Raw genomic sequence first — 43,136 nt, 5'->3', positions numbered from 1 at the left:
GTGCCGGCGTTCGTGCCGTTGTCGCGCTACCCCGAGTTGCGGCGAGACTTGGCGCTGATTGTGCCTCGCGATGTCGCCGCTCAGGCCGTGCTGGACTGTGCCCAGGCGGCTGCCGGCGAGATCTTAATCGACTTGAAGCTCTTTGATATTTATCAAGGTAAAGGTGTTGATCCAGAAAGGAAAAGCTTAGGGCTAGGCTTGACGTATCGGCATTCATCGCGCACTCTTAATGAGGAAGAAGTTACCCTGTCCGTCGGCGCAGTTGTACAGTCGCTGCAGCAGCGTTTTGGCGCCAGTTTAAGGAACTGAATGTGATGACGTCCCTCACCAAGGCTGAAATGGCCGAGCGCCTGTATGAGGAGCTGGGCCTTAACAAGCGTGAGGCGAAAGAGCTGGTCGAGTTGTTTTTTGAGCAGATTCGCCATTGTTTGGAGAATAATGAACAGGTGAAAATCTCGGGGTTCGGTAATTTTGATCTCCGTGATAAAAGCCAGCGCCCCGGGAGAAACCCGAAAACTGGTGAAGAAATTCCGATTTCGGCGCGCCGTGTAGTGACCTTTAGGCCGGGGCAAAAATTGAAATCCAGGGTAGAGGACTATGCTGGAACCAAGTCATAACGACGAATTACCGCCGATACCGGGCAAGCGTTATTTCACCATTGGTGAGGTAAGCGAGCTGTGTTGTGTGAAGCCCCATGTGTTGCGGTATTGGGAGCAGGAATTCCCGCAGTTGGCGCCGGTTAAGCGTCGCGGCAATCGGCGTTATTACCAGCACCAAGATGTGCTGATGATTCGTCAAATACGCAGCTTGTTATATGAGCAGGGCTACACTATCGGTGGTGCGCGGCAGCGCATGTCTGGGGATGAGGCAAAGGATGACTCGTCGCATTCCAGGCAGCTTATCCGACAGATGCTCGGTGAACTGGAAGAATTGTTAAAAGTTCTAAAAAGATAGTTCACAGTGTCATTTAGTTGGGGTATGATTCTGCCCCTCATTTCGGGGCGTAGCGCAGTCTGGTAGCGCACCACACTGGGGGTGTGGGGGTCGCAGGTTCGAATCCTGCCGTTCCGACCATATATGAAAAGGGCCGCCATCGTGCGGCCCTTTTTTATTGTTAGATTCTTTTCAAATTTCAATGCCGGTGGAAATTACCATAAGTGCTATCCGGCGTTGGACTCGGTTGTTTTCTTGTTCTTCAGCTTACTGATTACCCTACAAAAGCAGTGCGTTAGCAAGGCTGTGTGGTGGGGCTTTGTGCCGCTAGGTTAACTAGGTTAGGGGCGAGAGCTTTTGTGATGTGAGTCACTATAATCAATACGTATAAACGCGTATCATCGCGCTATAGAAGAAATCAGGCTGGACGCAGATCTGGCTGTTAGAACAACAAAATGTCTGGAGGACAAACTGTGAAATACCATTCAATGAAGAAACTTTCGCTGGCGACAGCCATCGCCGCTGCGTCATCACTTTCTGCTGCGGGCCCGTTGGCGCCAGTGATCGAGCCATTGGCCGATGGCCTGGCGGGTACTCCACTTGTAGAGTTGGTTGGTCCTCTGGGTGAGCTGGATTCTCAGCTGGGTGCCCTGGAAGGTGGTGACAACCCGCTGGAGGCGATTGTCGCTGAGCTTCAGGCCGGCCTGGAAGCGGGTGCTGAGGGTGAAAACCCCCTGCAGCCCCTGTTGGATCAATTGCAGGGCGGTGGCTCCGATGGTGAAAATCCGCTGCAGCCTCTGCTGGATCAGCTGCAGGGCGGTGGTGGCGAGGGTGAAAACCCACTGGCACCTTATGCTCTGCAGTTAACTAAAACTGTTGATGATTTGGCAAATGATCTGGCCGGCGAAGACGGTACCGTTGATGCGGTGACCGACGTGGTAGATGCCCTGGCCACTGATCCCGAGTCAGCCCAAGCTAGCGCTGAGGCGGTTCCTGTCACTCTGGAGACCGCATTTGCTCACTTACAGGAAAATCTGATGGGCTTTGCTCCCGAGGGCGATTCTGAGGGTGGTGATAACCCGTTGGCGGAGCTGGCTGCCGAGCTTCAGGCCGGTGTAGAAGGTGAGGGTGGTTCATCGGAAGGTGAAAATCCGCTGGAAGCCGCGGTCGCTGAACTGCAGGCTGGTTTAGAAGGTGAGGGTGGCTCGTCGGATGGTGAAAATCCGCTGGAAGCCGTTGTCGCTGAGCTTCAGGCTGGCCTAGAGGCAGAAAGCGGTAGCGAAGGTGGCAATGACGGTGAAAATCCATTGCAGCCGGTGCTGGATGTGTTGCCGATGCCGGCACCTTCTGAAGGCGGTGATAGCGACTCGGAGCCCAGCGCGCTGCCTTTGTCGTTCGCATTTTCGTTTGAGTCTGCAGCCTTCTCTACATCGTTCAGCTTTGACGGTCAGGAGCCTGATTTTGCCCTTCCTACGCCCTAATATGCGTAGAGAAAATTAGTAAGTGTTGAGAAAAAGCCGGTTTCTTGAAGGAGCCGGCTTTTTTTGCTTTTCAGTTAGGGTACGCTGTATCAGAATGAACGCTATTATTAAGATAAGGCGTTTTTATAACCAGGCAGGCATCGGCATTTGAATTATCGGTTTGCTATACAAACATTGCTGTTCAGCGTATTGGTGTTGCCCTTTGCGACACAGGCACAGCTAATTTCGGTCGACGTACTGGGTGTCGGTGTGGATGTCACTGTCCCGGGTGCGGGCGGTGGTGACGATGATATTTCTGCTTTATCACTAGATGTGCTGAGTGAAGATGCCTTGCTAGGTGCCGGTTTGGCGGGGCAGGATATCTTGTTGCTGGGCGCCCCCAGCGAGCCCCTGGATGGATTGGGCGCCGGTGGTGATGCATTGGCCCCCCTGCTGGATAATCTGGGGGGCGATAGTTCTGTGATAGAGTTTTTACAGGACACGGCCGGTGGTAACGATGTGGTGCCCGAGGTGCTTACCATTGAGTTGCCGGAAGATGACCCTGATCAGGCGGAGGTCGATGCGCAAGGCGAGCGTATCGATAGTGACCGCCCAAAAAAGTTCTTAGGGCGGTCAGCTGCTGCGGCGCAGTGTCGCGACGCTGATCGCGATAGTGTCTGCGACGAAGTTGATCGCTGTCCTAACTCCCCGGCAGGGGCGATCGTACTGCCTTCGGGTTGCCATTTAGATAAAGCGAAGCCATTGGAGTTGCGGGGTGTTAGTTTTGCGACTGATACGGCGCTGCTCAATGCGTCGTCGGCGGCCGTATTGCGCCAAGCTTCACGTATCCTCAAATCACAGCCCCATCTTCATGTGAATGTGGAAGTCGCCGGTCACACGGATGATCGGGGTAGCGATGATTACAATATGCGCCTGGCGATGGCCAGGGCATTGGCGGTCATCAATTTTCTGGTGGCGGAAGGTGTTGAGGCGACTAGGTTGCATGCAGTGGGTTATGGCGAGCATCAGCCCAAGGTCGATATTCGGGGGTTGAACACTGCTGAACTGACTGCGGCGCGGGCGGAGAATCGCCGCGTTGAGCTACGTGTCATCGATGGCGTGGATAACAATTAGGTACCTTAGCGGTTAAGGACATAAAGCATGGCAATTGATTTACCCCCAGTTATTCCGCCCCAGGCATCGACGGCAGAGCGCATAGAGCAGCACAGTGCCAGCCTTTCGCAGTCGAGTTACGAGGCGGTTGTGGCTGGCTACACACTGCGTATTACCGGCAATCGCTATCTGAGTGTTGAACAGCTGGACAGCTTGATGTCGGCTGCCTCAACACCTGCACAGGCCATTAATGCGGTCAATCAGGCCTACTACCAGCAAGGGCATTTGTTGACGACGGTTTATTTTGCCCAGCGCGGCAACACGATCTATGGCCATGTGGTGAACGGTAGTCTGGCCGATATCAAGGCGCCAGCTAAGATCCGCAGCTATTTTTCCGGCTTGATTGGTGACGATGATTTGCTGCGCAGAGAGTTTGATGCCAAGCGGGTGTTGGCTAATCTCCAAAGTGACCGCTCGGGGGTAGATTACAGTGTAAGCTATCAGGTGGGGGCGGATCCCAGTGCTTATACGATGGTTTTTACTGAGCGGCCGAAAATCGATCATGATGCCACCAAGTTAAGTGTGGCGGCGAATAATTACGGTAACCGTTTTCTTGGGCGTTATTTTGGTGCGCTGGCGGCTACCCACGATTTCAGTAGTGGCGTGCAGTTGCAGTTGCTGTATGACCGTGCGCTAACCGAGCTCGGTGAAGTAAATGGCGGTGATTACTACGACGGTTATACGCTGCGCGTCAATTATCCTACGCCACTAGGTTTGTATGGCCTAGAAGCGCGCTATATCGACTATGCGCGCTATGCCGATGCCTCGGTCACCAGCACTAGCGACCCCGCGTTCAGCGGTGGCAGCTGTGATATCGCACTGCTCTGCGCCTTGTTGGGAGACTCCGGTGGTGATTTGAGCGTCGGCGGCGGTGAAACGCTTACCTCGACGGAGCGGGTATATCTGCAGTCGGAGACGCTGTCGTTGGCGTTGACCGGTGAGCAGGTGTTAATGAGTGACAGTTTCTACCGCTTGACGCTGACTGAGCGTCTTGAATATATCGACTCCACGATTGATGTACGGGGGGCGGGAAATTTACTTGATGAGCCCCAAGCCAATGTGGAAGTGGGGCTGAAGTTTAACCGTTTAATGCACTTGGCCGGGCTGCCGAGCAAGCTGACCGCCCAGGCTTTTGTCGATGTTGGCGTGAAGCCAGATAGCGGCACTTTTGCTACGGACGATAGGGATGGTGTGGTTTTTATCGGTCGCCGAACCAGTGAATTTGTGGTTTTTAAACCCAGGTTTTCACTGCAGTCGGCAGTGGTGGACTGGGCTCATCTCACCGTGAGTGCGAGCGGTCAGTATTCAGACGGCAGTCAGCTGCCGCTTCAGCAACAGTATTACCTCGGCGGGAATAATGGCTTGTCGGCCTATTTGCCAGGGGTATTGGTGGGGGATTCGGGGCATTACGCGAAGGTAAAATTTGAAGGTAGCGGCTTACCCTTGTTCGGCTTAGAAGTTAAGCCCTCCCTATTTATTGAGCAGGGCTGGCTGTGGTACGAAGATGCTCGCGGTGACGCCGGCGACACGCGCAGCATTAGCGATGCGGGGGTAGCGCTTAAAGTGAGCTATAAGGAAAGTTTGAGTAGCGAGCTGGTGGTGGCGCGTCCGCTGTCTGATAACAATATCGACAAGCGGTTATTGAAGGCTGCGGAAGTCGACTTTTTTTGGCGTTTAAAGCTGAGTTTTTAGCTGTGGAAAGCTCAGTTGGATGCAGCTGCCGCCCTGTGGTCGCCGCTTAAATAATAGCGTGATGTTGCAGCTGTCGGCGATGTCGCGAACAATCGCCAGGCCTAGTCCTTGGCCCTGGGCGTATTGATCGCCGCGTCGCCCGCGATCCATCAGTACCTCCAACTCATTGGGGTCAAGCCCCCGGCCGTCATCTTCAATGCTGATGACGAGTCCATGGGAGGTGCGGTGACCGTGAATGACAACCGATTGCTGGCAAGCCTTGCAGGCGTTGTCCAGCAGATTGCCGAACAGTTCCAGCAGGTCTTGCTCATCTATCGCCACCGCAGCATCATCGTTGAGCGCTATCTCAAAGTTTATGGTGCGCCCGTGGTGGACTTTGAGTAGGGTGTTTTTCAGACTGTTGAGCAGGGGTTTTAAGGGGGTTTTACGCCGTAGCTGTTGGCTGCCACTACTCACCGCGCGGCGCAGTTGATACTTGATGATGTTGTCCATGCGCTGAATATGTTCGCTGCGTTGGGATTCGTCCAGTCGCTCATTTTTTAGTACTGCTAAAGGCGTTTTTAGACTGTGGGCCAAATCACCCAAGGTATTGCGGTAGCGCTCGCGCTGGCGGCGCTCCTTCTGGATTAGTTGGTTAAGGTTGCCGGTAATGGCTTCGAGTTCAATTGGGTAGTCGTCACTGAGTTGGTCGCTGTCGCCGGTTTCCAGCCGGTGTAAGTCTTTGGCTAGTTTGCGCAAGGGTTTGAGCCCCCAGTACTGAATAATGGCCACCAGTAATACCGATAGTAAGGCGACCAGTCCCAGCCAGGTGGCGAGTTGCCGGCGGAATTGCGCCTGTTCGTTCAGCAGGCTGCGCGTTTCTGAATAGATCGAAAATACCAGCGGGATGTCGCGGCCGCTGTCGGTTTCCCATACCGCTTGATATCGATAAAACAGGAAGGGCTGACCGTCAATTTCGGCACTGCCTAGTTGTTCCTGGCCAGAGTCGGTGGTGTTGGCGCCTGTAGGAAGTTGTAGCGTGTCTGCGCTTAGAGACTGCCAGAGTAGGGTGCCATCGCGGCCGCGAATGTCGGCATACAAGCCGGAGCGGAATTGCCAAAAGCGCGGCTCTTTGAGTCGATCATCGGTGCTGAGGCCTTCATTCTCATCCCATTCGACGGCACCGAGCAGTGAAAAAAACTGTGCTTTGAGGCGGTTTTCTTCCGCTTTGATCAGGCTGCTGTGATAGGCGCTGTCTATCGCCACGGCGGTAAGCCCCAGCAACAGCGGCATGCATAGGATCATCGCCAGCAGTAGCCGGCGGCTGATCGACGGCCGGCGTGAGGCCATGTTCAGCGCTCGGCCTCACTCAGCTCAAAGCGATAGCCGCGACCACGCAGTGTACTGATGGGGCGTAAATCGCCCTGGGGATCAATTTTCTTGCGCAGTCTTGCAATAAACACTTCGATAACGTTGCTGTCGCGGTCAAAGTCCTGGTCGTAGAGGTGTTCGGTCAACTCACTTTTTGACACCACCTGGCCACTGCGCATGGCGAGATATTCCAGGGCATTGTATTCGAAGGTCGTGAGGTTGAGGCTGCGCTCGCCGACGCTTGCGGATTTGGCGGCGGTGTCGATACTCAGCGTGCCGAAGTTGAGTAATGGGCTGGCAAAGCCGGCCGAACGGCGGATCAGCGCGTTGGCGCGCGCTAATACCTCCTCTATTTGAAAGGGCTTGGCCACGTAATCGTCGGCACCGCATTCAAGCCCTTTGACCTTGTCTTGCCAGCTGTCACGGGCAGTCAGAATCAGCACCGGAAGTTTAATGCCTTCTTCGCGCCAGCGGCTGACCAGGCTGATGCCGTCTAGCTTGGGGAGGCCGATGTCGACTACCGCCAAGTCGTAGGGATATTCGCGGCCCAGGAATAGGGCTTCCTCGCCATCGCCGCAGCGGTCACAGGCAAAGCCGGCTTCGCTGAAATTCTCGGCGAGCTGGGCCTGCAGTAGCGCTTCATCTTCCACTATTAATACACGCATGGTGGGCCTTACTTATTGTGGGTCAGTTATTGTCAATGATGACGTTTTTGATTTTGCCGTTCTTTTGCAGAATGCGCACCCGGTAAGCGCTGCCGTGGGAGGAAGGGATTTTTTTTGCGCCAACAGCGCGGCCGCCGTAACGGCGTTCGGCAATGGCAATTGCCTCGCGCGCGCTAAGCCTTTGTTGCACGCCGAGATGCTGTTGCGGAGCGTCGATACGAGGCCGTTGGCCTAGGCCTCTGTTTACGCCGGAATCGAGCAGCGAGCCGGCGTAGATGTGGCCGCTGAGCAGGCTGCCGGCCAGGAGGAGAGCGAGGCGTGTTTGGCGTTGACGACGTTTCATAGAGTCACTAATTGGTAGTTCGGGCCACTTGTTGTGCCATGGCTGTAAAAGCATAGGTTAACGCAGTCTGGCGGCCTATTTCAGCTTCTTTAGCACACGGGGATCAAATGTACGCTTGCAGTTTAGAAGGCATAGGCTTAACTTGCGCTGAACCTCTGAGTCGATAATAGCTGAATAATAAGGAGAAAATGGTGAAGCTCTACACCTTTGATGTTGCCCCCAATCCGCGTCGCGTTGGCCTGATGCTGAAGTACAAAGGACTTAACCTGGATACGGAGCAGGTCGATCTGATGAAGGGGGAGCAACTTCGTCCGGCGTTTAGTCAGATTAATCCACAGTGTACGGTACCGGCGTTGCAGCTCGATAGTGGCGAGGTACTGTGCGACGTTATCGCGATCAATCTTTATTTGGACAGCCTGTATCCCGAGAAGACCGTGTTTGGCAATAGCGCTTTAGAACGGGCGAAAATTGTTGCCTGGTGTCAGCGGCTATATGTCGATGGCTTGGCGGCGGTTGCTGAAGTGCTGCGCAATGGCAGTGAAGCCTTTAAGGGCCGAGCATTGCCGGGGCCACTTGCTTTGCCACAGATTCCCGAGCTAGTTGAGCGGGGGAATCTGCGTATCACTGCGTTTTACGAGGCCATGGACGGGGCATTGAAAGGGCGTGATTTTCTGGTCGGCGATGCGCTCAGTCAGGCCGATATAGACCTCTATGTGGTACTGGGCTTTTGCAACTGGGTGAAGCGCGATATCCCGGAATCCTGCAGTACGCTGCGCCATTGGTTTGACGGTATGAAGCAGCGTTTTGCAGAGTAGCCTACAGATTTAGAAACACCTTCACGCGGCTGTTGAATTTCGGCCTGTGGTCACAGTAGTGGCTGTGCACATGGCGCCGGTAGTGGAGATCGGCTTGGCCGTAGTGACGCCGACTGTGATAGCTGCGGTGCTCGCGTCTGGCGTCCCTGTAACCCTGGTGATAGCCGCGCCAATAGGCGCGTTCGCGCTGCTGATGGCGGTACTCATACGCGGGGTAGTCGCCGTGGGCAGCGTGATGTCGCGGGTGGCGGTGATCTGCCATAGCAGTGCTGCTGAGGGCTAGTAGCAGACCGCCTAGTAGCCACTGTCTTGTGTTCATAGCGCCTCCTTGGTTTGGCTTTAGGCAGTGTGGCTTTTAGCATTACACAGCCAAGGTGAATAGAAGCTGAATTCACCGCTACTCGGCCGAACGAGGGATGTTGTTAAGCAGTGCGGCGGTCCCACAATACCTCTTTGATAACATTTTCGGGGCAGGCCTTCGTGATAAAAAAGACCGTTTTTTGCTTGTGGGCACTGCTGGTGATGGCGCCGCTAGAGGTTTATGCCGATGCCGGCAGGGCGCGATGTCAAAACTGGCAGGCAGAGCGTCAGCTATTGTTCGGCGACCTGCATGTCCACACCAAGTATTCCTTGGATGCCAGTACTCAGGGTACGCGCACATCCCCGGCTGATGCCTACCGCTTTGCGAGGGGCGGGAGTTTGCCGGTACAGCCGTGGTTGCCCAGTGGTGAAGCACTTCGTCATTTGAAGCTGGAGAGGCCGCTGGATTTTGCTGCGGTGACCGATCATGCCGAGCTGCTTGGCGAGCGCGAGATTTGTCTTGATGCTGAACAGCAGGGCTATAGTAGTTGGCAGTGTCGCTTGTATCGGGAGTGGCCTAGGGCGGCATTTTTTCTGTTCAATACTCAGGCGGCGCGGGCCAAGCGTTTGGGTTTTTGCGGCGATGATGGCGAGTATTGCCGACAGCAAGGGAGCGCCGCCTGGCAGGATATCCGCCGCGCGGCGGAGAGCGCCTATGATCGCAGCGAGGATTGCCGCTTTACATCCTTTGTCGCCTACGAGTGGACGGGGGCTGCGCAGAACTTGGCGAATTTACATCGCAACATTATTTTCCGCAACGAGCATGTTCCGTCCCTGCCGTTGAGTTTTATCGACGCTCCCAGCGCAGCGCAGCTTTGGGATGGCCTCGATCAACGCTGTGGGCCGGCGAGTTCGCTGAAAGACTGTGAGGTGCTGGTAATCCCCCACAATAGCAATCTCAGTGATGGCTATATGTTCGCGCTCAACGATGACGGCACGGCGCTCAGCCGGCGTCGGGAGGCTCAGCGTGCGCGCTTAGAGCGGGTGGTAGAGATTATGCAGCACAAGGGCAGTTCCGAATGCTTCTACGACCCGCTGCAAACCGAGGATGAGTTGTGTGGTTTTGAGCAGCTGCCCTACGGGAGCTTTAGGAGCAAGTTTCTCGGCAAAGTATCACCAATGTTGAGCGAGCCGCCCGGTGAGCGCTCGGGCTTTTTGCGCGAAGTTTTGCGTGATGGCATGGCCTATGCGCAGCGCGATGAGGAGGGGCGAAACCCACTGGCAGTAGGCTTTATAGGCAGTAGTGACACACATATTTCGGCGGCCGGTGCAGTCAGCGAATCGCAGTTTCTCGGTCATGGCGGCGCCGGTGTGCCCGCCGGCGACAGCATGCCCTCAGGGCTGCCCGATGATCTGGAGTTTAACCCCGGCGGATTGGCGGCGGTATGGGCTGAGGAAAACAGCCGCGATGCGATTTTTGATGCGCTGCAGCGCCGCGAGGTCTACGCCACCAGCGGCCCGCGGATCGGGATGAGGCTGTTTGCGGCAGCGGACTTGCCCGAAGACATGTGCGAGCGCAGTGACTTTAGCGCGATAGGTTATCGTTCGGGCGTGCCGATGGGGGGCGAACTGGTGGTGGAACAGGGCGTTGCGCCGGTGTTTGCGGTGATGGCGGCGATGGACGTCGGCAGTGACCGTCAGGCCGGTTTACCACTGCAAAAGTTGCAAATCATCAAGGGCAGTGTTGGTGCTGATGGCCAGCGTTCTGAGCGGGTGTTTGATATAGCCCATTCGGGGAAGCAGGCCTCAGTGGATTTGGCGAGTTGCCAGACGCGGGGGGCGGGCGCGGCGCAGCTCTGCGCGGTGTGGCGCGACCCGGATTTTGACCCCGATGGGCGCCATTACTACTATGCGAGGGCCGTGGAAAATCCACGCTGTCGATGGAGTCAGCAGGTGTGCGTGGCGGCGTCGGTGGATTGCAGCAAGCCCGATGCCGTGGCACCGGAATATCAGGCCTGTTGCCGCGCGGATCATCGCCGGCAGATTCGCGAGCGGGCCTGGAGTTCGCCTGTCTGGGTTCAGGCGGCGGGCGCCTAGGGGGCGCTGCAGCATCTGCCTATTCCCCAGGGCGCCCTGCGCGGCGCAGCCTTGCTGTGCCGGCGACGGCAAGGCCGGGAGTCACCAGTGGTGCCGCTTGGCAGCGAGGTGACTACTGCGCAGGGGGCTTCGGTGGTGCGGGGTAGCGGGCCATTTTGATAAGTGGGTGAAAGGCCAACTGAATGCCCTCGTCGATGCGGCTGCTATTGCTGAGAATTTTATTGCGGCGCACAAAGCCTTTTTGGCTTTTACGGCTATCAACGGCATGGAGGGTATCCAGGCCGCCGCGGCTGGAGAATAACGGCTGGCCTTCGACGCTGTATAACGTCACCACCAAACTGGCGCCCTTGATAATTTGCGTCCAGTTAAAATCCATTGGCACGCTGGCGGTGGCGCCCTGGGTAGCCGGCTCGCGGGTCACACCGTACCAGCGCGCGTAGTGCTTCATGCCCGCGCTGTGTTGCACGTCGTGTGCAATCAGGTCGGTAAACAGCACGGCGTCGATATCTTTATGGGCTTGCAGACTTTGAAAGGTGCTCGCCATTACCTTTTGCCAGCCCAGTTGATCCACTTTGCCCGTGGTGGGATCGTAGAACTCACCGAAGTTCAGCAGGGCTTGTTGCCAGGCGTTATTAAACAGGTGTTGGGGAGCAATTTCGTAGTTATTGCTGCGCAGGTAGTCGCCGACCATGCCGTCGATTTTCGTTACGCTGTCCCGTAAGATGGAAAGCGTCGGCTCGCCGGTAACGTTTACGCTGGCGATGATGACCTTTTTTACGGGCTTGTTGGTCAGAGTTTCCTCTGCAATAAAATAGTCGAATACCGTTGGGTTGTAAGTGACTGAGCTGCAGGCGGTTAACACCAGTGCCAGCACGCTAATAACTAGAAACGAAGTTCTCACGACAGTACCTATTTATGTGAATGCGCAGGCATTCTAACAACCGGATCAAAGCATGAGAAGCGAACTTAAAAGTGCGGCGGCAACCTTGTACAGCGAATCTCGGGGAGAGGGCAGTGCCGTAGTACTGCTGCACGGCCTGTTTGGTTCAGCGAGCAATTTGTTGACCTTGTCGCGCAGCTTAGAAAGTCATTATCGAGTGATTCGCATGGATCTTCGCAATCACGGTAAGTCGCCGCATCGCGATTATATGGATATACCGACGATGGCGCTGGACGTCGCCCGCACCCTGGATACTTTGGGTATTGAGCGGGCAGCCCTGTTGGGGCACTCGCTCGGTGGCAAAGTGGCCATGCAGTTGGCGGCGACACAGCCCGAGAGAGTCAGTCGTCTGGTGGTGGCCGACATTGCACCGGTAAGCTACGGGCGCGGGCACGATGCGATTATCGAGGGCTTGCTGGAGCTGGATTTGCGCTCCTTGCGCAATCGGGAGCAGGCCGATGCGCTGCTGCAAAAGGCGGCGCCAGAACTGCCGGTCAGGCAATTCCTGCTGAAGAACTTAGTGCGTGAGGGAGACGGCTGGGCGTGGCGGATGAATTTGCCCGTGATTGCGGATTGTTACGACTTATTGCGCGATGCGCCGGCGCAATCACCGTACCGGGGGCCGACACTGTTTATTCGCGGTGAATTATCTCGCTATATTGTCGATGACAACCGAGTGGGGATTATGCGCCAGTTCCCCGATAGCCGCCTTGAAACGATCGCCGGGGCGGGGCATTGGCTACATGCGGAGAGGCCTCGTGAATTCAATGCCTTGGTCGGTGATTTTTTGGCAGAGGGCTGAGTGTGATAGATGCGATTACCGCCGGCCTGTATGCCGAGCAGCCGACTGACACCTTGTACCACTACACCTCCTTGGCTGGCGTGCTTGGCATTATTGGCAGTGGGGTCATGTGGGCCAGTGATATTCGCTACATGAACGATTCGGCAGAGCTGCGTCACACTGCTGATTTGGTCAAGCGCGAGGTGGAGTTGCGCATTGCTCAGGGACACGACGAACCGGGCTTGCTCAATGCCTTTATCGACTGGGTGCAGCACCGTATCACCAATGGCCATATCCTGTTCGGGGCCTCATTTCGCTCCAACGGTAATCTGCTTAGTCAGTGGCGAGGCTATAGTTCGGTGGGTAAGGGTGCCAGTCTTGGCTTTAATGCGCGCTATATCCGGCAGCGAGCGGTTGAACAAGATTTCAAGCTGGGGCGTTGTGTCTACGAGCGCCGCGAGCAGCAGCGGTTGATCAGTCAAATCGTCGACGCGGTTGAGCTGTTAGTGGTGAGCGAAGAGGGCGCTGAGCCGGGTAGTTTCCTGCCACTGTTTGCCCACTTGGAAACCGACTTGCTGCGCATTGCAGCAATTCTTAAACACCCGTCTTTTGAAGAAGAACAGGAGTGGCGCCTGGTGTCGCCGGTGATTTCGAACTACCGTGAGGCCAGCGTATATTTCCGCGAGGGGCGCAGCATGCTGGTGCCCTATATGAAATTTTCGCTCAGTGCCGAAGGCGGTATTGCCTTGGACCACGCCTTTTTGGGGCCGACCCCTAATATCAGCTTGTCGATGAACTCGCTGGAGATGTGTTTGATGAAACAGGGAATACGGCCGCGACGGGGTATCGACTACTGTCAGATACCCTATCGCCAGCGCTGATATTACTGTCCCGCTAGAATAAAGTCGGCGCAGCGTTCACCGATCAATACCGCTGTGGCATTGGTGTTGCCGGAAATGATAGTCGGCATGACCGATGCATCGGCAACGCGCAGGCCGTCGATGCCGTGCACTTTCAGATACTGGTCGACTACCGCCATTTCATCGCTGCCCATTTTGCAGGTGCCCACCGGATGATAAACCGACTCGCCCGTGTTGCGGACAAACTCGAGGATTTCCTCGTCGCTCTGCACATCGCTGCCCGGCACTAGCTCTTCTCGCCGCCAGGGGGCGAATACCGGTGCTTCAAATATTTCGCGGGTCTTGCGAACCGCGGCAATGATTTTTTGGCGGTCTTCTTCTTCGGCTAAATAGTTGTGGATGAACGCCGGGGCTTCTTTGGGGTCGGTGCTGCGTATATGCACCCAGCCGCGGCTCTTGGGGCGCAGGTAACAGACGGTGGCTGTGGTGCCGGGCACGGTTAGCATGCGGCCCTTTTCGTCTTGATCGCCGGCTGCGGGGGTGAAGTGAATTTGAGCGTCGGGTCGCTCTACTTGCTCTGAGGTGCGGAAAAACACGCCAACCTGGGAGGCGGGGTGAGCGAGCATCCCGCGGCCCTTAAACCAGAATTTCATCAGGTTGCTGAGCATGGGCAGCGGGCGGGACTCTTCGTAGAACGTGCGCAGTCCTTCAAAGGAGCGCTGGGTGTTCACGGTGAGGTGGTCTTGCATGTTTTCGCCGACACCGGGCAGGTTTTGCACGGACTTTATGCCTTTTTGGCGGAGCATGTCGGCATTGCCTATGCCGCTGAGTTCAAGTAGCTGGGGCGAATTCATCGTACCGCCGCAGAGAATGATCTCGCCGCGGCAGCGCGCAGTGATTTCCTGGCCTTTTTTAACGTAGCGCAGGCCCGTACTGCGGCGCCCTTCGAAGATAATCTGGCTGGCCAAGGCATTGGTTTCGATGGTGAGGTTGGCGCGCTTGGCGGCATTGCGCAGGTAGGTGCGAGCGGTACTTTGCCGGCGGCCGCGACGGATGTTGACCTGGTAGAAACCGGCGCCTTCTTGCTGTTCGCCATTGAAGTCGGGGTTGTAGGGAATGCCGGCTTCTTGTGCGGCCTTTACATAGAGCTCGGCCATTTCATAGTGGTCTTTTACATCGTCGACAAACAATTGTCCGTCGCGGCCATGGTAGTCGTCGCTACCTTCTCCGACATAGGCTTCGTTGCGCTTGAAAATCGGCAACAGCTTGTCGTAGCTCCATTCGCTGTTGCCCAGCTCAGCCCAGTGGTCGTAGTCCTCTTTTTGGCCGCGGATATAGACCATGCCATTGATTGAACTGCAGCCACCCAAGATTTTGCCGCGCGGCTGATCAATGCGACGACCATTCATGTGCGGCTCGGGATCACTACTGTAGCACCAGCTGAACTTGGGATTTTTCATCGTAAAGGCAAAGCCCAGTGGCATATGAATAACCGGGCTGCTGTCTTTGCCGCCGGCCTCCAGCAGCAGAACGTTGCGTTGGCCGTCTTCGCTGAGGCGATTTGCCAGTGCGCAACCGGCAGAGCCGGCGCCAACAATGATGTAGTCGTAAAGCTTGGTCACGGTGAAATTGCCTCGCATTATTGTTGTGTCGACGTCCGGCATTAGCCGTGTGACGCGGTTAGGGAGTTGCCTATCGTAGTGCCTATTGTTGTCGGCGTTAAGTTATAATTATGTAACCTTCCGCCAGGCAAGTCTATCCTCGGCCTGGGCGGCGCTATCTCGCCAGCCAAAGCGCTCTATGAGGGCGGCATAGTGGCCGTCTACGGGGCAGTGGACGTAGCATTCGCGGTCGTCTAGAGGGTGGCGGAAATGCAATGCGAGGGCGTGCAGTAGCAGCCGTGGGCAGCCCAGCTGCTGGGCGAAATAGCGATTGTGGCGGCCGCGCCCGTGCTTGGCATCACCAATAATCGGGTGGGCGATATGCTTCATGTGGCGACGAATTTGGTGGGTGCGACCGCTTTGCGGCTCGGCGAGCACAAGGGAATAGCGGGAAGTGGGAAAGCCTTCGATTTCTACATTTAGCTGGTGCTGGGCCAGGCTTTGGTAGTGGGTTAGCGCCGGTTTTGCCTCGCCAAACTCGGGGCGGCCGGCATAGGGGTCGGGGTCGGCGCGCAGCGGGTGATCGATAGAACCCCGAGCGGGACTGTAACCTCGCACCACCGCTAGGTAGGCCTTGCGTACGCGGTGGTTGGCAAATTGCTGACTGAGGATGTCGGCGGCATTGGCATTGAGGGCAAACACCATCAAACCCGAGGTGGGCTTATCTAGGCGGTGTACCGGGTAGATCCGCTGTCCCAGCTGATTGCGTAACAGTTGCAGGGCGAAGCGGGTTTCACGGCGGTCGATTGGGCTGCGGTGCACCAGCAAGCCGCTGGGTTTGTTGACCACAACCAGGTGCTCGTCGCGGTAGAGCAGTGGCAATGTCTCTGTCGAGGAGGCGCGGGTTGCGGTGTTTTCGCGGTGGTTTGATGAAGAGTTTGTCATATTGGCGCAGTTTTCTTGTCGGTTTAGGCGTTGCGGGTTAGATTCCCCGCAATGTGGGCCGTGAACGGGCCCCGTTTATTACGTGGAGATCACAGTGGCGGAAAAATTTACTTGTCAGCCCGTTGATATGACTTTTTTCGAATCGGCCCCGTTTAGTTATGTCGCGGAGCAGCGCTTTGCGGTAAGCGCCAGCGAGGTATTTGCTTCCTTTGAAAACGCTGACGATTGGCCGCGCTGGGCGCCGCCAATTCAACGCGTGGAGTGGACGTCGCCGCAGCCCTTTGGTATCGGTACCACCCGTACGGTGCATATGCTGGGAGGCCTAACCGGTTTTGAAGAGTTTATCGCCTGGGAGCAGGGGAGGGAAATGGCTTTCTGTTTCACCCATGCCAGCCGAGATAATATTCAGTCGTTTGCCGAGCGCTATGAGGTCGACGAACTTGGGCCCAATAGCTGCCGGGTACGCTGGACCATGGCGATGAAGCCCAAGGGCTTCAGCAAGTATTTTTTGCCGGTGTTTAGTCCGGTGATGCAGTTGGGCGTGACGATGATGCTGAAGAATTTAAAGCGCTTGCTGGAGAAACGCGCCGCCTGAACAGGCGACGCGCTGTCGATCAGTTGTTGGCGAGTTGCTCGGCGTTTGCAATTTCGCTATTTAACTTGTTGATAATAGTGTCTATATCGCTTTTGGAGAGTTTGCCCTGTTTCAGGTAGCTGATTTCTCCTTTGGCATTAAGCAGGATCACTGCGACCCCCTTCGATTTTAAGTTCCACGCCGCCAAGCCGCGTCCGGCATCATCGGCAACCAGTACCGCTTCCGGGTGGGCGCGTTTGTTTTTGGTTAACTCACTGGCCACCATGCCAGAGGTTCCCCAAAGTGCATCGTCTAGGTTGACGACCGAGATAGATTGAAAGACCCCAGGGGCATAGCCAGCGGATTCCAGACGTGTGCGCAGCGGTGCGATGGTGGCGTCAGAGGACATGCGTGCCGCCATATGGAAAATCAGCGCCGGGCTGCCGCTGCGAATGGTGGCGCTAGACCAAGGGGTATAGCTCACTTTGTCGCCAGTGAGGACCAGCTCGCCACGGCTGGGGATGTTGAGAGCCGGCAGGCTGCCGCCGACTTCCAGCGCAGCACTGAGCCCACTGCTACACAGCAGAGCGAATGCCATAAATAGTTTCCACGAACGCAGCATGAATAAATCCTTATTAGTAGTTAGTTGGGCAAGCGGCGGCAGAATAGCACAGGCTTTAGTCGCTAATAATGACGCTTAGTTCACATTATGCCAACGCTATCTTAACAGCGCCTGAACTCAAACTAAGACCAGCTATTCACCGAAAAGTGTCGCGATCAAGCGGCGCGGGCCACCGTGATTGCGGTGCTCACCAAGATAAATGCCCTGCCACGTGCCCAGGGCGATCTGTCCCCGGGTGATCGGCAGGCTCAGGCTACTGCCCAGCATGCTGCACTTGATGTGCGCCGGCAGGTCGTCGTCGCCCTCGTCCCGGTGGCGGTAGAGGGCGTCGCCGTCGGGGACTATGCGGTTGAACAGGTTTTCAAAGTCCTCGCGCACCGTGGGGTCGGCGTTTTCGTTCAAGCTGAGAGAGGCTGAGGTGTGCTGGATAAACAGCTGTATGATGCCGGTGGACAGCTCGGCTATTTCCGGGAGCTGCTTAACGACTTCGCTAGTGATCAAGTGGAAGCCACGCGGCCTGGCGCGCAGCTGTAAGGATTTTTGTATCCACATATTGCTTGGCTCCTGTTGCTGCCTGCCAGCTGGCAGTTTTGGGCTAGGGCAGTGCCCCGCCGCAGTACTTGCAAAAACTGGCATCGCGCTCGTGACCGCGTTCACGGCAGCTAGGGCACTGTTTGCGGCTGGCCTGCCGCTGGTTCTCCTGCATTAACTCAGCACTTAGTATCCCGGTGGGAATGGCGATGATGGCATAGCTGGTAATCATGGCTAGGGCTGCGATTGAGCGTCCAAAAGGAGATTGCGGCACGATGTCGCCGTAGCCGACGGTCGTGACGGTGACGATGGCCCAGTAGATACTTTGCGGCAGGCTGGTGAAGCCACGCTGTGGCCCCTCAATGAGGTACATTAACGAGCCGAAGACGATGACCAGGGTGACGACGGTGATAAAAAATACAGTGATCTTGTGACGTGCAGACCTGATCGAGCGCAGCAGGATATTGGCTTCGGACATGTATTTGAATAATTTGAATACGCGAAAAATACGCAAAACGCGGAAGATGCGGATAACGAGTAAGTGCTGAGCACCGGGAACAATCAGTGCCAGGTAGGTCGGTAGGGTGGCGAGCAGATCGATAATGCCGTAGAAACTGGTGATATAACGGCGGCGATCTTCCGAGCAGTAGATTCGCGCCAGGTACTCGATGCTAAACATCACCGTAAAAGCCAGTTCGGCGGCGTAGAAGATATCGCCATAGGCGGCGTGCAGCGGTTCTACCGAATCGAGAAACAGCGCAATGACGCTGCTGATAATGATAATGATCAGTGCGATGTCGAAGTTTCGGCCGGGCCCAGGCTCGGTGCCAAAAATAATTTCGCGCAGGCTGAGTTTAAAGTTGTTCAGGCTCATACCGCGGCCTCTTCTCGCAGTACGGTCGTTATCTTTTGGCAGAGTGTGGCCAGCTGTTGGTCGTTAATGACATACGGAGGCATGGTGTAGACCAGTTTGCCAAATGGCCTGATCCAGATGCCGTGGTCGACGAAGCGCGGCTGAATACTGGCCATATTTACCGCTGTTTTCATTTCGATAACGCCAATGCCGCCCAAGCAGCGAACGTCGGCGACGCTAGCTAATTCCCTGGCAGGAGCTAGGCCGCGCTCGAGCCCGTTTTGCAGGCGGGCGATGTTGGCCTGCCAGTCCTGTGAAAGTAGCAGGTCGATGCTGGCGTTGGCGATGGCGCAGGCCAGCGGGTTGCCCATAAATGTTGGGCCGTGCATAAATACACCGGCTTCGCCTTCACAGATGCCGCGGGCGATGTCCTCGCTGCACAGCGTCGCTGCCAGGCTCAGGTAGCCGCCAGTGAGGGCCTTGCCTAGGCACATAATGTCGGGGCTGATGCCGGCGTGGTCGCAGGCAAACAATTTTCCGGTGCGGCCGAAACCCGTGGCAATCTCGTCGTGAATCAATAGCACATTGTGCTGGTCGCAAAGGGCGCGCAACTTGCGCAGGTAGTCGGCGGAGTACATCCGCATGCCGCCGGCGCCCTGGACAATGGGCTCGACGATAACCGCGGCGACTTCGTGGCTGTGCTTGGCCAGCAGTGTGGTCATTGAGGCCATATCGGCGTCGCTCGCGGCGTGGCCAAATTCGGTTTGCGGCGGCTCGGCAAACAGTTGTTGAGTCAAGACTTCGCCGAACAGGTGATGCATGCCATTGACCGGATCACAGACCGCCATGGTGGCAAAGGTGTCGCCATGGTAGCCGTTGCGCAGGGCAATAAGTCGACTTTTCTTTGCCTGGCCCTTGGCAATCCAATATTGCAGAGCCATTTTAATGGCCACTTCTACGGCCACTGAGCCCGAGTCCGAGAGAAACACTCGGGTCAGCGGCTCGGGCGTGATATCCACCAGCCGCTTGCCAAGGGTTGCCGCTGGGGCGTGGCTTAGGCCGCCAAACATCACATGAGACATATCGTCGAGTTGGGCCTTGGCGGCGGCATTGAGGGCGGGGTGGTTGTAGCCATGAATAGCTGACCACCAGGAAGACATGCCATCGAGCAATTCGCGGCCATCGGCTAATTTCAACAAGGCGCCATGAGCCGATTGCACGGGAAACATCGTGGGGGCTTCCAGGGCCGAGGCATAGGGGTGCCAGATGTGTTGGCGGTCCCACTGTAACCAGGTGTTGGTGTCGATATTGCGGTAGTCGGTCATGGCGCTCTCCACTGCTGGCCGGCTATTCTAGAAGTTGATGGCGGCTTTTGCACCTGCTGTGCCGGTGGCCAATACGGCTGCCCCGGCGATTTATTACACGAGGGTTGAACTATGACAGATTATCGCAGGGAAAAAGACAGTATGGGCGAGGTCAGGGTGCCGGTGGCGGCTAAGTATGGTGCACAGACCCAGCGCGCGATCAATAATTTTGCGATCAGCTCACTGACCTTGCCCGATAGCTTTATCGATGCTGTATTGCATATCAAGCGCGCAGCCGCGCAGGTAAATGCCCAAATTGGTGTACTTGATGGCCCTCGTTGTACCGCGATTGTGAGTGCTGTCGATCGTTTGCTCAGCGGTGAGCACCGCGATCAATTTCCGGTGGATGTGTTTCAAACGGGGTCGGGCACCAGCACGAACATGAATGTCAATGAGGTGGTGGCGTGCTTGGCCGCCGAGGATTCGGCATTGGCGATCAGCGCCAATGATCATGTCAATATGAGTCAGAGCAGCAACGATGTGATTCCCTCGGCGATTCATCTCAGCGCTGCATTGCAGATACGCAATAATCTTTTGCCGGCATTGCTAGAGTTGCAGGAGTGTATCGACCAGCGTGCTGACTCACTCAGAGGGGTGATTAAGACCGGTCGCACGCATTTGATGGACGCCATGCCGATAAGTGTCGCTCAGGAACTGTCCGCCTGGTCTTGTCAGGTGGCCAAGAGTCGCGAACGCCTGGAGTTTTCACTGAGTCAGTTATGCCAACTCAGCCTGGGGGGAACGGCGGTAGGCACGGGCATCAATGCGCCCCAGGGGTTTGCCGCAGCGTGTTGTCAGGCGCTCAGTGACAATGTCGGTTTGCCGCTGCAGGTCAATCGAAATTTCTTTGAAGGTTTGGCCTGCCAAGATACGGCGGTTGCGGCGTCGGGGCAATTGCGCGGCCTGGCAGTGGCGTTAATCAAGGTCAGCAATGATCTGCGGTGGATGAACAGTGGGCCGCTGTCAGGGCTGGGCGAGATTCAACTTAAAGCCCTGCAGCCCGGTAGCAGTATTATGCCGGGCAAGGTGAATCCGGTGATTCCTGAGGCAGTGGCGATGGCCTGTGCTCAAGTGATGGGCAACGATAGCTGCGTTGCGCTGGCCGGCCAGTCGGGTAATTTCCAGTTGAATGTCATGTTGCCGGTGATTGCCTACAATCTGCTGCAGAGTATTGAGTTGATGAGCCATGCCAGCGAGGCGCTGGGTAAGCAGTGTATCGCTGATTTTGTTTGCGAAGAGGCGAATATGCAGCGGGCGCTGTCTAAAAATCCGATACTGGTGACGGCGCTCAATCCGATCATTGGCTATGCGAGGGCGGCAGAAATCGCCAAGCGTGCCTATGCCGAGGGGCGAGATATCATTGAGGTTGCCGAGGAGATGACCGACTTAAGTCGCGATCAGTTGCGCGACGTGCTCGACCCCGCGGTTCTCACCAAAGGCGGGCTGCCCTCGGGGGAGACCGATTAGTGGGGCGCTTGTAACAGCGGGGTCAAGGTGTTGCTGACTGCACGCGCTAACTGCGGTTGAGCCTGGGCGTTTGGATGAATACCATCGGCTTGCATTAAGCTGGGGTTTCCCGCAACGCCGTCGAGAAAAAAAGGCAGCAGTGTGACGCCGTGTTCCTCTGCCAGCTCGCGGTAGAGAGCGGCGAAGCCTTCGCTATAGCGCCGCCCGTAATTGGGGGGAATGCGCATACCCAGTAGCAAGATATCGGCGCCGCTGTTGCCGCTAAGGGTGATCAATTGTTTCAGGTTGTTGCGTATGCTAGCGAGTGGGTAGCCACGCAGCCCGTCGTTGCCGCCCAGTTCTATGATGACGATTTTAGGTGAGGTCTGTGCAAGCAGTACGGGAAGTCGCTGCAGACCACCGGCAGTGGTTTCGCCGCTGATGCTGGCGTTGATTAAGCGATAGCGTTCACCCAGTTCATTGCTCAGCTGGGTTGCCCAGCCCCTGTCGGGATCAATGCCGTAGCCAGCGCTCAGGCTGTCACCGAGCAGTAAAATGTTTTGGCTGCGCGCATCGCCATAGGTCGATACACTCGCCACAGACAAAATGCCTGACAACAGTAGGCCAAGTATAGGAAAGCGCATGATACGAGTGGAAAAACTTGTCAAAACAGTGCCCAGCGGTGATGGTCAGCTCAACATACTGAAAGGGATTGACCTGGAAATCAATACATCGCAGAGCGCGGCAATTGTCGGGCCTTCGGGCTCGGGCAAGTCGACCTTGTTGGGTTTGTTGGCAGGGCTGGATACGCCGACGAGTGGCGATGTGTTTCTCGATGGCCAGTCACTGGCGGCGATGACAGAGGATCAGCGGGCCGCCCTGCGGGCGCGCTCGGTAGGCTTTGTGTTTCAGTCATTTCAGTTATTGCCGTCGCTTACCGCCTTGGAAAACGTCATGTTGCCGCTTGAGCTGGCGGGTCGCCGCTCGCCGCGACAGCGCGCTCAGCAACTTCTAAAAGACTTAGAGTTGGACCATCGTCAGCACCACTATCCGCGGTTATTGTCCGGAGGTGAGCAGCAGCGGGTGGCGATAGCGCGCGCGTTTGCCAGTGAGCCGGCAATTTTATTTGCCGATGAGCCCACCGGAAATCTCGATGTCAACACGGGGGCCCATATCAGCGATCTGCTGTTTCGCTTAAACCGCGAGCAGGGCACGACGCTGGTGCTGGTGACCCACGAACAGGCTCTGGCTGATCACTGCGAGCGGGCGTTTGAAATGCGCGATGGCGAGTTGTGTGAGCTGGCGGTGGCCCGCTGATGTTGGTGATTCGACAGTGGCTCAGGGCTTGGCGTGGTGGTGAATTGGGCTTGTTGTGTATTGCCCTGAGTTTAGCGATCGCCAGTGTCAGCGGTATCGCCGGTTTTTCCGAGCGCTTGCAGGGCGCGATGGCGGCGCAGAGCCAGCACTTTTTAGCGGCGGAGCGGGTGTTGGCCAGCGCCCGGCCGGTCGCTGGTGAGTGGTTACAGCGAGCGGACAAGCTCGGCCTTCAGCGCGGGGAGGTTGCCGCATTTCGCAGTATGGTATTTGCCGGCGACAATATGCTGTTGGTATCGATACGGGCGGTGTCGTCGAGCTACCCCCTACTGGGACAGCTGCAATTCGCCGAGCGCGTTTTTGGTGAGAGCGCTGTGGCGAGCCAGGGGCCCTCGCGCGGCAGCATATGGTTGGATTCGCGCGCCTTTGCACTGCTGGGGATTCAGCTTGGCGACACGGTGACCTTGGGCGAGGCCTCCTTTGTGGTCAGTCGGGTACTGGTCAACGAACCCGACCGCGGCAGCGCTTTAAATATCTATGGCCCTCGCGCGCTGATGCATCGCGATGATTTGGCGGCCACTGAGGTGGTTCAGCCGGGCAGCGTGGTCGACTACCGCTATTTATTCAATGGTGACGATGCCCAGCTTGACGTGTTTCAGCGTTGGCTGGAAGCGCGTTTGCTGCCCGGCCAGAAATGGCTGTCGGTCGAGGATAGCCAGCCGGCGCTGGCGAAGGCTTTGCAGCGGGCAGAACAGTATCTGTTGTTGGCCGCCAGTCTCGCGGTGGCCCTGGCTGGCGCTGCCATCGCGCTGGCGGCGCAGCGTTACGGTCAGCGTAACGTCGACAATGTAGCGCTGATGAAAACCCTGGGGGCCAGTCGCCGCTATGTGTTGACGTATTACATGCAGCAGTTGTTTTTAGTGCTGGTGTTTGCGGCCGTGTTGGGCGGCGGCTGCGGTTACGTGGTCCAGCAGTTGCTCTTGGGTAGCGTGGCGCAATTGATTGCTGTGGATCTGCCGTCGGCGAGTTGGCGGCCACTGGCTGTCGCCCTGGCGAGTGCCAGTGTGTGCTTGATCAGTTTTGCCATGCCGCCGATCGTGCGCTTGAGCCGAGTGTCGCCGCTGCACGTGCTGCGGCGACAGCAGGGTTTGAATGGTGGGCTGGTGACTGCGGCCGCGTCGGGATTGTGTGGTGTCGCATTACTGATGCTGTGGTATAGCGGTGACCTTAAGCTAACGGCCGCACTGGCGGCGGGATTTGTGGTGCTGCTCGCCGGCACCGCCATGCTGGTGCTGCTGTGTCTGCGGGGCCTGCGTGCGCTGAGTGTGCGCCTGCCCGGAAGTGGTCAGCGTTTGGCGGCGTCGAGTATTTACCGGCGGCGCTATGCCAACGCTTTTCAGGCGGCCAGCATCGCTTTGGCGTTGATGGTGCTGCTGAGCTTGGTGCTGTTGCGCGAGCTGTTACTGAAGGACTGGCAACAGCAGGTTGCCGACGATACCCCCAACTATTTTCTTATAAACATCGCCGCCGCCGAGGTGCAACCACTGGCGAATTTTCTCCGCGATCGAGGCGTTGAGCACGCGGGCTTGTATCCGATGGTGAGGGGGCGGTTAACGCATATCGACGGCCGGTTATTGGCGAGTATAGAGGAACTCGATACCCGCAATAGTGGCATCGACAGGGAGGTCAATCTCAGTTGGTCGGCCGACTTGCCTGCCGACAATCGCCTGGTAGCCGGGCGCTGGTTGGCCGAGGTCGCGACGCCGGGAGAGGTTTTGGCGGTCTCGGTCGAAGAGGATTTGGCCGCGAAACTGGGGCTGGGATTGGGGGCGCACTTGCAGTTCAATATTGGCGGGCGTGGGCTGACGGCCGAGGTGAGCAGTATTCGCCAGTTGGATTGGACCAGTATGCGGCCCAATTTTTATTTCTTATTCCCCGACAATAGCTTGCGCGATTATGCCAGTAGCTACATCACCAGTTTTTACTTGGCTGACGCCGACAAGCCATTGCTGGCGGAATTGTTGTCGCGCTACCCCACGATCAGTGTAATTGAAATCGATGCGGTGCTGCGCCAGGTACAATCGGTGGTTACGCAGCTCTCCAGTGCGATTGCGGTTGTGTTGTTACTGGTACTCGCCTGCGCATTGTTGATCAGTGCGGCCAATGTTTTACTTAGCTTTGATGCGCGTCGCCAGGAAAATGCGCTGTTGCGCACGCTGGGCGCGGGCAATCGCTTTTTAATGTGGGTACTGCTGAGTGAGTTTGCGTTGCTCGGCGCCTTGGCGGGCGCGGTAGCGGCGGTCGGCGCGAATTTTGGCCTGTACTGGGTGCAGCGCTGGGTGCTGGAGTCCGCGCCGTTGATGTATTGGTCGGTGCTGCCGATCAGCGCCTTACTGGGCGCTGTTCTGCTAGTCATTTTAGCGTACTGGCACAGTCGCCGAATGCTGCGCAGCTCGGCGGTGACGCTATTGCGCGGTGATTAGCGCGACTCAGTTGCCGGTGGTGGGTAGGGGGTGGACTCGCTGGGCAGGTTGGAAATATAGCTGGGGTCGGTGCACAGGCCGGCGATCATCATACGCATGGATTTCTCGGCTTGCAGGTGCAGGTCGCGGTGGTAGCCGTAGGTATCGGCGTGGTCCAGCATCAGCGTGGTGACGCCATGCACGGCCGCCCACACGGTGTGCGCGATGGAGGCGACGTTGTCCAGTGGCCGCAGTTCGCCGTTGGCCAGGCCGCGCTCAACGCCAGCGCGGACCTTGTAAATCGCTTCGCGACCGGCGGCAAACAGCTCCGGGTATTGGTTGCGGGGCTGTAGCGCGGGCCCGAACATTAAGTGGAACAGTTCGGTGTGCTCGCGGGCGAAGGACACATAGGCCAGGCCAAAGTAAAGCAGGCTCTTGTCGGCGCGGGGCTCTTCTTCACTGGGGCGGCCGATCTCAAAAAAGCGCTTAAAACCCTCGGTCGCCAATGCTGCCAGCAAGGCATTTTTGTCGCGAAAGTGCCGATAGGGCGCGGTTTGCGATACGCCAATTTCGCGGGCCAGCGCGCGCAGGCTGAGATCCCTGACGCCGCCGTCGATTAAATGCTTTTCGGCCAAGTCCATCAGTTCCTGACGGAGGTTGCCGTGGTGGTAGCTGGAAGAGGTGTTACTGGCCATAGGGTCACTTCATTGTTGATGCTGAAACAATGTTGACAGCGAAAAGTGGCCTTGTCATCCCTATTTTGCAAGAAATGGCTGTTTTGCGTGAAAACCGCGAAAAACCCCGAAATTCACTGGTTTTTCGTGGCCGACTTCGATAATTGTGCGGCCGGTTTTGCCTGTTTTTCAGGCTTTTTTCAGCGGCTGTTAGCCGTTTGTAGGATGGTTGCCTGCGGCGGCACTTGGCATACTCGAGATAAAGTTGAGGGAAGTGAAAATGGATTTGAATGTTCGCGGTAACGTTTTTTTGTTGGCCGGCGCGAGCCGGGGTCTGGGTTATGCGATTGCCCGCCAGTTGGCCCTGGCCGGGGCGACCGTGGTGCTCGGTAGTCGCGACGGCGAGGCGGTCGCGCGCGCGGTCGCCGAGCTGTCGGCGGAAACCGCTGCGGAGGTCACCGGTGCTGCGTTGGATATGGCTGATGCCGACAGTATAAAGCGCTGGGTGGCGGTTGCTGCCGAGCGCCATGGCGCGATTCACGGGGTGTTAGTCAATGCCGGTGGACCGCCACCGGGTGGCTTTGAGCAGTTTGATGACGACGCCTGGCAAGCCGCTTTTAACCTGACGTTGATGAGTGCGGTCAGGTTGGTGCGCGAGACATTGCCACATATGCAGCGCAGCGGCGGTGGTTCGGTGTTGATGTTGACCTCGTCGTCGGTGAAAGAGCCGATTGATTTCTTACTGTTGTCAAATGTGATGCGTTCGGGGGTGAGCAGCTTAGCCAAGAGTCTCAGCCGGTCGTTGGCGCCGCAGCATATCCGCGTCAACAATTTGATTCCGGGCTTGATTTACACCGACCGGATTAAGGCCTTAGACAGCAACCAGGCGTCGCTGCGAGGAGTGTCGGTGGCCGAGCAGCGCCGCGACAACGAGGCCCAAATTCCCATGGGGCGTTACGGCGACCCCGATGAGTTTGGTCGCGCCGGTGCGTTCTTGCTGTCGGCTGCGGCCAGTTATATTACCGGGGCTTCTTTGGTTGTCGATGGCGGCACGATGAAGTCGCTATTTTAAGCGCCTAGTCGAGGCTGTCGGCCGGATCGCTGCGCAGGCCGATTTTACTGATGTGTTTGCCGTCCATTTCGGCCACGGTCCAGATCATCCCCTGCCAGCGAATATGGTCGCCCAATACGGGCTGTGACGACAAGCGGTGGGAGAAAAACTGGGCGAGGCTTAAGTCGGCTTTGTCATCGCGGATATTAAGGTTGTAGAGCAGGGCGATGTCGCCAAGCCGCGCGTCGGCCTGAAGAATAAAGTCGCCAAAAAAACGCATATCCAGGCCCTGCTTGGGCGGCTCGCTGAACAATTTACCCAGTGCCGGTAAGTCGGTGTCGCGGCCGATGACACAGAGGATGTCGCCGCTGTGCAACTCGCTGCTGCCGCTAGGGTGGAGCAGTTGGCGGTTGCGGAACAGGGCGGCAATACGGGTGTTCTCTGGCATATGTAACTGGCGCAGTGGCCGGCCGATGTACCATTTGTCTGCGGTCAGGGTGTAGATAAATAACTCCCACTGGCTGGCCAGGTGGACTTCTAGACCGACGCGGGATACCGGAGCGGGCACCGCCGGTACAATAACATCGGCGCGTTGCGCCGCCCAGCCCAGGCTGCTGCCTTGTACAAGCAGTGACACCAATACGATAAAAAAGGCGACATTAAAGTACAGTTGAGCACCTTCTATACCCGCCATCATCGGGAAGATGGCGAGGATAATCGGCACGGCGCCGCGCAAGCCGACCCAGGCGATAAAGGCGCGCTCGCGCAGGGCAAAGCTGCGAAAGGGCAGCAGGCTGGCAAACACCGCCAGGGGCCGGGCGACCAGAATCATCCACAGCGCTAATAGCAGCGCCGGCAGGGCGACGCCGAGCAATTCGCTGGGGGTGATCAACAGCCCCAGCACGAGGAACATGGCGATCTGACTAAGCCAGGCCAGGCCGTCAAACATATGTAAAATACCGTGGCGGTTGCGCACGGGTCGGTTGCCCAGTACCAGGCCGCAGAGATAGATAGCCAAGATGCCGCTGCCGCCGGCGGCGGTTGTGAGGGCATAGATCACCAAACCGCCGCTGACGGCGAGCAGGGGGTAAAGGCCGCTGGCTAGTGTCATGCGGTTGATCAGCCGCCACAGTAAATAGCCACCGCCTACCCCGAGAATAATGCCCATGCCGAACTGCCAGGCGAGATCCGCTGCCAGCTTCCAGCTAAGGGGAGCCGCCGTGAGTAGTAGTTCAATCAGGCTGATGGTGAGGAACATGGCCATCGGGTCATTGCTGCCCGATTCAATTTCCAGGGTGGCACCGACGCGTTCATTTAAGCCGCGGCCGCCGAGTAGGGAAAACACTGCGGCGGCGTCGGTAGAGCCGACGATGGCACCGACCAGCAGACCCTCAATCCAGCTGAGCGAGAACAGCAGTGTGGCGGCCCAGCCCGTTAGTGCGGCGGTGACCAATACGCCGCCGGTAGCAAGCGATAGCGCCGGCCACAGTGCCACACGAAAACTGGCGATGCGGGTTCGCATACCGCCGTCGAGCAAGATGATGGCCAGTGCGAGATTGCTGATTAGGTAGGCGAGTGGAAAGTTGTCGAAGTGAATGCCGCCGGGGCCCTCTTCCCCGGCTGCCATGCCGACACCGAGAAAAAGCAATAGGATGGGAATGCCGAGCCGCGAAGACACCGAACTTACCAGGATGCTGGCAGCTACTAGGCTGGCGCCGACGAGAAACAAGGTGTTGATACTGGCGGCGTCCAAAGGGCTTCCTTGGCTGGGTGATGCGGAATACGTGTATTAAATCGAGCGCTGCGGAAGCTGTCAAAGTGCGGCTTGACCGGCGGGCAAAAAAAAACCCGCCGTGGCGGGTTTTTTATCTGCTGTGGCTCAGCGTTCGAGGTACTGCAGCTTGTTGGGCTTGCCCGCCCACTCTTCGGCGTCAGCGGGGGCCTCTTTCATCTCAGTGATGTTAGGCCACACTTCTGCCAGCTCGGCGTTGAGTTCGAGGAATACCTGCTGGTCGTCGGGCAGCTCATCTTCCGAGAAAATGGCTTCTGCTGGACACTCAGGCTCACAGAGTGCGCAGTCGATGCATTCATCGGGGTGGATAACCAGGAAATTCGGGCCTTCGTAAAAACAGTCAACAGGACATACTTCCACACAGTCCGTGTGCTTACACTTAATGCAATTTTCACCTACAACGAAAGTCATTTTTGGTCAGCCCCTTTACTCTCTGACTGTGAATCGGCAAGCGCGCATTGTAACACCAGAGAAAAATATCGGTACAGCGCCAGCCTTAACAATAATTTAGGTGTGGTTTATCTGTTTTACAGATGATTGCCACCGGCGGTTATTATTTGGCCAATTCTTTCAGTGCATAGAGTTGCGCCAGTGCTTCGCGGGGACTCAGCGAGTCGGGATCGATAGATTCGAGGGCCTCTTCAAGCGCCGAGCTGTGGCCGCCTGCAAATAGATCTGCCTGGGGACCGCTGGTTTTTACCACGGGCGCGATGGATTGCTGTTCTAACTCGTTGAGTTTATTGCGGGCGGCATGGATAACCTTGTCGGGCATGCCGGCGAGTTTGGCGACCTGTAAACCGTAGCTGCGATTGGCGGGGCCTTCTTCAAGGCGGTGAAGAAATACCACGTGGTCTTTAAATTCGCGCACGCCCAGATGCACGTTCGCTGAGCAGGGATAGGTTTCCGGCAGCACGGTCAGCTCAAAATAATGGGTGGCGAACAGGGTGAACGCTTTGACTTTGTCAGCCAGTTCAATGGCGCTGGCCCAGGCCAGGGCCAGGCCGTCAAAGGTACTAGTACCACGGCCGATTTCGTCCATGAGCACCAGGCTGTTTTTGGTGGCGTTGTGCAGAATGTTGGCGGTTTCGGTCATTTCCACCATAAAGGTCGAGCGGCCGCCTGCCAGGTCGTCGGAGGAGCCTATGCGAGTGAAAATCTGGTCGACAATACTGAGTGCGGCGCGTTTGGCCGGCACATGGCTGCCGATATGTGCGAGTAGGACAATCAGCGCAGTTTGGCGCATATAAGTCGATTTACCGCCCATATTGGGGCCTGTGATAATCAATGTGCGGCGCCGGCGGTCCAGTTTTAAGTCGTTGGCGATAAAGGGCTCGTCGAGCACATTTTCCACCACCGGGTGGCGCCCCTGTTCGATGTCGATGCGGCCGTCGTCGTTGAACTGGGGCTCACAGAAATCCAGTTGTACGGCGCGCTCCGCGAGATTGCTCAACACATCCAATTCACACAGGGCGTGGGCTGACAGCTGCAGTGCACCGAGATCTTGGTTGAGTCGGTCCAGCAGTTCATCGTAAAGGGCCTTTTCTCGCGCCAGCGCGCGGCTTTTGCTGCTCAGTGCGCGGTCTTCAAATTCCTTCAGCTCGGGCGTGATAAAGCGTTCGGCATTTTTCAGGGTTTGCCGGCGAATGTATTCCACCGGTGCTTGCTCGGCCTGGCTGCGGCTGATTTCGATGTAGTAGCCGTGCACGCGGTTGTAGCCAACTTTCAGGGTGCTCAGGCCGGTTTTTTCCCGTTCGCGCTGCTCCATTGCGATCAAAAATTCGCCGGCATCACTGCTCAGGCTGCGCAGTTCATCCAGCTCTGCGTCGTATCCGGGGGCGATGACACCGCCATCGCGGACGACCATTGGCGGGTTGTCGATAATGGCACCTTGTAGCAGTTCGGCGAGGTCGGGGAAGACGCCAATGTCGCCGGCCAACTCCTTTAGGTGAGGCAGCGGAAGCTGCTGCAAAAGTTGTTGCAATACTGGCAGTACGGCCAGCGAGTGTTGCAGGCGCGAGAGGTCCCGGGGGCGGGCTGAGCGCAGCGCCACCCGGGCAAGGATGCGCTCAAGATCGCCGATGGTCTTGAGCTGCTCGCGCAGCGCCTCAAAGTGGTATTCCTGCATTAGCGCGGTAATGCTATTGCGACGGGCCTCCAGTACCTGGCGGTCGCGCAGCGGGCGATGCAACCAGCGTTTCAGCAAGCGACTGCCCATTGCGGTCTGGCAGCGATCGATCACCGATGCCAGAGTATTATCGCTGCCGCCGCTCAGATTGAGATCGAGCTCCAGGTTGCGGCGGGTGGCGGCATCCATCGCCACTGCGCGCTCGCAGGCGTCGTGTTGTAAGCGGCGGATGTGTGGCAGTTCGCAGCGCTGGGTGTCTTTGACATATTGCAGCAGGCAGCCGGCGGCAGCGATCGCCACGCCGAGTGTGTCACAGCCGAAGCCGGCCAGGTCCTGTACCGCGAAGTGGCCACAAAGCACACGGCGGGCATTGTCGCTATCAAATTCCCAGGGTGGCAGGGCGCGGCGCCCGGGCAGGTCGGGCAGCCACTGGCCGCCGAAGTCTTCGGGTAACAAGAGCTCGGCGGGGCGCAGACGCTGTAACTCGCTCAGTAGTGCGGATTCGCTGGCCAGCTCGGACACGCTAAAGCGACCGCTACTCATGTCCAATACCGCCAGGCCGAAGGTCGACTCCTGGTGACAGCAGGCGACCAGTAGGGTGTCCCGACGGTCTTCGAGCAGCGCCTCATCACTGAGTGTCCCCGGGGTGACTATTCGCGCCACTTTGCGTTCTACCGGTCCCTTACTGGTGGCCGGGTCACCGACTTGCTCGCAGATGGCCACGGAGACGCCGTGCTTGACCAGGCGGGCCAAGTAGCCCTCGGCGGCGTGGTAGGGCACGCCGCACATGGGGATGGGCTTGCCGCCGGATTTGCCGCGGGCGGTCAGCGTAATGTCGAGCAGATCGGCCGCGCGCTTGGCATCGTCAAAAAACAGCTCGTAAAAATCCCCCATGCGATAAAACAGCAGCTCCTGCGGGTGCTCTGCTTTGATCTTCAGGTATTGCTGCATCATTGGCGTGTGCTGTGCCAGGTCGATGCCTGCATTCATAGTCGTTCTCCGAAGGGGCCGAGGTGCCAGGTGCTTGTGCGTGGGGAAAATGCAGAAGTTTACGGAATGCGGCGGGAGCTGGCTAGCGTCTGCGGGATGACTTTTTTCCTCACAGGGATTGACAAGGTCTTGCTTAGTACTGATTATACATACAGTAATTAATCAGGCATCTCGCAAGTGTGGCATCGCGCTGCAGGCGACTAATTCAGGGTGAGGAACTATGGACCCCAATAAGCAGAAGGCACTGGAATCGGCGCTGGGCCAAATTGAGCGTCAGTTTGGCAAGGGCTCAATCATGAAAATGGGCGACAGCTCGCGCGAGGTTATGCCTTCGGTATCGACCGGCTCTCTGGGCTTGGATGTCGCATTGGGTATTGGCGGCTTGCCCTTTGGTCGTATTGTCGAAATTTACGGGCCGGAATCTTCGGGCAAAACCACCCTGTGTTTGCAGGTGATGGCGGAGGCGCAAAAGCTGGGCAAGACGGTGGCCATTGTCGATGCCGAGCACGCCTTGGATCCTCAGTATGCTGAAAAGCTGGGGCTGAATCTGGACGAGCTGTTGGTCTCTCAGCCAGATACGGGCGAACAGGCGCTGGAAATCACCGATATGTTGGTGCGGTCTGGGTCGGTCGATGTCATTGTCATTGACTCTGTGGCGGCGCTGGTGCCCAAGGCCGAAATTGAAGGCGATATGGGCGATTCCCATGTCGGTTTGCAGGCGCGACTGATGTCGCAGGCATTGCGCAAATTGACCGGCAGTATTAAACAGACCAATACGCTGGTGATTTTCATCAACCAGATTCGCATGAAAATCGGTGTGATGTTCGGCAACCCGGAAACGACTTCTGGGGGTAACGCCTTGAAATTTTACGCCTCTGTTCGCTTGGATATTCGCCGCACTGGTGCTGTGAAAGATGGCGACGAGGTGGTCGGTAATGAGACGCGCGTCAAGGTGGTCAAGAACAAGGTATCTCCGCCTTTCAAGCAGGCAGAGTTCCAGATTATGTATGGCCGTGGCATCTATCGCATGGGCGAGGTTATCGACCTGGGGGTGAAGTTGGGGCTGGTGGATAAATCCGGTGCCTGGTATGCCTATAAGGGCGATAAGATTGGCCAGGGCAAGGCAAATGCCGCGCGTTTTTTGGCAGATAACATGGCTATCGCCACAGAAATTGAGACGGCTATTCGCGAGCAGTTGCTGCCTAAACCTGCGGCCAAAGCGGGGGCTGAAACGCCGGAAACTGAGGCGGAGTAACTAGCAAAAAGCCAGCGAAAGCTGGCTTTTTTGTCTGGCTAATTTAGTAGTCCGGCTCTTCTGGATCTTCTTCCAGTTGCAGGCTGAAGCTACTGTCTTTTTTGCTGGGTTGCGCCTCTTGTTCTACCGCGTCAACGGGAAGGCCTCGGCGGCTATGTAATTTAATCCGCAGGCGTAAGTTGTTGGCAGAATCGGCATTTTTTATCGCATCTTCGAAGGAAATCTTGCCGTCCTCATAGAGCTTGAACAGTGCGGCATCGAAGGTCTGCATGCCGAGGTTTTCCGACTTGCTCATGATCTCTTTGATCGACTCGACTTCGCCCTTGTGTATGGCCTGTGCGACTGTCGGGGTACCCAATAGGATTTCGATCGCTGCGCAGCGCTTGCCGTCCAAGGTGGGGACTAGTCGCTGAGAAACAAAGCACTTGAGGTTTAGCGACAGGTCCAATAACAGCTGATTGCGGCGCTCTTCCGGGAAGAAATTAATGATCCGATCCAGCGCCTGGTTGGCGTTGTTGGCGTGTAAGGTGGAAATACACAGGTGGCCGGTTTCGGCAAACGCGATGGCATGCTCCATGGTCTCGCGGTCGCGAATCTCCCCGATTAAAATGACATCGGGTGCCTGGCGCAGAGTGTTTTTCAATGCCTGATGAAAGCTGCGGGTATCCACGCCAATTTCGCGTTGATTAACGATGCTGCGCTTATGCCGGTGAAGAAATTCGATGGGGTCTTCGATGGTGATGATGTGGCCGCTGCTATTGGTATTGCGGTGGTCAATGAGCGCCGCGAGGGAGGTCGATTTCCCCGAGCCGGTGGCGCCGACAAATAGCACCAAGCCGCGCTTAGTCATGATGACGTCTTTGAGTATGGGGGGCAGGCCCAGGGCATCGACGTTGGGAATATCGGTGACGATGTTACGCGCGACAATCGAAATTTCGTTGCGTTGTTTGAAGATGTTAACGCGAAACCGCCCGACTTTATCGAGGTGGTACGCGAGGTTCATCTCCAGTTCCTGGTCAAACTCCTTTTGCTGTTCCTCGTCCATAATGCTGTAGGCGATATCGCGGATATCTCCGGGACTGAAAGGCTCTTTGTCTAGCGGTTTGAGCTTGCCATGGAATTTTGCACACGGTGGCGCGCCGGTACTTAGAAACAGGTCGGAACCACCGTTTTTAGCCAGTATTGTGAGGTAATCATTAAAAGTCATTGGGCGGGAGATTCTCGCTTGCCGTTGGTGTGATGTAGCTTATCGCCGCTGGCCCGTCGGGTCGAGTGCTTGTCGACCCTTAGAGGGAAAGATCGACCTTGTCACTTTCGCAGGTCATGGTGGCGCCCAACTCCGATTGGGCTAAATTAATGCCCAAAGCTTCGAGTAAGTCATTGATGATGGCGGTGAGAATAGGCGACACCGCGCTCGATACAATACCTTCGACAGTGGTGTTTAAAGTGTCGGCAAGGGCACCGACTAAGGCCACCAGCCCGCCGAGAGGGCTGCCGCCAATGCCGTCGCCACTGGGGGCGTAAAATTCCAGGTCCAGACCGAGCAGGCCGCCTTCAACGCCGCTGACCAGGCTGCTGGTGTCGGCACTTTGGTAGGCTTCTGCACCGGGGTCAATACCAAACTCGGGCAGATAGGCCTCGGTCGGCGAGTTCAGGTAATCCAGTGTTTGCGAAGCGGCCAACAGACTGGTGTCGAGGCGCAGGCCGAGCCCGCCACCAGTAAAGGCGTCGCGCTGCGCCGATGCCGGGTCTGAATTCCAGCCGCCACCGTCCCAATATTCAGTCCAGCAAATCAACAGCAGCGTGCATTGATAGCGGATGCGCTGACTGCCCAGGTCTAGAATCGGAATGGCGGTGACCGTGGGGTCGGCATTGGCAAAGGCGTTAACTGCGGCGTCGTTAGTGTCGCTACCGAGACTGCCTGCCATGACGTCGGCCGCGGAGTTACTGGCCAGAGCGCTGAGGGCTTTGCTGCCGTCATTGTTACAGTCGTAGTCGGTAACACGGCCGTCACCGTTACCCGCATCCAGAAGGATGTCTAGACGAGGAGAGCTCAGCACTTCGATATCGAGCAGATCTTTCTCGATATCGCAGTACACCAGGCAGCTCAAACTCGTGAGCAGGTCGACGATATCCAAAGCGAGCAGACTGTTGACCGTGCCGGTAATACCGCTCAGCAGAGGGTTGGTTAACAGGCTTGTCAGGCTACTTAGCGTGGCCCCGACGATGGGAAGGTCAAGCGACACGAAGGTGCGCAGCTGCGAGGAGCGGACAAATATGGCGTCGCTGCTGTAGGGCGCGGAGCTGGCAAGCTCGGGATTGCCGGTGGCCAAGATCTTGGGAGGATCGAGTACTTGAATTTTGATGGTTGCATCCGTCAAGCCCAGCGCGCTGACGGCGATATCGGCGCTAACCGCGGATTTGTAATTGGCCAGCTGAACGCCCCCTTGGACTAACTGTAGCGCTTGCAGACCGACATTTAGCGCGGATGTGGGGGCATCGGCCTGAACCTCAATTAATTCGCCGAGCTGTAAGGTCGGCGTGCCAATCGGAATGGCAAGCGCTAAATCGCGCAGCGCAGAGACCGTTAGGGCATTGCCATCGGCTTCCAGCACGGTCGCGGCAACGTCAAAGAGATCGGTCACACTGACATCTGTCGTGAGCACCGTGTCGTAGTCACCTGCTTGGACGCCGAGCTCTACCGCCAAGGCATCCAGATAGCTCAACAGATTGATGTCGGTGTTGAGCAAGCCGTCCCACTGGGCGACGCCAAGGCTGACCGAGCCGCCCAGCAAGCCGCCGATTACGGTGTTTAAAAGTGTCGATCTACTGCTGTCGATACTCAGTAGATTGCTGCGTAGGTGGAGGGAGGCAATGGGTTGGCAAGCCTGTGCGGTGCCGCTGGCCCGCAATTGTAATTGCTTGTTACTGTTGGGCGTTAACTGTGCGAACAGTGAAGAGTTGATGGTGCGGCTCAGTGTTACGCGCACGGCACTGCCGCTACTGTCGACACTGAATTGTTTTACGGTGCCGCCGTTGCCGTTGTCGACCGATTGAATTTTCCCCAGTTCGACAATGATATTTTCGCCGTCGCCTTGGAAGTTATTTCGCGTGGACGATAGCGCATCTGTGGCGGCTGACAGGCGCCCTGCGTCGTTGAGTGATTGATCTCGGCAGTAGACCAGTGCGGTTTCTAGTGCAGCCAAGTCGGCCTGCTTTTGCAGGGTGCGTTTTTCAAGAAAGAGTCGCCCGGTATCGACCGTAAGAGCCAAAAACATCACCATGGCAGTCATGGTCACTGCCGCCATGACGGCGATGACGCCAGACTGTGATCTTGCCGATGCTTTTGGCTGACGGATAGAAGAGTCGGGCATAGTGACTACTCAGTAGTGAAAGAGTCTTCGATGAAAGATTTGGGTATCGGTTGTGAGAAGCTGTCCAGATAGCGTTTGTAGCTGGCGGACCGAGCTTTGCCATTTAATGTTTGCGACTCCAGTGATGCGCTTTCACCTGCGCGCTGGGCGGCCAGTGCCTTGGCTGCCGCACTGTCTCGGCTGATATTGTATTCGTTGTCGGCGGCAAGGGTTGCACCACTGAACAACAGCGCTGCGGTAAGTAGTGACGTTCTCTTGGTCATGGTATGCGTTCCTATTGGCTGATATCTCGCTGAGCGACAGCGGGCTTGGCGAAGTGACTGGCTTTATTGACTAGTTCACGAAACTGGTTGTCGTCGATATTATTGTTCTTGGCTAGGCGCATGGCCGTGCGACTGTCACCATCAAGAATCAGGCTGATCACCATGTTGCGCAGTGCCACTGGGTGGCCTTGATGGAGTTGCATGGCGGTCATGAATTCGCGCTGGGCAGCTTTAAAATCGCCCATGGCGAGTAGAATAAATCCATAGTCATTGCGGATGTCGGCGTTGGTGGGAGCCAGCTGCCTGGCTTTCAACATATGTTGGTGGGCGATGGCAAGGTCGCCGCGGGTCGCTAATATTTTTGCCATGCCGGCGTGGCCGGCGGCGGTCATGCAGCTTAGGCTGAGGTCGCGGTAGTTGTTGTAGGCTTCGTTGAGCAGGCCCGTTTTACGCTGGGCTTCGGCACGTAGCCAGAGCGCGCGAGGGCTGCCGCTGCTGTCGTTTTCCAGGTGGGCCAGCGCCGAGTAGTAGTTGGCTTCGTCGATGAGTTGGCTGACGAGGTCCAGCTTGACGGTCTCAGTTTGATTGAGTGTTCGATTGCAGTTGCCGGCAACGGTATCGCCCTTGTTTTGTATATTGGCGCAGCCGGTCAGCAAGACAAGCGCCAGGGTTGCTAGCCAGTGCGTTGCGCGGTGCGCGGTGTAGTGAGGCATGGTGTTGTGCTCCGCTTAGCCGTTGAGGGTGTTGAGACTTTGGACCATCGAAAACAACCCTGGCGCGGCGACAAACAACAGCAGGGCAGGGAATAGAAATATCATCATTACTAGGGACATTTTTCCCGAAAGTTTGTTGACCTGTTCCTGCAGTCCCAGTCGGCGGCGAGTTTGTAGTAGCTTGTAGAGTTCATCCAGTGACTTGTCGATACTGCCGCCGGTGACAGACTGTTGGCGAATAACAATCAGATACTCTTTGAAGCCTTCGGCGCTACAGCTATTGATGAGTTCATATAAGGCCTCTTCCTGGCTTTGGCCGGACTCGATCTTGTTGGCAGCTAGCGATAATTCTTTGGAACAAGTGGGGGATAACTCCGCCAATTGTTCACAGATAATACCCAGGGATTTTGGCAGTGACAGGCCTACTCGCCAGAGCATGCGAGTAGTCTGGATCAACATCATTGACTCTTTTTCCAACGCTGCCTGGCGTTCCTCAGCGTTATTTTTGAGCAATTTATAGGCTAGAAACACACTGACGACGAAGGTCACTAGGGTGGCGCCCAGGATTTGGCTGATCGGCAAGCCGCGTATGGCGGCATAGGCGCCGGCGGTAAGGCCAGTGGCGATACAAAACGTCAGGCTGATGCTCAGCGTGCGCAATTGCTCTTGCGTGGTAAATAAGCCCGCGCGGCGCAGGAGCTGCGAAAGGGAGGCGATGTGGGTGTTTTCCTCGCGCAGCATGCGCCAAGTGTCGTGGCGACCAAACTCCAGTTTGCCACTGTTCTTGTCGGGCTCGCTGCCGCCACTGACATGGGCTGTGGCCAGTAATAAAACCGGAGCCGTGCAGAGAATCAGCGCGCCAAAAATGAAGAAATAATGCTGTGTTTCCATGCTAAGTTTCCTAGGACTCTATCGAGTTAACCATGCGCCAGAGTACGAACACCCCCACTATTTCCAACACGACTGCAGCGATCAATAGGGACTTACCACTGGCCTGACTCCACATGTTGAGCATGATGCCGGGGTTCATGGTGAACATGTACGCGGCAATCCCTGGCGGCAGTACGGCCAGCACCATGGCGGTGAAACGGGTTTCACCGGTCATCGCGCTGAGCTCGCGTTTACCGGCTTCTTCTAGCCGTAAAATTCCAACGATGTCATCGAGAATCGAGCGGATACTGCCGCCGTATTGTTCGTTGATGCGGATGGCGGTGGCCAGCACATTGAATTCGTGGAGACGGGTAACGCTGGCCTCTTTTTCAAAGGCCTGGTGAAGTTCATAGCCCATGTATACGCGACGCACGACGCGGCGCATCACGGTTCCCAGGGGGCGCTCAAGGGTCTCTACCGAATCGGCAAAGGCGTTTTCCACAGAGACACCGGCCGACAGGCGGCGAGTCACTTGGTTGATAAAAGAGGGCAGCTGTTCAAGCATCTTTGCCCGGCGTTTGGCGCCGATGACCTTGACGGCCACTAACACGAATGCAAAGCCTCCCGAGATGCTGAGCAGCGCGACAGCGGGGCTTAATAGCAGCGGACTCAGTAGGCACAGCGTGGCCAAGCTGGCGGCGACGGTGTAGATCGCTGGCGCGGGCAGCTCAACGCCGTTATTCGCGAGGTAGTCAGTAACAAACGTCGGTACGGAGCCGCTTCTTTCAGTGGCCCCAATGTCTATATTGCTGGGTTTTTCTACATTGACCAGTAGCATCAATACAAAGGCCAGGCCAACCATCAGTACCACTAACGCAATCCAGAACATCGCTTATACTCCTGAGGCCTTGTTGCTATACAGCGGTACCTTGCTGTCGGCGGGGCAGCGGCACAATTCGTTGTCTGTCAGGCTAAACACCTCCTGCAAACACAGGCCGTCGCGCAACGCTTCTACAGTGCAAATCTGCATGACGCAGCGGCGCCCATCACTTTGCCGACCAATGTGGATAATGAGGTCGAGAGCGCTGCCAATCATTTTTAAAATCAGTTCACTGGAGCCCTTAAAGCCCGACATCCCGACCATCATTTCCAAACGGGTGATGGCATCGGCAGCCGAGTTAGAGTGGACTGTACTCATTGAGCCGCTGTGTCCGGTGTTCATGGCTTGCAGCATATCCACCACCTCGGCCCCGCGGCTTTCGCCGACGATGATGCGGTCAGGGCGCATACGCAGGGCGTTTTTCACCAGTTCACCCGAGCTGATTTCGCCCACACCTTCGTTATTGGCCGGGCGGGTTTCCAGGCGCACCACGTGGCTGTTGCGCAGCTGCAGTTCGGCAGCGTCTTCTATGGTGACAATACGCTCGGTGGGCGGGATATATTGACTCAAAATGTTCAGCAGCGTGGTTTTCCCTGAGCCGGTGGCGCCGCTGATTAAAATATTGCGGCGCTGGCCCACTGCGTCAGTGAGATAGCTGAGCGCCTCGTCGGTGATGGAGCCGGCGGCTAGTAGTTCTTCGGCGGTGAGCGGGTCCTTGCGAAATTTCCTGATGGACAGGCAGGGGCCGTCGAGCGCTAGCGGTGGCACGATGGCGTTGATGCGACTGCCGTCGGCCAGTCGGCCGTCAACAATTGGGCTGGACTCGTCTATGCGTCGCCCCAAGGGGGAGATCATTCGGCGAATGACCCGCAGAACATGGCGATCGTCCAGGAAACGCATCGATGACTGTTCCAGGACACCGCGGCGCTCGACAAAAATGCGGCGTGGGCCATTGATAAGAATGTCATTGATGTCGGGGTCTTCGAGCAGTACTTGCAGTGGACCAAAGCCAACGATTTCGTTGAGCAATTCTTTTTCTAGGTTGTCGAATTTGTCGCGGCCAATGTTGACCTCATAAATGCGGCAGTACTGGCGGATGTAGGTGCCAATGGCTTCCTCAAGCTTCTTTGAGTCATCGTCGTAGATGATGTTGTCATCTTCAATTCGGTCTATGACAAAGCGGTGTAGTGCCGCCTTGAGATTTTCATATTCATCATGGTGTTCGCCAGGGCTGTCAGGTGTTCGGCGGTCGATAAGTCTCATCTATGCTCTCCTGTACTTAGTTGGCGAAGCCGACGTCAGGTTTTGAAGACTTGCGAGAGGTTCGCCTGGCGGCCTTGTCGATGTCGCGGAATAGCATATCGGTTAGAGAAGGCGTGTAGTGACTGTACGTCTCGCCGGGTAACTCGGGTAGCTCGGCATCTCTCGCGATAGGTTTAACCAAGTGAGGTGTGACGATCATCAGCAGCTCTTTGTCGTCTTGCGAGAAGCGAGTTGAGCGAAACAGTGCACCGAGAACGGGGATGTCGCCCAGTCCAGGTACCCGGTCTGCGTTGGTAAATGTGTTGCGGCTGACTAGGCCGCTGATGATAAAGCTTTCACCGGGCGCCAATTGAATCGAGGTATCGGTGCGTCGAACCCGCAGTGAGGGTACCGATACGCCGGCGGCTTGCACGCCGCTGCCAAAATCGAGGTCGCTAACCTCCGGGGCGACTTTGAGCATGATGCTATTTTCGCTCAGCACCGTGGGGGTCAGGTGTAGCCGAACCCCGAATTCTTTGTACTCGATCTGCACTTGGCCGTCGCGGTTAGACACCGGGTAAGGGAATTCTCCGCCGGCCAGAAAGGTTGCGGTCTGGCCCGATAAACTGACCAGGGAGGGCTGGGCCAGAGTGTAGGCATAACCGTTGCGCGCCAGGGCATTGAGGGCCGCGCGGAAGCCATTTTTGGCGTGGCCGACCAGTATCGACGAGGCATCTCCGCCCGCAGGGGTTAGGCCGAGCAGGGCGCCCAGTGGGCCGCTGCCATCGAGCAGCGGCAGCAGTCCACTAGAGCCGCTAGCCGCCGAGGTGTCACTGCCAAGGTAGGACAGAGCGGTGCCAATTTGCTTTAGTTGTGAACGGCTAAACTCTACGATGCGGATATCGGTTTGCACCTGTATGGCACCGCGCTGGCTGGTGTTGTCCAGGACATTTGGGCCGCTGACGGCGAGCAACTGCTGGTGCTGTTCCAGCGATTGGGTTTCGCCCTCCAGGCTGACAAAGGGGCCGTGGTTGTCTACTGCGACCCCCCCGCGGCTGTTGGCGGGTAGTGTTGGAATCACCTCGATGCGAAACTCAGTGGGCTCTTTGCCGCCTTGCCACAACAATAAACTGGTTGCTCCCAGTTGTTTGGCAGTCAGCAGGAACTCTCTTGAGTTCAGCACTTTTAATGAGGCGACCTCCGGGCGGCCAATTGCGCTGCGTTTCACGCTGTACTTGGTGGTCAGCATTTGCTGTTCACCCATTTCCAGTCGCAGGGTTTTGTATGGTTCCGCTTGAATGCCCGCTGTTAGAGTGAGCAGCAATGCAAGCAAAATTCCCTGTTTCATAATGGATACTCCGTATCGGTGGGCGGTTGGTCGCTGCATTAGTTGCGTACCCGGATGGTCTCAACTTTGTCGCCGCTATACATATAGATCGATTTGGGTGGCGGTGCGGGCTTAAAGCCGGTGACTTCCCGCATCACCGTGGCCTTGTCTTCGCCTAATTCAGCTTCGGTGTCATCGCTTTGCTGTAGGGCGAGCTGATCGGCTTCACCCAGGGCGACCAGCCGCAGTGAACCGCTGCTTTCGGCGAGGATTAGCCGGTTGACATCTGCCAGTGCCACCTCAAGCACGGCGGAGCGGCTGCGCTTGCCGTTGTCCTTATCCTTGGTCGCTGTCTTGCTGCTGCTGGTGGTCTGGGGTGTTGTTTGCCCTTCGACTTCGTCGCCGAAGGCGATCAGGCGGATGTCGCGCAGCACCCTGCGAGCCAGACTGCGGTTGTTGGTTTCTTTACTGGCACGGCTGTTAAAGATGACATCCACATAGTCACCGGGTTTGAGGAAGCCACCGGTGCCAATGACTTCGTCGACTTTGACGGCGACAGCGCGATAACCGGGTTGGATTTGTGCGGCCAGCGTACTGTTGTCCTCGAAGTCGCTACTGCGAACGATGGCGCCCTTGGGGATGGCTTGTTTACTGCGTTTGTCTAGTAGTGATTGGACGGTTGCGTAACTGCCCTCAACGGTGATCGCGTAGGGAACCTGCATCAAGGCGTCCTCGCTGAGGGGCTCGCCTTTGGCGATGTCACGGGTGGTGATAACCAGTTTTTGTGCGTAGGTGTATGAGTCAGCTTGGGAGGCGGCGGTTTGGCGCTGTTGATCGCGAAGGGCGTCTTGTTGACTGATGCGGTAGCCGATAATTCCCATAATGACGGCGCTGACGATGAGTAGTGCAGCGATAATTTTCAGAGTCCTTGCTTGCATGGATTCGTCCCTTAATGCACGGGTAAACAATGGTTTAAGTCTTCCTTGACGCGGCCTAGTGGGCTCACTTCCTGTTGCCCTGATCCTAGATCGTGTGACGTAATGGCGATATCGTGGCTGCTACGTATAGGTATATGGTCGTTCTGTATGGTGTGTCGTTACATACGCAGACTGGCATTGCCGACCAGTTGGGCGGGTAGTTTTGGGACTTGCCCAACCAAGGGCAGGGTCAGTCCGCCGAGGACTGGCGGAACACTGAGGCGAACCGTGCACAGCATATTGGCATCGCAGCTAAAAAAATCGTCACCGGCAATGGAGTCGTTGACGATGCTGGTCGATAGCCAACTTAGTGAATCGCGCACTTGCTGGGCGACAATGGGCTCGAGCTCTTCGGCGGTACAGATCGCGGCCGCACAGTCTGTCCCGAGGGCTGCGCGCAGTGCGTCCTCGCCGGCATAGGTTAAGCTTTGCAAAATCAGAAAGGCCATGCCGTAACTGACGATGGCATAGATGATGGCAAA

Annotated in this window: 41 protein-coding genes, 1 tRNA gene and 1 pseudogene (1 of these 43 cut by a window edge); 17 read left to right on the top strand and 26 right to left on the bottom strand. The window is 56.8% G+C overall.

Annotation, left to right across the window (positions count from 1 at the left end):
- The 7 genes and pseudogenes from ABYM29_RS00500 to ABYM29_RS00470 all read left to right on the top strand — a co-directional run.
- Positions 1–309 (top strand): annotated as a pseudogene (locus ABYM29_RS00500) (phenylalanine--tRNA ligase subunit beta); the annotation flags it as partial.
- A 5-nt stretch (positions 310–314) separates the two neighbouring features.
- Positions 315–617: an integration host factor subunit alpha gene (gene ihfA, locus ABYM29_RS00495; RefSeq protein ID WP_022960519.1), complete on the top strand. Its 303-nt coding sequence runs from the start codon at positions 315–317 to the stop codon at positions 615–617.
- The gene (locus tag ABYM29_RS00490) at positions 598–954 is read left to right on the top strand and encodes a MerR family transcriptional regulator (RefSeq protein WP_372860749.1); all 357 of its coding nucleotides are present in this window, start codon (positions 598–600) and stop codon (positions 952–954) included. The genes ihfA and ABYM29_RS00490 overlap by 20 nt, the downstream gene beginning before the upstream one ends.
- A gap of 43 nt (positions 955–997) precedes the next feature.
- A tRNA-Pro gene (locus tag ABYM29_RS00485) sits at positions 998–1,074 on the top strand.
- A 332-nt stretch (positions 1,075–1,406) separates the two neighbouring features.
- Complete coding sequence (locus ABYM29_RS00480; RefSeq protein WP_372860748.1) at positions 1,407–2,414, top strand: hypothetical protein; 1,008 nt, start codon at positions 1,407–1,409, stop codon at positions 2,412–2,414.
- Positions 2,415–2,561: 147 nt separating this feature from the next.
- Positions 2,562–3,527, top strand: a complete 966-nt coding sequence (locus ABYM29_RS00475) for an OmpA family protein (protein ID WP_372860746.1) — start codon at positions 2,562–2,564, stop codon at positions 3,525–3,527.
- Between the two features lie 27 nt (positions 3,528–3,554).
- On the top strand, positions 3,555–5,258 hold the full coding sequence (locus ABYM29_RS00470; protein ID WP_372860744.1) for a hypothetical protein: 1,704 nt from the start codon (positions 3,555–3,557) through the stop codon (positions 5,256–5,258).
- On the opposite strand, the gene ABYM29_RS00465 is transcribed toward ABYM29_RS00470, so the two are convergent.
- From ABYM29_RS00465 to ABYM29_RS00455, 3 genes are read right to left on the bottom strand one after another with little or no spacing between them, the layout of a single operon-like run.
- Positions 5,241–6,587 (bottom strand): ATP-binding protein, encoded by a 1,347-nt coding sequence (locus ABYM29_RS00465; RefSeq protein ID WP_372860741.1) that lies wholly within the window; start codon positions 6,585–6,587, stop codon positions 5,241–5,243. The two genes, ABYM29_RS00470 and ABYM29_RS00465, sit on opposite strands and share 18 nt — an antisense overlap.
- 2 nt (positions 6,588–6,589) lie before the next feature.
- Entirely contained in the window at positions 6,590–7,273 is a 684-nt protein-coding gene (locus ABYM29_RS00460) for a response regulator (protein ID WP_372860739.1), read from the bottom strand.
- A 22-nt stretch (positions 7,274–7,295) separates the two neighbouring features.
- The gene (locus tag ABYM29_RS00455; RefSeq protein WP_372860736.1) at positions 7,296–7,616 is read right to left on the bottom strand and encodes a PepSY domain-containing protein; all 321 of its coding nucleotides are present in this window, start codon (positions 7,614–7,616) and stop codon (positions 7,296–7,298) included.
- A 188-nt stretch (positions 7,617–7,804) separates the two neighbouring features.
- Between ABYM29_RS00455 and ABYM29_RS00450 the strand changes: the two genes are divergently transcribed.
- A complete protein-coding gene (locus ABYM29_RS00450) occupies positions 7,805–8,431 on the top strand; it encodes a glutathione S-transferase family protein (protein WP_372860734.1) in 627 nt (208 codons plus the stop codon).
- 1 nt (position 8,432) lies between these two features.
- On the opposite strand, the gene ABYM29_RS00445 is transcribed toward ABYM29_RS00450, so the two are convergent.
- Positions 8,433–8,750: a hypothetical protein gene (locus ABYM29_RS00445; RefSeq protein WP_372860732.1), complete on the bottom strand. Its 318-nt coding sequence runs from the start codon at positions 8,748–8,750 to the stop codon at positions 8,433–8,435.
- Between the two features lie 161 nt (positions 8,751–8,911).
- Here ABYM29_RS00445 and ABYM29_RS00440 point away from each other — a divergent pair, with 161 nt between their 5' ends.
- Positions 8,912–10,828, top strand: a complete 1,917-nt coding sequence (locus tag ABYM29_RS00440) for a DUF3604 domain-containing protein (RefSeq protein WP_372860729.1) — start codon at positions 8,912–8,914, stop codon at positions 10,826–10,828.
- A gap of 112 nt (positions 10,829–10,940) precedes the next feature.
- On the opposite strand, the gene ABYM29_RS00435 is transcribed toward ABYM29_RS00440, so the two are convergent.
- On the bottom strand, positions 10,941–11,729 hold the full coding sequence (locus ABYM29_RS00435) for a hypothetical protein (RefSeq protein ID WP_372860727.1): 789 nt from the start codon (positions 11,727–11,729) through the stop codon (positions 10,941–10,943).
- A 52-nt stretch (positions 11,730–11,781) separates the two neighbouring features.
- Between ABYM29_RS00435 and ABYM29_RS00430 the strand changes: the two genes are divergently transcribed.
- Together ABYM29_RS00430 and ABYM29_RS00425 are read left to right on the top strand one after the other, a co-directional pair.
- Complete coding sequence (locus tag ABYM29_RS00430) at positions 11,782–12,570, top strand: alpha/beta fold hydrolase (protein WP_372860726.1); 789 nt, start codon at positions 11,782–11,784, stop codon at positions 12,568–12,570.
- 2 nt (positions 12,571–12,572) lie between these two features.
- Entirely contained in the window at positions 12,573–13,430 is an 858-nt protein-coding gene (locus ABYM29_RS00425; RefSeq protein WP_372860724.1) for a DUF2971 domain-containing protein, read from the top strand.
- A gap of 2 nt (positions 13,431–13,432) precedes the next feature.
- On the opposite strand, the gene ABYM29_RS00420 is transcribed toward ABYM29_RS00425, so the two are convergent.
- Both ABYM29_RS00420 and ABYM29_RS00415 read right to left on the bottom strand, forming a co-directional pair.
- Entirely contained in the window at positions 13,433–15,031 is a 1,599-nt protein-coding gene (locus ABYM29_RS00420; RefSeq protein ID WP_372860721.1) for a GMC family oxidoreductase, read from the bottom strand.
- 108 nt (positions 15,032–15,139) lie between these two features.
- Positions 15,140–15,955, bottom strand: a complete 816-nt coding sequence (locus tag ABYM29_RS00415; RefSeq protein WP_372860719.1) for a pseudouridine synthase — start codon at positions 15,953–15,955, stop codon at positions 15,140–15,142.
- A 127-nt stretch (positions 15,956–16,082) separates the two neighbouring features.
- On the opposite strand from ABYM29_RS00415, the gene ABYM29_RS00410 reads away from it, so the two are divergent.
- Positions 16,083–16,550, top strand: a complete 468-nt coding sequence (locus ABYM29_RS00410; RefSeq protein ID WP_372860717.1) for an SRPBCC family protein — start codon at positions 16,083–16,085, stop codon at positions 16,548–16,550.
- Between the two features lie 19 nt (positions 16,551–16,569).
- Here ABYM29_RS00410 and ABYM29_RS00405 read toward each other — a convergent pair whose 3' ends face one another.
- From ABYM29_RS00405 to bioA, 4 genes are all read right to left on the bottom strand, one after another.
- Positions 16,570–17,127 carry a YtfJ family protein gene (locus ABYM29_RS00405; protein WP_372860714.1) on the bottom strand — a complete coding sequence of 186 codons (558 nt, stop codon included), beginning with the start codon at positions 17,125–17,127 and terminating at the stop codon, positions 16,570–16,572.
- A gap of 156 nt (positions 17,128–17,283) precedes the next feature.
- Positions 17,284–17,703 carry a secondary thiamine-phosphate synthase enzyme YjbQ gene (locus ABYM29_RS00400; protein ID WP_372860712.1) on the bottom strand — a complete coding sequence of 140 codons (420 nt, stop codon included), beginning with the start codon at positions 17,701–17,703 and terminating at the stop codon, positions 17,284–17,286.
- A 43-nt stretch (positions 17,704–17,746) separates the two neighbouring features.
- Positions 17,747–18,556, bottom strand: coding sequence for an ion transporter (locus tag ABYM29_RS00395; RefSeq protein ID WP_372860709.1), 810 nt, complete (start codon positions 18,554–18,556; stop codon positions 17,747–17,749).
- A complete protein-coding gene (gene bioA / locus ABYM29_RS00390) occupies positions 18,553–19,860 on the bottom strand; it encodes an adenosylmethionine--8-amino-7-oxononanoate transaminase (RefSeq protein ID WP_372860707.1) in 1,308 nt (435 codons plus the stop codon). Before bioA ends, ABYM29_RS00395 begins: the two co-directional genes overlap by 4 nt.
- A gap of 111 nt (positions 19,861–19,971) precedes the next feature.
- Here bioA and ABYM29_RS00385 point away from each other — a divergent pair, with 111 nt between their 5' ends.
- On the top strand, positions 19,972–21,366 hold the full coding sequence (locus ABYM29_RS00385; protein ID WP_372860704.1) for a class II fumarate hydratase: 1,395 nt from the start codon (positions 19,972–19,974) through the stop codon (positions 21,364–21,366).
- Here ABYM29_RS00385 and ABYM29_RS00380 read toward each other — a convergent pair.
- Positions 21,363–21,944, bottom strand: a complete 582-nt coding sequence (locus ABYM29_RS00380) for an arylesterase (RefSeq protein ID WP_372860702.1) — start codon at positions 21,942–21,944, stop codon at positions 21,363–21,365. The two genes, ABYM29_RS00385 and ABYM29_RS00380, sit on opposite strands and share 4 nt — an antisense overlap.
- Positions 21,945–21,975: 31 nt before the next feature.
- On the opposite strand from ABYM29_RS00380, the gene ABYM29_RS00375 reads away from it, so the two are divergent.
- Both ABYM29_RS00375 and ABYM29_RS00370 read left to right on the top strand, forming a co-directional pair.
- The gene (locus tag ABYM29_RS00375; protein ID WP_372860753.1) at positions 21,976–22,662 is read left to right on the top strand and encodes an ABC transporter ATP-binding protein; all 687 of its coding nucleotides are present in this window, start codon (positions 21,976–21,978) and stop codon (positions 22,660–22,662) included.
- On the top strand, positions 22,662–25,142 hold the full coding sequence (locus ABYM29_RS00370) for an ABC transporter permease (RefSeq protein WP_372860700.1): 2,481 nt from the start codon (positions 22,662–22,664) through the stop codon (positions 25,140–25,142). Before ABYM29_RS00375 ends, ABYM29_RS00370 begins: the two co-directional genes overlap by 1 nt.
- Here ABYM29_RS00370 and ABYM29_RS00365 read toward each other — a convergent pair.
- The gene (locus ABYM29_RS00365) at positions 25,139–25,816 is read right to left on the bottom strand and encodes a TetR/AcrR family transcriptional regulator (protein WP_372860698.1); all 678 of its coding nucleotides are present in this window, start codon (positions 25,814–25,816) and stop codon (positions 25,139–25,141) included. The two genes, ABYM29_RS00370 and ABYM29_RS00365, sit on opposite strands and share 4 nt — an antisense overlap.
- 259 nt (positions 25,817–26,075) lie before the next feature.
- Between ABYM29_RS00365 and ABYM29_RS00360 the strand changes: the two genes are divergently transcribed.
- Positions 26,076–26,867, top strand: a complete 792-nt coding sequence (locus ABYM29_RS00360) for an SDR family oxidoreductase (RefSeq protein WP_372860696.1) — start codon at positions 26,076–26,078, stop codon at positions 26,865–26,867.
- 4 nt (positions 26,868–26,871) lie between these two features.
- Here ABYM29_RS00360 and ABYM29_RS00355 read toward each other — a convergent pair whose 3' ends face one another.
- From ABYM29_RS00355 to mutS, 3 genes are all read right to left on the bottom strand, one after another.
- Positions 26,872–28,599, bottom strand: coding sequence for a potassium/proton antiporter (locus ABYM29_RS00355; RefSeq protein WP_372860693.1), 1,728 nt, complete (start codon positions 28,597–28,599; stop codon positions 26,872–26,874).
- 126 nt (positions 28,600–28,725) lie between these two features.
- Positions 28,726–29,049 carry a ferredoxin FdxA gene (fdxA, locus tag ABYM29_RS00350; protein WP_372860691.1) on the bottom strand — a complete coding sequence of 108 codons (324 nt, stop codon included), beginning with the start codon at positions 29,047–29,049 and terminating at the stop codon, positions 28,726–28,728.
- A gap of 142 nt (positions 29,050–29,191) precedes the next feature.
- Entirely contained in the window at positions 29,192–31,753 is a 2,562-nt protein-coding gene (mutS, locus tag ABYM29_RS00345; RefSeq protein WP_372860688.1) for a DNA mismatch repair protein MutS, read from the bottom strand.
- Positions 31,754–31,973: 220 nt separating this feature from the next.
- Here mutS and recA point away from each other — a divergent pair, with 220 nt between their 5' ends.
- A complete protein-coding gene (gene recA / locus ABYM29_RS00340; RefSeq protein ID WP_372860685.1) occupies positions 31,974–33,008 on the top strand; it encodes a recombinase RecA in 1,035 nt (344 codons plus the stop codon).
- A 43-nt stretch (positions 33,009–33,051) separates the two neighbouring features.
- Here the strand turns inward: recA and ABYM29_RS00335 are convergent, their stop codons facing one another.
- From ABYM29_RS00335 to ABYM29_RS00290, 10 genes are all read right to left on the bottom strand, one after another.
- Positions 33,052–34,215, bottom strand: a complete 1,164-nt coding sequence (locus ABYM29_RS00335) for a PilT/PilU family type 4a pilus ATPase (RefSeq protein ID WP_372860682.1) — start codon at positions 34,213–34,215, stop codon at positions 33,052–33,054.
- A gap of 79 nt (positions 34,216–34,294) precedes the next feature.
- Positions 34,295–36,382, bottom strand: a complete 2,088-nt coding sequence (locus tag ABYM29_RS00330) for a pilus assembly protein TadG-related protein (protein ID WP_372860680.1) — start codon at positions 36,380–36,382, stop codon at positions 34,295–34,297.
- Positions 36,383–36,387: 5 nt separating this feature from the next.
- On the bottom strand, positions 36,388–36,645 hold the full coding sequence (locus tag ABYM29_RS00325) for a DUF3613 domain-containing protein (protein WP_372860678.1): 258 nt from the start codon (positions 36,643–36,645) through the stop codon (positions 36,388–36,390).
- A gap of 11 nt (positions 36,646–36,656) precedes the next feature.
- Positions 36,657–37,358 (bottom strand): tetratricopeptide repeat protein, encoded by a 702-nt coding sequence (locus ABYM29_RS00320; protein WP_372860676.1) that lies wholly within the window; start codon positions 37,356–37,358, stop codon positions 36,657–36,659.
- 15 nt (positions 37,359–37,373) lie between these two features.
- Positions 37,374–38,249: a type II secretion system F family protein gene (locus ABYM29_RS00315; RefSeq protein WP_372860673.1), complete on the bottom strand. Its 876-nt coding sequence runs from the start codon at positions 38,247–38,249 to the stop codon at positions 37,374–37,376.
- A 10-nt stretch (positions 38,250–38,259) separates the two neighbouring features.
- Complete coding sequence (locus ABYM29_RS00310) at positions 38,260–39,117, bottom strand: type II secretion system F family protein (protein WP_372860671.1); 858 nt, start codon at positions 39,115–39,117, stop codon at positions 38,260–38,262.
- A 3-nt stretch (positions 39,118–39,120) separates the two neighbouring features.
- Positions 39,121–40,371, bottom strand: coding sequence for a CpaF family protein (locus tag ABYM29_RS00305; protein ID WP_372860668.1), 1,251 nt, complete (start codon positions 40,369–40,371; stop codon positions 39,121–39,123).
- A 16-nt stretch (positions 40,372–40,387) separates the two neighbouring features.
- The gene (locus ABYM29_RS00300; protein WP_372860666.1) at positions 40,388–41,698 is read right to left on the bottom strand and encodes a type II and III secretion system protein family protein; all 1,311 of its coding nucleotides are present in this window, start codon (positions 41,696–41,698) and stop codon (positions 40,388–40,390) included.
- A 38-nt stretch (positions 41,699–41,736) separates the two neighbouring features.
- A complete protein-coding gene (cpaB, locus tag ABYM29_RS00295) occupies positions 41,737–42,615 on the bottom strand; it encodes a Flp pilus assembly protein CpaB (RefSeq protein ID WP_372860663.1) in 879 nt (292 codons plus the stop codon).
- 158 nt (positions 42,616–42,773) lie between these two features.
- Positions 42,774–43,136, bottom strand: partial view of a TadE/TadG family type IV pilus assembly protein gene (locus tag ABYM29_RS00290; RefSeq protein WP_372860751.1) — the 3' portion only. It continues 99 nt past the right edge of the window; the window shows 363 of its 462 coding nt (coding positions 100–462); the start codon falls outside the window, past its right edge; the stop codon is at positions 42,774–42,776.

Origin of the sequence: Spongiibacter sp., assembly GCF_041602295.1 — a bacterium.
Taxonomy (GTDB): Bacteria; Pseudomonadota; Gammaproteobacteria; order Pseudomonadales; family Spongiibacteraceae; genus Spongiibacter.
This window is presented reverse-complemented; position numbering and strand designations above follow the sequence as displayed.

Excerpts from the sequence above, each read along its gene's own strand:
- ihfA (WP_022960519.1), top strand. The coding sequence starts at position 315 with ATGACGTCCCTCACCAAGGCTGAAATGGCCGAGCGCCTGTATGAGGAG.
- ABYM29_RS00490 (WP_372860749.1), top strand. The coding sequence starts at position 598 with ATGCTGGAACCAAGTCATAACGACGAATTACCGCCGATACCGGGCAAG.
- ABYM29_RS00470 (WP_372860744.1), top strand. The coding sequence starts at position 3,555 with ATGGCAATTGATTTACCCCCAGTTATTCCGCCCCAGGCATCGACGGCA.
- ABYM29_RS00465 (WP_372860741.1), bottom strand. The coding sequence starts at position 6,587 with ATGGCCTCACGCCGGCCGTCGATCAGCCGCCGGCTACTGCTGGCGATG.
- ABYM29_RS00460 (WP_372860739.1), bottom strand. The coding sequence starts at position 7,273 with ATGCGTGTATTAATAGTGGAAGATGAAGCGCTACTGCAGGCCCAGCTC.
- ABYM29_RS00455 (WP_372860736.1), bottom strand. The coding sequence starts at position 7,616 with ATGAAACGTCGTCAACGCCAAACACGCCTCGCTCTCCTCCTGGCCGGC.
- ABYM29_RS00450 (WP_372860734.1), top strand. The coding sequence starts at position 7,805 with ATGGTGAAGCTCTACACCTTTGATGTTGCCCCCAATCCGCGTCGCGTT.
- ABYM29_RS00445 (WP_372860732.1), bottom strand. The coding sequence starts at position 8,750 with ATGAACACAAGACAGTGGCTACTAGGCGGTCTGCTACTAGCCCTCAGC.
- ABYM29_RS00430 (WP_372860726.1), top strand. The coding sequence starts at position 11,782 with ATGAGAAGCGAACTTAAAAGTGCGGCGGCAACCTTGTACAGCGAATCT.
- ABYM29_RS00415 (WP_372860719.1), bottom strand. The coding sequence starts at position 15,955 with ATGACAAACTCTTCATCAAACCACCGCGAAAACACCGCAACCCGCGCC.
- ABYM29_RS00410 (WP_372860717.1), top strand. The coding sequence starts at position 16,083 with ATGACTTTTTTCGAATCGGCCCCGTTTAGTTATGTCGCGGAGCAGCGC.
- ABYM29_RS00405 (WP_372860714.1), bottom strand. The coding sequence starts at position 17,127 with ATGGCATTCGCTCTGCTGTGTAGCAGTGGGCTCAGTGCTGCGCTGGAA.
- ABYM29_RS00400 (WP_372860712.1), bottom strand. The coding sequence starts at position 17,703 with ATGTGGATACAAAAATCCTTACAGCTGCGCGCCAGGCCGCGTGGCTTC.
- ABYM29_RS00395 (WP_372860709.1), bottom strand. The coding sequence starts at position 18,556 with ATGAGCCTGAACAACTTTAAACTCAGCCTGCGCGAAATTATTTTTGGC.
- bioA (WP_372860707.1), bottom strand. The coding sequence starts at position 19,860 with ATGACCGACTACCGCAATATCGACACCAACACCTGGTTACAGTGGGAC.
- ABYM29_RS00385 (WP_372860704.1), top strand. The coding sequence starts at position 19,972 with ATGACAGATTATCGCAGGGAAAAAGACAGTATGGGCGAGGTCAGGGTG.
- ABYM29_RS00370 (WP_372860700.1), top strand. The coding sequence starts at position 22,662 with ATGTTGGTGATTCGACAGTGGCTCAGGGCTTGGCGTGGTGGTGAATTG.
- ABYM29_RS00365 (WP_372860698.1), bottom strand. The coding sequence starts at position 25,816 with ATGGCCAGTAACACCTCTTCCAGCTACCACCACGGCAACCTCCGTCAG.
- ABYM29_RS00360 (WP_372860696.1), top strand. The coding sequence starts at position 26,076 with ATGGATTTGAATGTTCGCGGTAACGTTTTTTTGTTGGCCGGCGCGAGC.
- fdxA (WP_372860691.1), bottom strand. The coding sequence starts at position 29,049 with ATGACTTTCGTTGTAGGTGAAAATTGCATTAAGTGTAAGCACACGGAC.
- mutS (WP_372860688.1), bottom strand. The coding sequence starts at position 31,753 with ATGAATGCAGGCATCGACCTGGCACAGCACACGCCAATGATGCAGCAA.
- recA (WP_372860685.1), top strand. The coding sequence starts at position 31,974 with ATGGACCCCAATAAGCAGAAGGCACTGGAATCGGCGCTGGGCCAAATT.
- ABYM29_RS00335 (WP_372860682.1), bottom strand. The coding sequence starts at position 34,215 with ATGACTTTTAATGATTACCTCACAATACTGGCTAAAAACGGTGGTTCC.
- ABYM29_RS00330 (WP_372860680.1), bottom strand. The coding sequence starts at position 36,382 with ATGCCCGACTCTTCTATCCGTCAGCCAAAAGCATCGGCAAGATCACAG.
- ABYM29_RS00325 (WP_372860678.1), bottom strand. The coding sequence starts at position 36,645 with ATGACCAAGAGAACGTCACTACTTACCGCAGCGCTGTTGTTCAGTGGT.
- ABYM29_RS00320 (WP_372860676.1), bottom strand. The coding sequence starts at position 37,358 with ATGCCTCACTACACCGCGCACCGCGCAACGCACTGGCTAGCAACCCTG.
- ABYM29_RS00315 (WP_372860673.1), bottom strand. The coding sequence starts at position 38,249 with ATGGAAACACAGCATTATTTCTTCATTTTTGGCGCGCTGATTCTCTGC.
- ABYM29_RS00310 (WP_372860671.1), bottom strand. The coding sequence starts at position 39,117 with ATGTTCTGGATTGCGTTAGTGGTACTGATGGTTGGCCTGGCCTTTGTA.
- ABYM29_RS00305 (WP_372860668.1), bottom strand. The coding sequence starts at position 40,371 with ATGAGACTTATCGACCGCCGAACACCTGACAGCCCTGGCGAACACCAT.
- ABYM29_RS00300 (WP_372860666.1), bottom strand. The coding sequence starts at position 41,698 with ATGAAACAGGGAATTTTGCTTGCATTGCTGCTCACTCTAACAGCGGGC.
- cpaB (WP_372860663.1), bottom strand. The coding sequence starts at position 42,615 with ATGCAAGCAAGGACTCTGAAAATTATCGCTGCACTACTCATCGTCAGC.